Source organism: Winogradskyella sp. PE311 (genome assembly GCF_046545555.1).
Taxonomy (GTDB): domain Bacteria; phylum Bacteroidota; class Bacteroidia; order Flavobacteriales; family Flavobacteriaceae; genus Winogradskyella.
This window is the reverse complement of sequence record NZ_JBHZTH010000006.1, coordinates 139,921-193,319: the sequence shown is the minus strand read 5'-3', so window position 1 is coordinate 193,319 and position 53,399 is coordinate 139,921. Positions and strand designations below refer to the sequence as shown.

General features: G+C 32.8%; 46 protein-coding genes. 22 read left to right on the top strand and 24 right to left on the bottom strand.

What is annotated here, in order from left to right; translation table 11 throughout:
• Nucleotides 1–1,881 (bottom strand): PKD domain-containing protein (locus ACFWU4_RS15920; protein ID WP_411129662.1); only part of this gene is annotated, 1,881 nt, incomplete at its 3' end.
• Between the two features lie 11 nt (nucleotides 1,882–1,892).
• Nucleotides 1,893–2,354 carry a hypothetical protein gene (locus tag ACFWU4_RS15915; protein ID WP_411129660.1) on the bottom strand — a complete coding sequence of 154 codons (462 nt, stop codon included), beginning with the start codon at nucleotides 2,352–2,354 and terminating at the stop codon, nucleotides 1,893–1,895.
• Between the two features lie 187 nt (nucleotides 2,355–2,541).
• Here ACFWU4_RS15915 and folE point away from each other — a divergent pair, with 187 nt between their 5' ends.
• From folE to ACFWU4_RS15890, 5 genes are all read left to right on the top strand, one after another.
• Nucleotides 2,542–3,219 carry a GTP cyclohydrolase I FolE gene (gene folE, locus ACFWU4_RS15910; protein ID WP_411129658.1) on the top strand — a complete coding sequence of 226 codons (678 nt, stop codon included), beginning with the start codon at nucleotides 2,542–2,544 and terminating at the stop codon, nucleotides 3,217–3,219.
• Between the two features lie 54 nt (nucleotides 3,220–3,273).
• Nucleotides 3,274–4,755 (top strand): cysteine--tRNA ligase, encoded by a 1,482-nt coding sequence (gene cysS / locus ACFWU4_RS15905; protein WP_411129656.1) that lies wholly within the window; start codon nucleotides 3,274–3,276, stop codon nucleotides 4,753–4,755.
• Nucleotides 4,756–4,757: 2 nt separating this feature from the next.
• The gene (yidD, locus tag ACFWU4_RS15900; protein ID WP_411129654.1) at nucleotides 4,758–4,991 is read left to right on the top strand and encodes a membrane protein insertion efficiency factor YidD; all 234 of its coding nucleotides are present in this window, start codon (nucleotides 4,758–4,760) and stop codon (nucleotides 4,989–4,991) included.
• Between the two features lie 65 nt (nucleotides 4,992–5,056).
• A complete protein-coding gene (gene lgt / locus ACFWU4_RS15895) occupies nucleotides 5,057–5,881 on the top strand; it encodes a prolipoprotein diacylglyceryl transferase (RefSeq protein ID WP_411129652.1) in 825 nt (274 codons plus the stop codon).
• Nucleotides 5,881–6,378, top strand: a complete 498-nt coding sequence (locus ACFWU4_RS15890; RefSeq protein WP_411129650.1) for a DUF192 domain-containing protein — start codon at nucleotides 5,881–5,883, stop codon at nucleotides 6,376–6,378. Before lgt ends, ACFWU4_RS15890 begins: the two co-directional genes overlap by 1 nt.
• Nucleotides 6,379–6,392: 14 nt before the next feature.
• Here ACFWU4_RS15890 and ACFWU4_RS15885 read toward each other — a convergent pair whose 3' ends face one another.
• The 12 genes from ACFWU4_RS15885 to asnB form a co-directional block, all read right to left on the bottom strand.
• On the bottom strand, nucleotides 6,393–8,429 hold the full coding sequence (locus ACFWU4_RS15885; protein WP_411129648.1) for a PKD domain-containing protein: 2,037 nt from the start codon (nucleotides 8,427–8,429) through the stop codon (nucleotides 6,393–6,395).
• 155 nt (nucleotides 8,430–8,584) lie between these two features.
• On the bottom strand, nucleotides 8,585–11,635 hold the full coding sequence (secDF, locus tag ACFWU4_RS15880) for a protein translocase subunit SecDF (protein WP_411129646.1): 3,051 nt from the start codon (nucleotides 11,633–11,635) through the stop codon (nucleotides 8,585–8,587).
• 191 nt (nucleotides 11,636–11,826) lie between these two features.
• A complete protein-coding gene (locus tag ACFWU4_RS15875; RefSeq protein WP_411129644.1) occupies nucleotides 11,827–12,438 on the bottom strand; it encodes a hypothetical protein in 612 nt (203 codons plus the stop codon).
• Between the two features lie 114 nt (nucleotides 12,439–12,552).
• A complete protein-coding gene (locus ACFWU4_RS15870; protein ID WP_411129642.1) occupies nucleotides 12,553–13,185 on the bottom strand; it encodes a hypothetical protein in 633 nt (210 codons plus the stop codon).
• Between the two features lie 113 nt (nucleotides 13,186–13,298).
• Entirely contained in the window at nucleotides 13,299–14,225 is a 927-nt protein-coding gene (locus ACFWU4_RS15865; protein WP_411129640.1) for a malate dehydrogenase, read from the bottom strand.
• Nucleotides 14,226–14,357: 132 nt separating this feature from the next.
• A complete protein-coding gene (locus tag ACFWU4_RS15860) occupies nucleotides 14,358–15,374 on the bottom strand; it encodes a DUF6588 family protein (RefSeq protein ID WP_411129638.1) in 1,017 nt (338 codons plus the stop codon).
• Nucleotides 15,375–15,526: 152 nt separating this feature from the next.
• The gene (gyrB, locus tag ACFWU4_RS15855) at nucleotides 15,527–17,479 is read right to left on the bottom strand and encodes a DNA topoisomerase (ATP-hydrolyzing) subunit B (protein WP_411129636.1); all 1,953 of its coding nucleotides are present in this window, start codon (nucleotides 17,477–17,479) and stop codon (nucleotides 15,527–15,529) included.
• 297 nt (nucleotides 17,480–17,776) lie between these two features.
• Entirely contained in the window at nucleotides 17,777–18,592 is an 816-nt protein-coding gene (locus ACFWU4_RS15850) for a type II CAAX prenyl endopeptidase Rce1 family protein (protein ID WP_411129634.1), read from the bottom strand.
• Nucleotides 18,593–18,756: 164 nt separating this feature from the next.
• Entirely contained in the window at nucleotides 18,757–19,323 is a 567-nt protein-coding gene (locus ACFWU4_RS15845) for a DUF4870 domain-containing protein (protein ID WP_411129632.1), read from the bottom strand.
• Nucleotides 19,324–19,429: 106 nt separating this feature from the next.
• Nucleotides 19,430–20,179 (bottom strand): DUF6090 family protein, encoded by a 750-nt coding sequence (locus ACFWU4_RS15840; RefSeq protein ID WP_411129630.1) that lies wholly within the window; start codon nucleotides 20,177–20,179, stop codon nucleotides 19,430–19,432.
• Between the two features lie 281 nt (nucleotides 20,180–20,460).
• Nucleotides 20,461–20,934, bottom strand: coding sequence for a DUF6090 family protein (locus ACFWU4_RS15835; RefSeq protein WP_411129629.1), 474 nt, complete (start codon nucleotides 20,932–20,934; stop codon nucleotides 20,461–20,463).
• A gap of 202 nt (nucleotides 20,935–21,136) precedes the next feature.
• Nucleotides 21,137–22,798, bottom strand: a complete 1,662-nt coding sequence (asnB, locus tag ACFWU4_RS15830; protein WP_411129627.1) for an asparagine synthase B — start codon at nucleotides 22,796–22,798, stop codon at nucleotides 21,137–21,139.
• 236 nt (nucleotides 22,799–23,034) lie between these two features.
• Here asnB and ACFWU4_RS15825 point away from each other — a divergent pair, with 236 nt between their 5' ends.
• Nucleotides 23,035–23,622 (top strand): DUF2911 domain-containing protein, encoded by a 588-nt coding sequence (locus ACFWU4_RS15825; RefSeq protein WP_411129625.1) that lies wholly within the window; start codon nucleotides 23,035–23,037, stop codon nucleotides 23,620–23,622.
• A gap of 49 nt (nucleotides 23,623–23,671) precedes the next feature.
• Here ACFWU4_RS15825 and ACFWU4_RS15820 read toward each other — a convergent pair whose 3' ends face one another.
• Nucleotides 23,672–24,304, bottom strand: coding sequence for a 7-carboxy-7-deazaguanine synthase QueE (locus ACFWU4_RS15820; RefSeq protein WP_411129623.1), 633 nt, complete (start codon nucleotides 24,302–24,304; stop codon nucleotides 23,672–23,674).
• 102 nt (nucleotides 24,305–24,406) lie between these two features.
• On the opposite strand from ACFWU4_RS15820, the gene ACFWU4_RS15815 reads away from it, so the two are divergent.
• Nucleotides 24,407–25,153 (top strand): hypothetical protein, encoded by a 747-nt coding sequence (locus tag ACFWU4_RS15815; RefSeq protein ID WP_411129621.1) that lies wholly within the window; start codon nucleotides 24,407–24,409, stop codon nucleotides 25,151–25,153.
• Here the strand turns inward: ACFWU4_RS15815 and ACFWU4_RS15810 are convergent.
• Nucleotides 25,148–25,597, bottom strand: coding sequence for a Rid family detoxifying hydrolase (locus ACFWU4_RS15810; protein ID WP_411129619.1), 450 nt, complete (start codon nucleotides 25,595–25,597; stop codon nucleotides 25,148–25,150). The two genes, ACFWU4_RS15815 and ACFWU4_RS15810, sit on opposite strands and share 6 nt — an antisense overlap.
• Before the next feature lie 58 nt (nucleotides 25,598–25,655).
• On the opposite strand from ACFWU4_RS15810, the gene ACFWU4_RS15805 reads away from it, so the two are divergent.
• From ACFWU4_RS15805 to ACFWU4_RS15775, 7 genes are all read left to right on the top strand, one after another.
• A complete protein-coding gene (locus ACFWU4_RS15805) occupies nucleotides 25,656–27,197 on the top strand; it encodes a helicase HerA-like domain-containing protein (protein ID WP_411129617.1) in 1,542 nt (513 codons plus the stop codon).
• A gap of 19 nt (nucleotides 27,198–27,216) precedes the next feature.
• The gene (locus ACFWU4_RS15800; protein WP_411129616.1) at nucleotides 27,217–27,774 is read left to right on the top strand and encodes a hypothetical protein; all 558 of its coding nucleotides are present in this window, start codon (nucleotides 27,217–27,219) and stop codon (nucleotides 27,772–27,774) included.
• 36 nt (nucleotides 27,775–27,810) lie between these two features.
• A complete protein-coding gene (locus tag ACFWU4_RS15795; RefSeq protein ID WP_411129614.1) occupies nucleotides 27,811–28,185 on the top strand; it encodes a cupin domain-containing protein in 375 nt (124 codons plus the stop codon).
• Between the two features lies 1 nt (nucleotide 28,186).
• Nucleotides 28,187–29,014 carry an alpha/beta hydrolase gene (locus ACFWU4_RS15790; RefSeq protein ID WP_411129613.1) on the top strand — a complete coding sequence of 276 codons (828 nt, stop codon included), beginning with the start codon at nucleotides 28,187–28,189 and terminating at the stop codon, nucleotides 29,012–29,014.
• A gap of 21 nt (nucleotides 29,015–29,035) precedes the next feature.
• Nucleotides 29,036–29,803, top strand: a complete 768-nt coding sequence (gene rluF / locus ACFWU4_RS15785) for a 23S rRNA pseudouridine(2604) synthase RluF (protein WP_411129611.1) — start codon at nucleotides 29,036–29,038, stop codon at nucleotides 29,801–29,803.
• A 75-nt stretch (nucleotides 29,804–29,878) separates the two neighbouring features.
• A complete protein-coding gene (locus ACFWU4_RS15780) occupies nucleotides 29,879–30,829 on the top strand; it encodes a YybH family protein (RefSeq protein WP_411129609.1) in 951 nt (316 codons plus the stop codon).
• 32 nt (nucleotides 30,830–30,861) lie between these two features.
• Complete coding sequence (locus ACFWU4_RS15775; protein WP_411129607.1) at nucleotides 30,862–31,284, top strand: VOC family protein; 423 nt, start codon at nucleotides 30,862–30,864, stop codon at nucleotides 31,282–31,284.
• On the opposite strand, the gene ACFWU4_RS15770 is transcribed toward ACFWU4_RS15775, so the two are convergent.
• The 4 genes from ACFWU4_RS15770 to ACFWU4_RS15755 form a co-directional block, all read right to left on the bottom strand.
• Nucleotides 31,270–31,986, bottom strand: a complete 717-nt coding sequence (locus ACFWU4_RS15770; protein WP_411129606.1) for a TIGR02206 family membrane protein — start codon at nucleotides 31,984–31,986, stop codon at nucleotides 31,270–31,272. The genes ACFWU4_RS15775 and ACFWU4_RS15770 overlap by 15 nt on opposite strands.
• Before the next feature lie 10 nt (nucleotides 31,987–31,996).
• Nucleotides 31,997–32,881, bottom strand: a complete 885-nt coding sequence (locus ACFWU4_RS15765; protein ID WP_411129605.1) for a bifunctional 5,10-methylenetetrahydrofolate dehydrogenase/5,10-methenyltetrahydrofolate cyclohydrolase — start codon at nucleotides 32,879–32,881, stop codon at nucleotides 31,997–31,999.
• A 28-nt stretch (nucleotides 32,882–32,909) separates the two neighbouring features.
• Nucleotides 32,910–34,241: a signal recognition particle protein gene (gene ffh, locus ACFWU4_RS15760; RefSeq protein ID WP_411129603.1), complete on the bottom strand. Its 1,332-nt coding sequence runs from the start codon at nucleotides 34,239–34,241 to the stop codon at nucleotides 32,910–32,912.
• A 187-nt stretch (nucleotides 34,242–34,428) separates the two neighbouring features.
• Nucleotides 34,429–36,687: a hypothetical protein gene (locus ACFWU4_RS15755; RefSeq protein ID WP_411129602.1), complete on the bottom strand. Its 2,259-nt coding sequence runs from the start codon at nucleotides 36,685–36,687 to the stop codon at nucleotides 34,429–34,431.
• A gap of 100 nt (nucleotides 36,688–36,787) precedes the next feature.
• Here ACFWU4_RS15755 and ACFWU4_RS15750 point away from each other — a divergent pair, with 100 nt between their 5' ends.
• The 5 genes from ACFWU4_RS15750 to ACFWU4_RS15730 all read left to right on the top strand — a co-directional run bounded on the left by ACFWU4_RS15750 (nucleotide 36,788) and on the right by ACFWU4_RS15730 (nucleotide 42,416).
• On the top strand, nucleotides 36,788–37,303 hold the full coding sequence (locus ACFWU4_RS15750) for an RNA polymerase sigma factor (RefSeq protein ID WP_411129600.1): 516 nt from the start codon (nucleotides 36,788–36,790) through the stop codon (nucleotides 37,301–37,303).
• 68 nt (nucleotides 37,304–37,371) lie between these two features.
• Nucleotides 37,372–38,268 (top strand): FecR family protein, encoded by an 897-nt coding sequence (locus ACFWU4_RS15745; protein WP_411129598.1) that lies wholly within the window; start codon nucleotides 37,372–37,374, stop codon nucleotides 38,266–38,268.
• On the top strand, nucleotides 38,261–40,558 hold the full coding sequence (locus ACFWU4_RS15740) for a TonB-dependent receptor domain-containing protein (protein WP_411129597.1): 2,298 nt from the start codon (nucleotides 38,261–38,263) through the stop codon (nucleotides 40,556–40,558). The genes ACFWU4_RS15745 and ACFWU4_RS15740 overlap by 8 nt, the downstream gene beginning before the upstream one ends.
• An 8-nt stretch (nucleotides 40,559–40,566) precedes the next feature.
• Nucleotides 40,567–41,865, top strand: a complete 1,299-nt coding sequence (locus ACFWU4_RS15735) for an acyloxyacyl hydrolase (RefSeq protein WP_411129595.1) — start codon at nucleotides 40,567–40,569, stop codon at nucleotides 41,863–41,865.
• Entirely contained in the window at nucleotides 41,862–42,416 is a 555-nt protein-coding gene (locus tag ACFWU4_RS15730; RefSeq protein WP_411129593.1) for a YfiT family bacillithiol transferase, read from the top strand. Before ACFWU4_RS15735 ends, ACFWU4_RS15730 begins: the two co-directional genes overlap by 4 nt.
• Here ACFWU4_RS15730 and ACFWU4_RS15725 read toward each other — a convergent pair.
• Together ACFWU4_RS15725 and argS are read right to left on the bottom strand one after the other, a co-directional pair.
• Nucleotides 42,413–43,678, bottom strand: coding sequence for a carboxypeptidase-like regulatory domain-containing protein (locus ACFWU4_RS15725; protein WP_411129591.1), 1,266 nt, complete (start codon nucleotides 43,676–43,678; stop codon nucleotides 42,413–42,415). The two genes, ACFWU4_RS15730 and ACFWU4_RS15725, sit on opposite strands and share 4 nt — an antisense overlap.
• Nucleotides 43,679–43,779: 101 nt before the next feature.
• Entirely contained in the window at nucleotides 43,780–45,561 is a 1,782-nt protein-coding gene (gene argS / locus ACFWU4_RS15720) for an arginine--tRNA ligase (RefSeq protein ID WP_411129590.1), read from the bottom strand.
• Between the two features lie 697 nt (nucleotides 45,562–46,258).
• On the opposite strand from argS, the gene ACFWU4_RS15715 reads away from it, so the two are divergent.
• Together ACFWU4_RS15715 and ACFWU4_RS15710 are read left to right on the top strand one after the other, a co-directional pair.
• Nucleotides 46,259–48,313, top strand: coding sequence for an ATP-binding protein (locus ACFWU4_RS15715; RefSeq protein WP_411129588.1), 2,055 nt, complete (start codon nucleotides 46,259–46,261; stop codon nucleotides 48,311–48,313).
• Between the two features lie 38 nt (nucleotides 48,314–48,351).
• Nucleotides 48,352–48,978 carry a chromophore lyase CpcT/CpeT gene (locus tag ACFWU4_RS15710; protein ID WP_411129587.1) on the top strand — a complete coding sequence of 209 codons (627 nt, stop codon included), beginning with the start codon at nucleotides 48,352–48,354 and terminating at the stop codon, nucleotides 48,976–48,978.
• Here the strand turns inward: ACFWU4_RS15710 and ctlX are convergent.
• Nucleotides 48,975–49,907 (bottom strand): citrulline utilization hydrolase CtlX, encoded by a 933-nt coding sequence (gene ctlX, locus ACFWU4_RS15705; protein WP_411129585.1) that lies wholly within the window; start codon nucleotides 49,905–49,907, stop codon nucleotides 48,975–48,977. The genes ACFWU4_RS15710 and ctlX overlap by 4 nt on opposite strands.
• A gap of 111 nt (nucleotides 49,908–50,018) precedes the next feature.
• On the opposite strand from ctlX, the gene ACFWU4_RS15700 reads away from it, so the two are divergent.
• Nucleotides 50,019–51,770: a M14 family metallopeptidase gene (locus ACFWU4_RS15700; RefSeq protein WP_411129583.1), complete on the top strand. Its 1,752-nt coding sequence runs from the start codon at nucleotides 50,019–50,021 to the stop codon at nucleotides 51,768–51,770.
• Between the two features lie 65 nt (nucleotides 51,771–51,835).
• Here ACFWU4_RS15700 and ACFWU4_RS15695 read toward each other — a convergent pair.
• Nucleotides 51,836–53,399: T9SS type A sorting domain-containing protein (locus tag ACFWU4_RS15695; protein WP_411129581.1), on the bottom strand; the 1,564-nt coding region annotated here is incomplete at its 5' end.

Here is a 53,399-nt window from a genome sequence, read left to right as displayed (position 1 = left end):
ATTACTCACATCATCACAAACCTCTAAATCTAATACTAAATTAATGTCCGGTTGACCAGAAACATTTAAGGCAAATGATAGTACTTCATAACAGCCAGAATCTAAATATTCTACTCTTATATAAATCACTTCACCATCTGCGCCTGAATAGTTATTCAAATCAACAATTTCAGCCGTATCGGTATCTGCATCAGCTTGCGAATTATGATATGTAATAACTAAATCTGCTACATTCGTAGCACTAGCTAAAACTACAGCTGTATTAGAATCTAAATCGAATATATAAGGTGGAACTCCAGTATCACAAACAAATAAATCGTTAGGTAACTCGGTAACAATTTCTGGTAATACATCTATACATACCTCTTCAGTATATTCACAACCAAAATCATCAGTTACACGATACGTGTAGCAATTTTGACCTGCGTTAGTAGGAGTTACGGTTATAACGTTTCCTGTTGTATCAGTAATTGAAGGGTCAGTATCCCATGCTTCTGATGTTATAACAGGTGTAAATGATAATTCTGGAGGTTGAATGGCTGGATCAAAATTTAGAAACCACTCAAATATATAGCCATTATCTACTGACAAATTATCAACTATTCTAATACACCAATCGCCATTCAGCGTGCTTCCTAATAAACCATCAAAACTTTCAAAGGGTAAATAAGAACCGGGAACCCAAGAATTACCTGGTGGGTTTGTACCATTTATCTCAGTAGGAGCATTTGCAAGTAGCACAGCCGCAGACATTGTAAAACAATATGTTTCACCAGTTCCTGGTGTAACACCATTATCATCGTTTGCGCCACCAAAGTAGGTTCCACCTCCTGCCTGATCAAATAATCTTATTTCTTGACCATTAGGACTTTGTATAAAAATATCTAAATCACCAGAAAACGAATGTTCCATGTTAATACAAATCTCAACCAACTGATTAGGGTCTGTTAATGTCTGTGTTGAATCAAAACAATCTACAGTTATACAGGTCTCATATTGAGCACCTGACCCATCTGGTAAAAACGTCGTTCCACTAACTGGTGGTGTACAATCATTTATAAACGGAACAGCATTTACAATACCATCAATTGTTGTACTTTCACCATAACAAATAGTGGTTTCGGCAGCCTGAGTACCAGTGAAATCTGGCTCCGTAGCAACCTGAACAACCTGATTTATTAAATTAGTATTGGCACAACCTTCCGGATCAACTGACGTATTACTATCTCTTATATTTAAATTAACTATATAAACTCCTGGTGTTGCGTAAGAAAAAGTAGCGGACTGACCTGCAACAGTATTACCGTCACCTAAATCCCACTCATAACTCGCTCCTGTTCCATCTAATGAAAAGGTTCCGCTTCCATTTAAAGTAATTTCTTCATTTGGGCAAACTCTTATGTAACCATCTCCATTTGGTGCTGGTGTAGCAGAGTCTATTTGAGAATTAATGACCTGACAAGGAGTTAAACAAGAAATAGCTGCCTCCCATCCTGTTGTATTGGCCGATCCATTAGATGTGAATTCAATTGTAATACAACCAGATGTATTTTCTTCTGTTGCTTGGACCATTGTCGGTCCAGTTGGCCCTGAGAACATACCAAATGCATCCGCTGCCACTGAATCACCATTATAAATGGTCATAACATCCTGATTTAATTGGGTATTGAATGCCGAAAAGTCTAATTGAATTTTTTGTCCTGGATTTTCTGGACATATTGTTAAAACAAAGTTTTCATCGTTTCCGTAGTTACCAAACTCACCACCAGAATCAAAGAAAGTTCCTCCACATTGGTCTACTGTAGTAGTTTGCATATTGATGTCTTGACCTAACAATGTTAAGGATATAGCCAAGAATATAATAGTTAATAAATGTTTCATTTTAAGGGATTTTACTGATGCTGGGACTTAATAATAATATAGTAATTTGTATTGTCAACTTGAAACATTGACGCTGACAATGCATGAAACTCAAAATTATACTTTAAAGGGTTAAAAGTTGATGGATTAAAAATATCATCTCTTTTCAAATCTTTTACGTAAGGATTAAATAATGATACCTCTGATAATTTTCCACAGACTTTCCTTTCGTTTTCGTTAAAAACTTGCTTAATAACTATGCGGTTTCTAAGAAGTTGTTTTATGCTTTTTAGCATATTAGGATTACTAAATACATATTTATCAGCAAAATCTCCATAAACTTCTAGGATCTGATTACGCTCTTTTAACGTCAGTGGTAATTTTACATTATCACCGTATTTAGCTAAAGGTAGTGGTATCTTTTGTTTAGATTGTTGCCCAAATATAGAAACAGGCAAAAGTATTACAACAACAAAAAGTAGTAATTTCTTCATAGCTTAACAGTAATTTTTTTAAGATTCGAAAATTAAGAAAATTTTAATAAAACCTTAGTTAATTCGTCAAGGTTATTGACTTTTTAACGGTTTTACTTATAGAACAAGTGTAATTGTAAAATCCCTACCCTATTGATACTATTTTTATTGCTTATCTTTGCGTCTTTATTTTTAATATAATTTAACTATGAAAATCGATAGCGATTTTAATGATATAGATGCTTTAGGCGATGACCATGTGGGTTCATCTAGTAATACACCTTTAAGAGCAGATGCGTTTGATTTAACTGACGCAGAAAAAATGGAACTTATTAAAGACGATGTACGACATATATTGGAAACATTAGGATTAGATTTGAATGATGATAGTCTCAGTGGAACACCAAAACGCGTTGCAAAAATGTTTGTAAATGAAATATTTGGTGGTTTAGACCCAAATAAAAAACCAAAGGCTTCAACTTTTGAAAATAAATACAAGTATGGCGAAATGCTTGTAGAAAAAAATATAACTGTCTATTCTACTTGCGAGCATCATTTATTACCAATTGTAGGAAGAGCACATATTGCCTATATTTCTAATGGTAGCGTCGTTGGTTTATCTAAAATGAATCGTATTGTAGATTATTTTTCTAAACGACCTCAGGTACAAGAGCGCTTAACCATTCAGATTGTAAAAGAACTGCAAGAGGTTTTAAATACAAAAGATGTCGCCTGCGTTATTGATGCTAAACATTTATGCGTTAATTCTCGTGGAATTAGAGATATAGAAAGCAGTACTGTTACCTCTGAATTTGGTGGTAAATTTAAAGATTCTGCTGTAAGAAGAGAGTTTTTAGACTACATCCAATTAGACACACAGTTTTAGTTTGTTTTCTCTAAACTAGTTTTTTAGCTTTACAATACATTTCAATACTTGATCATGCCTTTATACGATAATCACACTATAAAAATTTACAATACCCTAACGGGAGAAAAGGAGGTTTTTAAACCTATAACTCCAGGTCATATAGGAATGTATGTCTGTGGACCTACCGTATATAGTAACGTTCATTTAGGTAACGTAAGAACTTTTATGTCGTTTGATATGATTTTTCGTTATTTCAAACATCTAGATTATAAAGTGAGATATGTGCGTAATATTACAGACGCTGGTCATTTAGAGAATGATGACGATGTTGGTGAAGATAAAATAACTAAGAAAGCACGTATAGAGGCTATAGAACCAATGGAAATTGTACAGCGCTATACGGTAGATTTTCATAATGTATTAAATACATTCAATTTTTTACCACCTAGTATAGAACCAACAGCCACTGGCCATATAATTGAACAGATTGAATTAATACAAAGCATTATTGATAATGGCTTCGCCTATATTGTCAACGGCTCAGTTTATTTTGATGTACATAAATATAATGAGACTAACGCTTATGGTATATTAAGCAAGCGCAAACTTGAAGACTTAATACACAACACAAGAGTTTTAGATGGGCAAAGTGACAAAAAAAATCCACAAGATTTTGCACTTTGGAAGAAAGCAGAACCAACCCATATTATGCGCTGGCCTTCTCCGTGGAGTGATGGTTTTCCCGGTTGGCATTTGGAGTGTACTGCTATGAGCACAAAATATCTTGGTGATTATTTTGATATTCACGGAGGTGGTATGGATTTAAAATTCCCTCATCATGAGTGTGAAATAGCTCAAAATCAAGCATCTAAGGGAAAAAATCCTGTGAAATATTGGATGCATGCCAATATGTTAGAATTAAATGGAGCTCGTATGAGCAAATCAACAGGAAATTATATAAATCCTGCAGAGCTATTATCTGGTGAGAATGACAAAATGTCTAAAGGCTACAATCCTAGCGTAATTCGTTTTTTTATGATGCAAGCGTCATACAAAAGTGTTTTAGATTTAACTGATGATGGTTTACAATCTGCTGAAAAAGGCTTTAATAGACTTATGGATGCCATAGAGTTAATCGAAAATTTAAAAACTGCATCTAAGTCTAGTTTTAACGTAACAAATTGGCAGCAGAAATGTTACTCAGCAATGAATGACGATTTTAATACGCCTATTTTAATTGCTCATCTTTTTGATGCTGCAAAATATATTAATCAAATTAAAGATGGAAGTGCTACAATTACTGAAAAAGATGCCGAATTATTAGCATCAACAATGCAATCATTTACATTTGACATATTAGGTCTAACTAACATTTCTCAAGAAAGTGCTGGGAATCACCAATTGGCTGGTGCTGTAGAAATTCTTATTAATTTGAGAAAAGAGGCGAGGTTAAATAAGGATTTTGCACTATCTGATAAAATAAGAGATGAATTATTAGAGGCTGGCATTCAACTTAATGATAGTAGAGAAGGCACTACCTTTACGACTAAGTAAAAGTGAAAAAAATCCTAATATATCCCGTTTTACTCATTATTAAACTTTATCAAACGTTTATATCTCCAATTACTCCGGCGACTTGCAGATATCAGCCAACCTGTTCACATTATACTAAAGAAGCTTTAGAAGTTCATGGTTTTTTTAAGGGAAGTAGGTTAGCTATAAAGCGCATTTTTAGTTGTCACCCATGGGGAGGCAAAGGTTTTGACCCAGTTCCTCCTAAAGAAGATTAATAATACGTTAATCTCATTTTCAAAACTATTCAAAATAGTATATTTACAAGATAAATAGTTAATACATGTTTTTACTTCAGATTGATTGGGATCCTATAAAATATATTGATTTAGGATTTTTTAAGCTTCACTTCTACAGCATGATGTGGATAGTTGCCTTTATACTTGGATTTTATATAACAAAACGGATATACAAAAATGAAGAACAATCGGAAGAGTCTTTAGATTCTTTATTCATATACTCTGTAATAGGCATTATGTTAGGTGCAAGATTAGGACACGTTATTTTCTATCAGTCTGAGCTTATAACTGAAGACTTTTTTAGCATCTTTTTACCGTTTAAATTTAAAGGAGGTTTTGAATTTACTGGATTTCAAGGTCTAGCGAGCCATGGTGCTGCAATTGCAATGATCATTTCAATGTATATATACAATAAAAAGGTTTTACATAAAACTGTTCTTTGGATCTTAGATCGTGTGGTTATTCCTGTTGCGCTAGGAGCTGTATTTGTGCGAATTGGCAACTTTATTAATTCTGAGATTATAGGTAAGGAAACTGATTCTGCATTTGGAGTTGTCTTTAAACAATTAGGAGAAACACAACCTAGGCACCCAGCTCAATTATATGAGGCATTTTGTTATGTTTTCGTTTTTTTAATACTATTTTATTTCTATTGGAAAACTAAAAAATCTGAGCAGCAAGGGTTCTTATTTGGGCTTTTCTTGGTGCTATTGTGGACCGTTAGGTTCTTTGTCGAATACGTAAAAGAAGCTCAAAATATAGAACGTGCTGATTGGTTGCTTAATACAGGGCAGTTATTAAGTATTCCATTTATACTAATTGGTTTGTATTTTATGTTTGTTTACAAACCAAAAACAAAGTTGGCTTAATGCGATTAAACAATTTATCAAAATATTTCACTGCTATAATCGTACTTTTATTAGCACTTAATTGTAGAGAAAAAAAACTGATAAAAACCGAAGACAAGGTCACTGTTAGCTTTAAAAAAGAAGGAGTGCTAAATCTTAAAAAAGCTGACACCGATTCTATAATTAAAACATTAGATATCGAAATTGCCAATAATGAGTATGAGATACAAACTGGCTTAATGTATCGCAATAAACTGGATAGAAATCACGGTATGTTATTTATTTTTCCGGATGTAAAAATGAGAAGCTTTTATATGAAGAATACTAAGATTCCTTTAGATATAATCTATATAGCTGAAGATAAATCTATAGTTAGTATTCAAAAAAATGCTCTACCCTTTGATGAAACTTCTCTCCCATCAGAAGCACCAGCTAAATATGTATTAGAAATTAATGCTGGACTTTCTGATGAGTGGCAACTTAACATTGGTGATGTTATTGACTATTACACAATGTAGTCTCTCAATATTTTCTAAAATTTTATCAACTTTTTTGTAGCATTTAAATTAAGCTGATTATTGGATACTTTTAAAAAATAATGCGCTTTTTCCAAATCATTTAAATCGTTAATTATAATTAGATTGGAACTTATGCTATGACGTTTTTCATAGACTATTCTTCCGCTTAAATCAAAAATCTTAACATCTACGGAATTTCCATTTAAAAACTCCGATACATTTATTACAAAACCTTGTTTAAATGGATTGGGAGAAACACTAATAGTACTTATTAAGGCTTCCGTTATATTGAGTCCTCGATAACCATCTACACCGTCGCAATTTTCATCGACTCCGTTACCTTCAGAATCCATGGCATCCGGATTAATTATATTATTGGTGTCATTACAGTCTAAACCATTTAATGCATAGCCAAAAGGAGGATTAACACTACAATCTTCAATAGTACTATTTGGGTCACCAAAACCATCACCATCTAGGTCTTCATAAAAGATAGTAGGTAACTGACCTTCAGGAGTCATAGTTACACATACTTCTTCGGTATATTCACAACCAAATTCATCAACTGTTCTAAATGTATAACAATGCTCTCCTGCCGTTTGTGGCGCTACAGTAATACTATTTCCTTCTGTTTCCGTAATACTAGAATTTACATCCCAAGTTTGAGATACAATTGTTGGTATATACGTATAATCTTGCAATTCTAGAGCAGGATCAAAATTAAGTTCCCAAGAGAAGATATAACCATTATCTACTGAAAGGTTATCTACAATTCTAACACACCATTCCCCATTTAAAGGGCTACCTAGTAAATCGTTAAAATTTTCTACTGGTAAATAAGTTCCAGGCACCCAAGAATTATGCGACGGATTAACACCGTTTATTTCAGTAGGCGCATTAGCTAATAATGTACTTGCATTCATAGAAAAACAATAATTTTCACCTTCACCTGGTGTAAGCGTATTATCATCATTTGCTCCTCCAAAATATGTACCTCCTCCTGCCTGATCAAATAACCTTACTTCTTGACCACTCGGACTTATTATAAAAATATCTAAATCTCCTGAATATGAATGTTCCATATTTAAACAAATATCAAAAATTTGTGAAACGTCGGTCAATACGGCATCATCATCAAAACATGTTACATTAATACAAGTGTTATAGGCGGCACCATTTCCATCTGGTAAAAAAGTCTCTTCACTTTCTGGTGGTGGACAATTGTAGATTAAAGTTAATGGACTCGCAATACCTTCAATTGTTGTGGAGTCTCCAAAACATAACGTATTATCAAAAGCTTGGGTCCCGGTAAAATCTGGGAGACCCGAAACCCTAATTACTTGGTTAATTGAATTTGTGCTTGGACAACCATCCATAAAATTATCCATATTAGTGTCTCTTATGTCTAAATTTAGAAGGTATACTCCTGGTAGCTCATATGATATATTAACATTTTCACCTAATGCAATATTTCCATCGCCTAAATCCCATGTGTAGCTTGCACCTGTGCTATCTTCGCTAAAAATTCCGCTTCCATTTAAGTTAATAGTATCTCCAACGCACACTTCAATAATACCCTCCGTATTGGGTATTGGGTTTGTAGCATCTAATACTGCTGTTATATCTTGGCATGGAACCGTACAAGAAATATTTGCCGCCCAACCTATTGTATTTCCTACTTCATTTGAAGTAAATGATAGTGTTAAACACCCACTTGTATTATCAAAACTTGCGAACACTAATTCAGGCGAAATAGCTCCATAATATTCGCCAATAATTTCACTTGAAGTGTCACTACCATCATAAATCGTTAATACATCTTGGTTATGTTGTGATAAAAATTCTTGAAAATCTAATTTAAGCCTCGCATCCGATTGGTCTGGACAAATAGTTAATGTATAATTTTCGTTATTACTGTAATTAGAAAGTTCACCTCCAGAATCATATAAGATTCCTGAACAGGTGTTAATAATACCATTTTGCATAATAAAATCTTGGCCAAAACTAAAAGTTGAGACTATTAAAAGTAGAAGTAGTAGTGCTTTTTTCATGATTGGTAGTATTTTAGTTATCAATAATCTAAGACAGGTCTGTCCGTATTTCTTATCTTATAGATGATGAACATGTAAAAAGGTTGCGTGAGGTAAAAAAAAAAATGCCTTTCTTCTCAGAAAAGCATTTTTATTTTTATAGAAAATGATGCAGTTTATGCTTCATCCTCATCTTTTACTTTATCTTTTAAAGCTTCAGCCGCATCACCCTTTTTAGCTGTATCATACATTAATGGCGTAGCTATAAACATAGAAGAATATGTACCGACTACAACACCTACTATTAATGCAAACAATAAGCCTCTAAGCGAATCCGCCCCAAAAGCAAACATTGCTAATAAAACCACTAATGTTGTTACCGATGTATTTAATGTTCTACTTAATGTACTATTCAAGGAAGAGTTTATTGTTTTACCAAATTCCCATGACGTATGCTCATTTAAGAATTCTCTAATTCTATCGAAAACGACTACGGTATCATTTAACGAATAACCAATTACCGTTAGGATAGCAGCAATAAAAGCTTGATCGATTTCCATACTAAATGGCATAAATCTCCATGTTAAAGAGAAGATTCCAAGCACAATTAACACATCGTGAAAAACAGCTGCAACCGCACCAAGTGAGAATTGCCATTTCTTAAACCTGAATAAGATATAAAGAAAAACTACAACTAGCGAACCTAATACAGCCCAAAAAGACGACTTTTTAATATCATCAGCGATAGTAGGACTTACTTTACTAGAAAGCATCTTACCTATCTTCGCTTCACCCGAACCTTCTTGGAACTCTGAATATTTCATCCCAGATGGTAAATAAGGTGTTAGAGCTTCAAATAATTTAGACTCTACTTCTTCATCAGCTTCAACTGAGTTGTCTTCAACTTTATACTTTGTAGAAATTTTCAATTGGTTTGCTGAACCTATAGTTTTTACTTCAGCACTACCGAATACTGACGCATCATTTAAGATAGTTGTTATTTCTTCAGTACTTACTGGTTGTTCAAAACGTACTTGATATGTTCTTCCACCAACAAAGTCTATACCTTCATCCAACCCAGTTGTAAATAATGATCCTAAACTTGCTAAAATTAAAACTCCAGAAATTACGTATGCAATCTTTCGTTTCTTTAAGAAATTGATATTTACATTTTTAAATAAACCTTTGGTCATTGCCGTAGAGAAATCTAAAGATCCACCTCTATTTGTCCACCAGTCTATTAATAAACGAGTAATAAATATAGCTGTAAATAAAGACGTTAATATACCAATTAGTAAAGTCGTTGCAAAACCTTTAATTGGTCCTGTACCAAATACAAATAATATTAAGGCCGTTAAACCTGTTGTAATATTGGCATCTAAAATTGAAGACAGTGCATTAGAGAAACCGTCTTTAATAGATTCTTTCTGCGATTTTCCTTTGGCAAGCTCTTCTCTAATACGTTCAAAAATAAGTACGTTAGCATCAACCGAAATACCTATGGTTAAGACAATACCTGCAATTCCAGGTAACGTTAATACCGCACCTAAACTTGCCAATACACCAAATATTAATAAGATGTTCAACATTAAGGCGATATCAGCAAAAATACCAGCTTTACCGTAGTAAAATATCATCCATAGTAATACAAAAGCTAAAGCGATTAAGAATGATTTCATACCACTATCAATAGCTTCTTGACCTAAAGAAGGACCTACCTCATCTGCCTGAATAATTTCTGCAGAAGCAGGTAATTTACCAGCTCTTAAGACATTAGCTAAATCGACAGCGTCGGTTAATGAGAACGCTCCAGATATTTGTGAGTTACCACCAGAGATTCCACCCGCTTGAGACACACCAGGAGCCGAATAAACGATTTCATCTAACACAATAGCAATATTTCCATCAGTCTCGTTAGCTACTTTAGTCATTTCTTCCCAAATCTTAGCTCCCTTAGCATTCATCTGCATACTCACAGCTGGTCTGCTTATTTGATCGTAGTCTTGTCTAGCATCTGTAATAACAGAACCACTTAATTGAGGTTCTCCATCTCTACTTAATTTGATAGCGTATAGTTCTGAAAACTCTGAATCTTTATCCTGAATTCCCCATACGAATTTTGCATTACGCATCTCTGCTGATAAGCTTGCTCTATTCTTAGGAGCATTAAGAGCGGCTAATACTTTAGCCTTATCTTTTGCTAAGAAAATACCAACAACTGGGCCATTACCTGGTCCTTGCAAACCAATAGGATTAACATCTGCTACATTAGTAGAATCTGTCTCTATTTGTCCTGTCAGTTGATCAATTGCATTAGCTGTAGAATCTTGATCTATTTCATTTACATCAGCAACCTCATTTTGTGTTTCTGCAGCTTTTGCTTCCTCAACCATTGTTTGGTTAACCTGCAAAATATAAGGAAACATTTCTTGAGCCTTAAAGGTTTCCCAGAACTGTAACTGTGCTGTTTTTGTAATAATATCTACAACACGCTTTTTATCTTTAGCACCAGGTAATTCAATTAAAATACGACCAGAATTACCTAAACGTTGAATATTCGGAGACGATACACCAAAACCATCAATACGATTTCTTAATACTTCAAACGCTGAAACTATTGACTCATCTATTTTTCTTTCTAGAACTGTCTTTACTTCATCGTCAGACATATCAAATTTAACATCATCACTTAAATCTCTATTAGCGAAAATATCTGGAGATGCTAATTTGGTATCGCCTTTGATAGCATCAAAAGCTCTAAAGAAAGATTCTAAGTAAGATTCTTGCGCATCTTTCTGTAGTTCTTCGGCATCATCTAATGCTTTATTAAATACAGGATCTTTACTTTTATTAGCTAGGCCTTTTAAGATGTCTTTGACAGAAATTTGGATAATAGCATTAATACCACCTTTAAGGTCTAACCCTAATTTCATGGCATTATTTTCAACTTCACTATAAGTATATTGAGCTACGCCTAAATTATATACGTCGATTGACTCAAATTCTTCACCAACCTTTACTTTAGAGGTTTTTAAAGAATCGATGTAATTAATTTCTGCAAGACCTCTTAAGTCTTGATAATTATCTACTGTCTCATCATATTGAGCTACAGCAGACATTTTTGCTTCTTCTTCTATTTGGTTAGCCTTAAATGTAAAAGACAATTGGTAAATACTTACCAATCCGAATAAGAGTGCAAATACTTTTATAATTCCTTTGTTTTGCATTTTTATAGTTTTAGTTGTCGAAATTTATTTTAAAATTATGCGCGAAAATATAGAATTTAAGGCATAAGCCGACAATTGTTATTATATTTTAAATTATTTTTTGACTTTCTCGATTGATGAAAGCTAAATTGAAGATTGTTGGGAAATTTACTTCGACTGAATTCAGCCAAGAATTTGATTAAGTTATTTCCCTAAACGCTAGGCCCTGCTCTAACTTCTGGGATTTTATAAGAATTAGTATCTAATAATAATGAGTTGGTTTCATTAGTATTTATAACAACCTTAATTAATTGGTTAGTTAATTCTAACCTAATTCCATGGTGAGACGTATTATTTTTTGGCTTAGAAAACCGATCAATCTTCTGATTGTAGTCTGTGAGCTGAACTCCATCAAAGTCCCAACTGCTATTGCTACCCTCTTGAATTTCTGAAATACTAAGTTGATAGTCTTCTAAGTTTTTATCATTTGGAAAATCGCTAGACTTATTTTCACTAGAATTGGCAGCAAAACTAATCTCCGAATCTTTAGAAAGTATCGTCTTAATCTGCAGCACATTAACTGTACTGTAATAAGTGATTTTTAGTTGCCCCTTTTTATCTTGGGCAATTTTTATTTGCTCAACACCAATACTTTTTAGCCTTTTCCTAATAGCATCAATCGTATTGTTTGCATCTAATTTTGTAATCTCTAAGTTAGAAAACTGAATTACTATTTGCTGATTTGGCGCACCATCTTGCTCTAAAGCTTTTCCGAAGATAGCTAAGAGAATAATTATTAAACCTAAATACAGCTTTTGACGCATATCGCAAATATAGAAAATTAAGCGCTATTTATTTTATTGATGTTATATCTCTTTTTTTGACAAAAAAAAGACTGTAATACTACAGCCTCTTTTATCATTTTAAATCTTTATAAGCTACATCTTAGAATATCCATCTGGTGGAGTCATACTAAACTTATCATCAGACACCGTCTCCTTGTTGAGCTCAGTTACTTCAGTGATAATTGTCATTGCCATACCTTGTTGATTCATTTTCATCTCCATATACATAGGAAACCCTTTCAACTTCTCACCAAGCATTGCTGTTTGTTGAGATACAGCTGGTACAATTTTATCAGTAATATACATAATCATGTCCATTTTTACGCCGTCCTGATCTATAGTCACAGTGTGCTCCTTACACTCATAACCCAAGATAGTTTTAGTCTTTGTCCCCTCTATTATATTAATATTATCTTTAATTTTTTCTTCCTCTTCTTTAGAAATACTCGTTAAGCTATACTTTTTTCCGAGCATAGGACTATCCATCAACATCAATACTTGCTTTGCTTCCATATCTGATATAGTAACTATATCGCCCGACATTGGATTACTAATGTCTGTTCTCGATTTATTTCCTTTTACGTAAGAAATAGTTTGCATCCCTTCATCTCCCATCATCTGTTGCAATATATCCTTCATCTGCTGATTATCAGTCTTAAAAGTCTGGGTCATGGTTATTTTACCCTCAGTAAATTTTTCCTGAGCACTTAGCGTTACGCTAAGCATTATTGTCAAACCAAGTAAAAATATTTTTTTCATTTTATGTAATTTTAGTTAATACTATAAAAACCTTACCAACAAGCATGCCAGTAAGGTTTAATTTTATTTAAGAGCCATCTCTATAACTCTAATAAACCATTAGTCTTTTTAACACCTTCTGCACTTTCTGCCATATGAGCTTTTTCTGCAGCACTTAAAGGTACATCTACAATTTTTTCAATTCCATTTCTACCCAAAATAACAGGCACCCCAATGCATAAATCACTTAGTCCATATTCACCATCTAAAAATGTAGAACATGGAAATATTTTCTTTTGGTCACATGCAATTGCTTGCACTAATCCACTAACTGCAGCACCTGGGGCATACCAAGCAGAAGTACCTAATAACTTTGTTAAAGTAGCACCACCTACTTTGGTGTCTGCAGCAACTTGGTTTAAACGATCCTCAGACAAAAATTCTGACACTTTAATACTATTTCTTGTTGCATGAGATGTTAGAGGTACCATACCTTTATCACTATGCCCACCTATAACCATTCCGTCTACATCACTGATTGGTGCTTCCAAAGCTTCTGCTAATCTATACTTAAAACGGGCCGAATCTAATGCGCCACCCATTCCTATAATTCTGTTTTTAGGAAGATCGATTGTTTTATGAACTAAATAAGTCATAGTATCCATAGGGTTACTAACAACAATAATAATTGTGTTTGGTGAGTGCTCAACTAAACTAGACGACACCGACTTTACTATGCCTGCATTGATACCAATTAACTCTTCGCGCGTCATACCTGGTTTACGTGGTATACCTGAAGTAATAACACAGATATCGCTATTTGCAGTTTTTGAGTAATCACTAGTACTTCCTGTAATTTTAGTATCAAAACCATTTAAGGATGCACACTGCATTAAGTCCATTGCTTTGCCTTCTGCATATCCTTCTTTAATATCGAGTATAACAACTTCTGAAGCAAAGTTTTTAATAGCAATATATTCTGCACAACTTGCTCCAACTGCGCCAGCGCCAACTACGGTTACCTTCATCTTTTTTTATTTAGTTATTTAATGTAAATTATTTGAATTTAATGACTTCAAATTTACAAATAAAATCACTTTAAATGAAGAAAGCACAAGAGTAAATCTTGTGCTTGAATATTTTGATTTTGGACTTATCTTTTATCTAAACCCGAAATTAACTCCTACTGAGAACGCATCAAATTCTGATATATGATACTCAGCGTTTAGCCTAAAAAATCCTAACTTTAATTTTGCCCCAACTGTACCTCTTACAGCCGCCACTTCGCTAGAAACCGAAAATGGATCAGTTATAGTTGGCGACGATAAGACACCATTAGTAACACGATAGTTACCTAACAAGTTAGACTCTGATTTTCCTTTAATATAACCTACACCACCATATAAATTAATAATAGGCAACTTAGTTGAGGCAACTAACTGAAACAACCAAGTATTTGTATCATTCTCTAATCTTTGGTTATCGCCATCTATACCAGAAGATTGAGTTAAATCGTAAGACCCATCTATATGATTATAGGCAACTAAAGCCGACAGCGCTACTGGCCAAAGCTTGTCTGCTGGTAACCATTCTGTAAATTCTAATTGAAGTCCGGCACCATACATACTTAAACTTACATCATCAGTTTCTATTTCAGGAACAAATCTTGCCTTAATTTCAATACCACTACCCAATCCAATAGCGCCTTGTATAAAGGCAGTTGGTAATAAATTAGCACTTTGATCACCGATACCTTGAGGTAATTCTAACTGCGTAGTCTGTGACCCAAAGATAGGGTCATCATATTCTACTTCTACAAAAATTGAAGGTTCATTTTCACCTAAAACAGATGCCACCATTTGCGAATTAGAACCTTGAACAAATTGTACATTATTGTAGTCTGTGGTATTAAGATTAAACAGTTTATTTTCATCCTTAATTAATGACGCATTTGCTATTACTGAAATTTCAAAACCTAATAAAGGCTTTACTTTGGCTGAATTGAACCAATTGGCATTCATACTATGCATAAGACCATTAGTTCCTGGAGCAAGATAATCGTTAGCGAATCGCTGCGCATCTTCTACACCAGCTGCTAACAAAGCATCTATGTCGTTTTGGGCTCTAATATTTGATACACAGATACATAACACAAAGAATAATATTCCTTTTTTCATGAGGTTAAGGTTTTAAATTTGGTAGAACAAATATAGAAAAATATCAATACAAAATACTTTTTAACGTATTTTTATGTATTTTATCGATTATCTGAATTAAAAAAAACCGTGTAACAATTACACGGTTTTTAAAATAAATTTTCAATAATTAACTATGCATCAATATTTGCATAAACTGCATTCTTCTCAATAAACTCTCTACGAGGTGGCACCTCATCACCCATTAACATTGAAAATACACGATCTGCTTCTACTCCATTATCAATCTGTATTTGACGTAATGTTCTAAACTCTGGGTTCATAGTAGTATCCCAAAGTTGTATAGCATTCATCTCACCAAGACCTTTATATCGTTGAATTTTTGCACCATCACCATATTGCTCCATTAATGCTAAACGCTCATCATCATTCCAAGCATACTCTTTTTTCGCTCCCTTTTTAACCAAATATAAAGGTGGAGTTGCAATGTAAATATGACCATTTTCAATCAACTCCTTCATATAACGGAAGAAGAAGGTTAAGATTAAAGTTTCAATGTGTGAACCATCAATATCGGCATCACACATAATAACTATCTTATGGTACCTTAATTTAGAAAGGTTAAGAGCTTTACTATCTTCTTCTGTACCTATAGTAACACCTAAGGCTGTAAATATATTTTTTATTTCTTCGTTTTCAAAAACTTTATGTGTCATTGCTTTTTCGACATTAAGAATCTTACCTCTTAATGGTAAAATGGCTTGAAACTTTCTATCTCTCCCCATTTTTGCTGTTCCACCTGCAGAATCTCCCTCTACTAAGTAAATTTCGCATTCTTCAGGATCTTGAGATGAGCAATCACTTAATTTCCCAGGTAAACCTCCAATACTCATTACAGTTTTACGCTGCACCATTTCTCGAGCTTTTTGAGCTGCATGACGAGCTTGGGCTGCTAAGATTACTTTCTGAACAATCGTCTTAGCATCTTCTGGATTTTCTTCTAAATAGTCCGTCAACATCTCTGAAACTGATTGACTTACTGCTGAAGAAACTTCTCTATTCCCTAATTTAGTTTTGGTCTGTCCTTCAAACTGCGGTTCTTGTACCTTTACAGAAATAATAGCCGTAAGTCCTTCACGAAAATCATCTCCTGCAACATCGAACTTTAATTTATCTAACATACCAGAAGTATCAGCAAACTTCTTAAGTGTATGTGTTAATCCACGACGAAAACCAGAAAGGTGTGTTCCACCCTCATGTGTATTAATATTATTTACATAAGAATGTAAGTTTTCAGCATACGATGTATTATAAATCATAGCTACCTCAACTGGTACGCCATTCTTTTCGCCTTCAAAAGCAATAACATCCTTCATTAAAGGATCTCTTGTTGCATCTAAAAACTTAATAAATTCTTTTAAACCTTCTTTAGAATGAAATGTTTCTCCTTCAAAAGAACCATCTTCTTTAGTACGACGTTTATCAACTAAATGAACAGTAATCCCTTTATTTAAATACGCTAATTCACGCATTCTACTTGCCAACGTATCATAATTATACTCTAACGTTTGTGTGAAAATTGTTGAATCTGGTTTAAAAGTAACCGTCGTTCCTCTCTTGTCAGTATCACCAGTTTGTTTAACAGGATACATTGCTTTACCACGCTCATATTCTTGCTCATATACTTTTCCCTCTCTAAAAACTGTTGCCTTAAGATGTTCAGATAGCGCATTAACACAACTTACACCAACACCATGTAAACCACCAGATACTTTATAAGAATCTTTATCGAATTTACCACCAGCACCAATCTTAGTCATTACAACCTCTAATGCAGAAACCCCTTCTTTTTTGTGCAATCCTACAGGAATACCACGACCATCATCTTCTGTCGTTATAGAGTTATCTTCATTAATAGTTACAGTAATATTATCACAGTGACCAGCTAAGGCTTCATCGATAGAGTTATCAACTACCTCGTACACTAAGTGGTGTAAACCTCTTACACCTACATCACCAATATACATGGATGGACGCATACGTACATGCTCCATACCTTCTAAGGCCTGAATACTATCTGCTGAATAACCGTGTTCGTTAAAGCTTTCTTTTTTTTCTTCGCTCATTATGTTGAATAAATTTTAGTTCGATTTATGGCATAAAAAAATGACACATTTGTATCATTTTAGAATACTATCAAATATACGATTTTAAACCCCTTTTTAAAAGCATTTTACGGATTGAAGGCGATAATTATCAACATTTGTTAATTACTTAAAAATGGCTTAAATCGCTTAAAAAAGACCTTAAATTGAATTTCAGTATTTTTTATAGATGTCTAAAAATTGAAAAATAAAAAAACCGCTTAAAAGTTAGTTTTCATGTTTTTACTTTGTAGTAAATTAAGTCGACTTCGACTTATATTACAATTCTTTTAAACGAAATTTATCCCATTTCCAAATGATATAAGTTAGAAGTAAATAAAAGATATTCCAAATTAGGATTACTATAATAAATGGAGTCCATGTCTCAAAAGATGTAGATTCTGGAATGTAAAAAAAACTATTTCCATTATTATAGTTTGTAATTAAATGCTGTGTTGCCCAATTATTACCTAAATGAATTCCAATAGGAAAAAACAAGGTCTTTGATTTTATTAAAGCCGTTGCAAATAGTAAATGACCTATGGGTATAGTTATTCCTAGAAAGAGAACCATGGCTTTATTTTGAATTACTTCACGATCTAAAATATGCACTAACATGAATATAGTTGCGAATATAATATTAGCAATAACTGCATTGCTAACCTCAATCGTCTTTTTGAAGGCATAACCTCTAAATAAAAACTCTTCTATAGTAACCTGTGGTAAAATAGCATAAAAACCATACAAAATAGCACTATAGTTAAAGTCAGATGTGGCTATTTCAAAGGTTTCACCTGTATATAATGCACGACAGTATTTAACTAATAAAAAAGCTACAGCACCAATTAATATTCCTAATGGCAAAAAAGAGAGGTTGCAAAATGATAAGTTCAAACCAAGGTCTTTTAGAGATTTCTTATCGGTTTTGAACAAAATCCAAGTAGCCACAATTAATAAAATAACTGATGTAAATGGAAAATAGCGTTTTAAAAAAGGTGTATCAATAAACCCGCTTAAAAAAAGTGCAAGACCAAAAAGAAAAAGAGTTAATATAAAACGAACGAGTGTTGGATATTTAGATAAAAGTGTTTTCATGTGTTTTTATTTATTGTTTTTTTATGGTCACATGCAGTTCGCTATTAATCATTATCCTTAAATGATAAAATTTTGAACATGCTCGTTTCATAACATATGATATTAGTTGACTTAGCTAATGTTCTACTAGCTATAAAAAGTTGAGATTAAAATTATAAAAGTGGTTATTTTACAGGCTTCAAAAAAGGAATTGAAAACGGATAGCTATAACTACCAGAACTTAATGCAGAAAATAAATTCTTAATACTAAAAATGATACCAAAAAGTGCAATAGCTGCGGTGCCAAAGAAGTTAACTCCTGGAAAAGGAAAAAACAATAATAGAGATACAATTATTAAGAGATTTATAGTACAATGAAAATTAATAACCGCGCGTCCATGTGCATCATACACTTTATTGTCTTCTGCCTTGCTTATCCATATAAAAAGTGGAAATAGAACATTAGCAAACGGAATTATTAAACCAAAGAAAGGTGATCCATGAATGAGTAACATCCATTTACGTTTTATAGTTTCTTCCTTAGGATTGTCTAGTGCAATTAAATCATCAACTTCTATATCTAAGCCTACAGCTAATAATTTTACAGTTTGTAAATGTGGTTGCACATCTCCTTTTTCGATGCGTTGTATTGTGCGCACACCTACTGTTGTTTTATCTGCAAGCTCTTCTTGCGTAAAACCCTTTAGTTTTCGTTGGTAAAGTAAATTTTCTTTAAGCGTTTGCTTCTTCATTCTGTATCATTTTTGTGGGTACAAATCTATGACGCTATCTTGGTTTTTAGCACGTCATTTAAATGTCACCTAACTGACACCTTTAGGTTTAATAAGGGTTTTTGGGTTAATTTTGTAATTCTCTTTCAATTTCATCTATTATCGCATCGCATAACCTCGCTTGTTCTTTTAGTGTATCTTGCCCAACTTTTATGTTAGACATATAAAACCTTAGCTCTTCAATAAGTTTAGAATTACTACCTAAACCAGAAATTATAACCTCAGATTTTTCTTCATCAATAAAAGGATCACATTGTTGTAAAATCTGATTATCACCTTCAGTAACATGGCAATTATCCCACATATAATTTTGAATATTAGACGGTATTAATCCACGAACCATTTTGCGGTATGGAGGATTAATTCCCATTGTCTGTTGATAACGTTTTAATCCATTACCATGATAAAATGGTATTCTATTTCTAAGTGTTACATTTTGAATAAGAGATAACTCACCAGACCCCTTCAACTCATCGTATGTTGAGGATTGCATTAGCATAGGCCATATCTGACTGGCATGAAAATATGCAACTAAAATATCCCAGTTAGAGGTTGTTACATCAGCTTCACCCTCTAAATTAGATAGTACCAAACTACCTGCAACAAAAACATCATTATAGAAGTTTTTATTGAGTTCTATGGCTTTTTTATCTGAAATTAAATCTTCTTTTAGACGCGTTAAATAGGCTTTTTCTTTAATCCTTTCTTTTCTATTTTCATTCCAGTTATTAATCTGTAATGCTATTAGTATACCAATAACTACAAGGATAATTTCGCCAACGGCGTATTTAAAGTATTTGGATGTTTTGTTTTCCATAATTAGGTTTTGGCGGATTTTTCGGAAGAATTTAATCATTGCTTTTGATTATTTAAATAGTTATCTATCATAGTAATCAATGCTTCGGCTTTTTGGATAATACTATTGCAGCCACCTTGATAGCCCGTATACAATGTTTTTTGATACCTTAAAATATTTATGAATTTCACTTCTTCCATTAGTCGCTTTACCGTTTTAATATCTGTTTCGGAATTATTATTTATTATTGGTATATTTTCTAAAATATAAGGGTCAATATTATTTCCAACAAAACCTTCGTGTCACTTTGTGAATTCTACTAAGTTTGGTAAAGTATACTCATAAAAATCGTTAATTTTTCTGATGAGTTCTTTGTTTTCAATAAGTCGTAGTTTTTTTTCTTCTTTTAAAGAATTAAAAACATTAGCAAATGGTCTTGAGTTTGTGTCCGGCCCAAAATATTTGAGTATAGTTTTTAAATCTTTTTCTGTGGCAGTTTTATCAAAAACTCTATCTAAACCTTCTACTTGGCTTTGAATAATTTTATTTTGTCCTTTAATATAATTAGCGTTTTCTTTTAACTCTTCAATCATTGCATACAAAGAGCTTTCTAGGTCTATTTGTGTTTTCCTGTTTTCATTCCAATTATTGATCTGTAAGGCGAATACAATTCCAATGATTACCAATACAATTTCACCAATAGCGTATTTAAAGTATTTAGATGTTTTGCCTTCGGAAAGAAGATTTTGACGAATTCGCCTAAAGAATTTGATCATGAGCTTACAGTTAGGTTGCAAGCAGGAAATTGAAAGTAGAGATGGTTGGTTTTCTATTTGTTTATAAATGTAAGAAATTGTTACATAAGATTAGATAAATAAAAAAGACGAATCCTAAGATTCGTCTTTTAATAATAAGCACATTATGTTAGTAAATTGATTGAATTTCTAGGGCTACATCCCAAAAAAAATCAAATGCTTATTAATACGCTTCATCATGCACATTGGCAATAGCTCTACCAGATGGATCATTCATATTTTTAAAGGCCTCATCCCATTCTAATGCAATCGCAGTACTACAAGCTACACTTGCTTCTTGAGGTACACTCAAGGCTGCTGCATCACTAGGGAAATGTCCTTCAAATATAGTTCTATAATAATACTCTTCCTTGTTTAAAGGTGTATTTATTGGAAAACGGAATGCTGCATTTTCTATTTGCTCATCAGTTACCTCTTTTTCTACTAATTCTTTTAAGGTATCAATCCAACTATAACCAACTCCATCACTAAATTGTTCTTTTTGTCTCCAGGCTACACTTTCTGGTATCATGTCTTCAAATGCTTTACGAACTACCCACTTTTCCATGCGTTCTCCGTTAATCATTTTGTCTTTTGGGTTGATACGCATCGCTACATCCATAAATTCTTTATCTAAAAATGGTACACGACCTTCAATTCCCCATGCTGCTAAACTTTTGTTTGCTCTTAGGCAATCATACATATGAAGCTTATCTAATTTACGAACCGTTTCATCATGAAATTCTTTAGCATCTGGCGCTTTATGAAAATACAAGTAGCCTCCAAAAATTTCATCGGCTCCTTCACCAGACAGTACCATTTTAATTCCCATAGATTTAATAACTCTTGCCATTAAATACATTGGTGTAGAGGAACGAATCGTTGTTATATCATAAGTTTCTATGTTATAGATAACATCTTTAATAGCATCTAAACCTTCTTGGATTGTGAATTTAATTTCGTGATGAACCGTACCAATATGATCGGCTACTTTTTTAGCAGCAGCTAAATCCGGAGAACCCTCTAACCCAACTGAGAATGAGTGCAATTGAGGCCACCAAGCCTTTTCTTTATCATCTGCTTCAATACGTCTTTCTGAATATTTTTTTGCAATAGCCGATGTCACAGACGAGTCCAACCCACCAGACAATAACACACCATAAGGCACATCACTCATTAATTGTCTATGCACAGCATCTTCTAATGCTTGTTTCACTTCCGCTATACTTGTTTCGTTTTCTTTTACAGCTTCATATTCTGTCCAGTCACGCTTGTACCATTTTACAAACTCACCGTCTTTACTAGACATATAGTGTCCTGGCGGAAATAATTCTATTTTTGTACAAATACCTTCTAAAGCCTTTAACTCAGATGCTACGAAGAATGTTCCGTTTTTATCCCAACCAATGTATAATGGAATAATTCCCATATGATCTCTTGCGATGAAGTATTCGTCTTTTTCAGTATCGTAAATTGCAAAACCAAATATCCCATTCATATCATCTACAAAGTCCACACCTTTTTCTTGATATAAAGCTAAAATAACTTCACAATCACTTTCAGTCTGAAAGTCGTAATCAGGAAACTGAGAACGTAATTCTCTATGGTTATAAATCTCACCATTTGCCGCTAAGATTAATTTTTTGTCTGGACTAAACAAAGGCTGCTTACCAGAAGCTGGATCTACAATAGCCAAACGCTCGTGTGCTAAGATTGCTTTATCATCACTGTAAATACCACTCCAATCTGGACCACGATGACGTATCGTTTTTGCCATTTCTAAAACCTGTGGTCTTAAATCATCAGTCTTCTGTTTTATATCAAACGCACATACTATTCCGCACATAACTTTATTTTTTTTATTAATTCTAAAACAAATATCGCATTAAACTAACATTTTTTAAACATTAAAGACAATAATAGTTTTAATATATAACTTTAATACATAAAATAATATAAATTTGAAATCTAAAGGATCGATTAATAGTTATAAAACTATCAAAATGTAAATTTTAGTAAATTATTACGACAGAGTCAGCATATTTCAATTTAATTTTAAACTCATTAAAACTAAAAACTACTATGAAGACATCAAAATTATTTTCTACGATTACTCTTACCTTAGCTATATTCCTTTCAGTTAATGCTAATGCCCAAAAATTTGTAAAAATGGATAAGAGCACCATGGATCGTGCTTACTATCCTGCAGATGCAGCTAAACGAACTTTTGCAAAAAGTGATGACGCAAAAATGAAGCTCGAACCTCAAATAAGAGTAACTTACTCTAGACCTGCGAAAAAAGGTAGAGAAATTTTTGGTAAGCTTTTAAAATTTGGGAATGCATGGAGAGTTGGTGCAAATGAATCTACTGAAATTCTTTTTATTAATGATGTAACTTTTGGTGGAAAAAAAATTAAAGCAGGACGTTACAGTATCATTATTATTCCATCTGAAACGGAATGGACGCTTAAATTAAATACAGACTTAGATGGTTGGGGAAATTATGGTTACGACCCAAGTAAAGATATTGTTAGTGTTTCTGCACCAATAACAAAAACTGATAAAGAAATTGAAAACTTATCTATTGCTTTATACGAGGCTTCTAAAAATACCGTGCATTTAAAAATTGGCTGGGATACTAGTATCGCTGAGTTTCCAATTTCATTATAAGCAGTAATATTTATTAAAAAACACCTTGAAAAATCAAGGTGTTTTAATTTTACGGGATATTCAAATATTTATGCGTCTGTAACGAAACTTTCCATTTTGGGTTTGCCATCACATAATCGACAATATGTGGCATCATTTTATCACGTTTGCTCCACTCTGGTTGTAAATATAAAATACAATCTTTATTGGTTTTTATAGCTTGCTCTTCGGCGAATTTAAAGTCATCTTTATTGTAGATGATGCATTTTAACTCATTTGCCTTTTCATAAACTTCTTCAGTTGGAAGTTTCATCTTCTTAGGCGAGAGACATATCCAATCCCACTCACCTGTTAACTTATAAGCACCTGAAGTTTCGATATGAGTTTGAACGCCTTTTGCCTTTAACTGTTGGGTTAAAGGATACATGTCCCACATTAAAGGTTCACCACCAGTAACAACTATTGTATTGCTATACTTAATAGCATTAGCAACAATTTTTTGAGTTTCTGTTGGTGGATGTAATTCTGCTAACCAGCTCTCTTTTACATCGCACCAATGGCAACCGACATCGCAACCACCTATTCTCACAAAATAAGCAGCAGTTCCTTTATGAAACCCTTCGCCTTGAATTGTATAAAACTCTTCCATTAAAGGCAATAATTCACCTTTATCAATCAACTCTTGTCGTTCTCTTCTTGTCATATTTTGCAAATATAACTATTAGTTGGAAAAGACCTCATTTTGAATTGATTATAAAATGTGCTATTTTTACTACAGACTAATTAATTGTTGACCCTTAATAAAATGATTAAAAACATTACACTAGTGATGTTAATAAGCTGCTCCTTAACAGCTATTAACGCACAGGTAGGTATTGGTACAACCGAACCAGACCCATCTTCGGAACTTCACATTGAGTCAAACGATTCAGGATTATTAATACCTAGACTTACTACAACCCAAAGAGATGCCATTTTATCTCCCGCAAATGGTTTATTGATTTTCAACACAGATACTGATGAAATTCAAATCAATACCAATACAACTATAACACCAATCTGGGAAGCATTTACCTTAACGACGACCACTACATCAACTCCAGGACAATCTGTTAAGTATAGCAACACAGACATTTCTACAAACATTAATAATAATACCGCTATTAATTTGCCTGTTTGTGGAGTTGAAGAATGGAATGATAACACAACCCTTTACAATGTAGATGTTACATCCAACAGTATTACTATCAATGAAACAGGACGTTATAGAGTTATTGTTAATGCTTCGATCATTGTGGCAAATAACGGACCACAAAGAGCAAATCCAGAAATTTATATTGCATTAGACGATGTTCAGGTAGGAACAGTGTCCTCTCATGGTTATATGAGAAGAGCAGGCGGTCATAACGAGGCGTCAGTTAACTTTACTGAAGTAATCGAAATTACGACTGGACAAGCACTTAGCTTAAAAGTTTTGCGCGTAGGAAATGTAGGTGTTGTAAATCTCAGAGCGGCTAGTACAACAAATCTATATATAGAGAAAATACTATAACTTAACAGCAATTACATCTATTTCAATACTCGCATCACCTGCTAAACCAGAAGCGGCAAACGTTGTGCGCGCTGGTTTTTTAGTAAAGTAACTAGTATACACAGAATTGAAAGTTTTAAAATCATTGATATCTTTCAATATAACCGTGCATTTTACTACATGGTCTAAAGTCAGATTATGATATTCTAGAACAGCTTTAATATTTTCAATAACCTGTTTAGTCTCTACTTCTATTCCACCTTTAACAAGCTCACCCTTTTTATGATCTTTCCCAATTTGGCCAGTTAAAAACAATAAGTTTTCAGTTTCTACAGCATCACTGAAGGGTGCTTCTGCTCTGCTTGGTTCGTGAGAATTATGAAATACAATTTCAGATTTATCATCATCACAAGATTGAAAATTAGTTAGAATAATTAATGTAAAAATTAAAAGTCTTGACTTCATTGTTTTCAGTTTTAAACTTGACTAAAATTACGTTATTTTTATACAAATTTTCTGACTCATGAAGAATTCTGACACGTTCATAAAAGATATCGCTGAAGGCAATTCATTTAAAGGTGATTATATCACTTTAGGATCTGCAATGCTAGAAGGCCAAACCATAACAAATTCATTTGTTAACGTACCTTTAAAAACCATGAATCGGCATGGTTTAATTGCTGGAGCCACAGGCACCGGAAAAACAAAAACGCTACAAGTGTTAGCCGAAAATCTCTCAGAGAAAGGCATTCCTGTTCTTTTAATGGATATTAAAGGTGATTTGAGTGGACTTGCCAAAGCCAGTCCAGGTCATCCAAAAATTGATGAACGTCATGAAAAAATAGGTTTACCATTTGAACCAAAAGCATTTCCTGTTGAGGTTATGACATTGTCAGAACAAGACGGAGTAAGGCTCAGAGCTACAATTAGTGAATTCGGACCTGTTTTAATCTCAAGAATACTAGACGTAACTGAAACACAAGCAGGAATAATATCCGTGATATTTAAGTATTGTGATGATAATAAATTGCCGCTGTTAGATCTAAAAGATTTTAAAAAGATCCTTCAATACTCCACTGGAGATGGTAAAAAAGAATTTGAAGAGTCTTATGGTAGAATATCAACTGCTTCAACTGGAGCAATTCTCAGAAAACTTATTGAAATAGAGCAACAAGGAGGCGATTTATTTTTTGGAGAAACCTCTTTTGACACCCAAGATTTACTCCGTATAGATGAGAATGGTCGCGGCTTTATAAATATCATCCGACTAACTGACATACAAGATAAACCAAAATTGTTTTCGACGTTTATGTTGAGTTTATTAGCTGAAATTTACTCAACCTTCCCTGAGCAAGGTGATAGTGGCCGTCCAGAACTTATAATGTTTATAGATGAAGCGCATTTAATTTTTAATGAAGCCTCAGATGCCTTATTAAATCAGATTGAAAGTATTGTAAAATTGATTCGTAGTAAAGGGGTTGGATTGTATTTTGTAACTCAAAATCCCACTGATGTGCCAGAAGCTGTTTTAGGACAACTTGGATTAAAGGTTCAACATGCACTTAGGGCATTTACCGCAAAGGATAGAAAAGCAATTAAATTAACTGCACAAAATTATCCAGACACTGAATATTACGACACGGCAGAAGTTTTAACTTCATTAGGTATCGGTGAAGCTTTGGTCTCAGCACTAGACGAAAAAGGAAAACCTACACCATTAGCCGCAACTATGATGAGAGCACCTATGAGCCGCATGGATATACTTTCAGAAACTGAACTTGGTAATTTATTGGGACAATCTGAATTAGCAAGAAAGTATAATAAAGAAATAGATAGGGAGAGTGCTTATGAAATACTAAATGATAAAATAAAACAAGCTGAAGCCGAAGAAGCTAAACAAAAGGCAAAAGAAGAAAAGGAAGCTTTAAAACGCGCAGAAAGTAAAAAGCCAACATCTACTACCAGAAGACGTAAAAGTACAAGACAAAACCCTATCGTAAAAGTACTTACTAGTCCAACAGTAATAAGAAGTGTTTTAGGAATATTGACTAAAATGCTAAAGTAATTTAACCTAAATTTATACTATGAAAGACATTATTTTTATACTTTTAATATGTACCCTATTAATAACAAGCTGTGCTAAGGACACTTCAGTAAATCCATTTTTAATTGAAAAACATCATATTGGATTACTAACTGACTCTACACAGGTAAAACAATTAGACGCTATATTTAGTAATGATTCTGTCGTACGTTATATCGCAGGTGATGAATTTACTGGTGCTGTAAATACAATTGAAATTTTTGAAAAAGGAGGAAAGAAATTATTGAATCTTTCACCTAAAGAGGCATTAGATTCTACTTCTGTAATTTCGAGTGTACGTATTATTGACGAGCGCTATATGACAGAGAAAAAAATATCTGCTTTAAGTACATTTAAAGATATAAAAGCGTCTTATAAAATATCTAAAGTTGATAATCTTATTGATGCCATTGTGGTATCAGTAAATGAAATTAATGCATCATTTACGATTGATAAAAAAGAGTTACCTGGTAGTTTGCGTTTTGACATGAACGCCACGATTGACCCAATTCAAATACCAGAAAAAGCTAAAATCAAGTATTTTATGGTACATTGGTAGTATATTAAAAAACACTTAATCATATTATCCTTAAATATGAAGAGAAATAGGACATACTCCATACAAAATTCACCTTTTGTTGTTCCAACCGATGATGGGAAATTAATTAAAGAACATTTTGGTTTGGCTACTGATGGCAATCCAAATATTAGTATTGCCCATATGGTAGCACCAGCTGGTTGGTCAGAACCTTATCAAACTCCAGAATTTGATGAGTATACTTTTATTATAAAAGGTAAAAAGCAATTTATAATTAATGACGAGACAATTATTCTTGAAGCCGGTCAATCTATAAAGGTTGAAAAAAATACAAGACTCCAATACTCTAATCCTTTTACAGAACCATGTGAATATATAGCAATTTGCCTACCAGCATTTTCAATAGATTCTGTAAATAGAGAGCATAGTTAGGATGAGTAATTTTGTCGTAAAATCCATCGGAACTATTTTAAACGCTACTAGCATGGTGTCTTCAAAATATGCAGCAAATAAGGCTCTCAATTTGTTTGCATCACCAAGAAAGGGTAGCTATACAGAAGCGCAAATAAACGCTGTTAACTCTGCCTTATTTCAAAAATTCAGCTTTGATAATCTCGATATCGCAACATATCGTTGGTTAGGAAAAGGTAAAAGCGTCTTATTAGCTCATGGCTGGGAAAGTAACGCATCACGTTGGGAATATCTCTTAAAAGAATTTAAAGCACAAGGTTATAATATTATAGCACTTGACGCTCCTTCTCATGGACGATCTGGTGGCAAACAATTTAATGCAGTTTTATATTCAGAGTTTATAAATGTTGTAGCTAAAAAATTTCAAGCAGAAGTTATAATAGGCCACTCTGTTGGTGGTATGGCGAGCGTATTCTGCATGCATAATTATAATTTGCCATCCGTAAAAAAAATGGTGTTGCTTGGTGCACCTGCTCATTTTACAGGTGTATTCTCAAGATATAAAACTATGATGGGATATAACAAACGCATTTCCAATGGTCTCGACTCAATAGTTTTAGAGCGGTTTGGGAAACCTGTTGATTATTTTTCCGCTGCATCATTTACTGAATCTATAGAAGCAGAAGGTTTAATTGTACATGATAAAAAGGATAAAATCATTCCTTATGAGGATGCACTTCTCTTTGCTAATCATTATAAAAATTCTGAATTAATCAGTACAACTGGGTATGGGCATGGACTAAAAAACCAATCTATTACTCCTTCTATTGTAGTGTTTATTAATCGATAATCTTTATCGTACTTTTACAGCATGTCAGAAAACCTTACTCGACTTAATAAATACCTCAGTGAAGCAGGATTTTGCTCTCGCAGACAAGCTGACCGTTTAATAGACGCGGGTCGTGTAACAATTAATGATGTAATACCAGAAATGGGCACTAAAGTAGCTCTAGAAGATGTTGTAAAGGTAGATGGCGAAATTATTAGCAGCCGTAAAGAAGATTTTGTTTATTTAGCTTTTAATAAACCTGTAGGTATAGTCTGCACTACAGATACGCGTGTTGAAAAAAATAATATTATTGATTACATCAACTATCCAAAGCGCATTTTTCCTATTGGTAGATTAGACAAACCAAGTGAAGGCCTCATTCTTTTGACGGACGACGGTGATATTGTTAATAAAATTTTACGTGCTAGTAACAATCATGAAAAAGAATATATTGTTACCGTAGATTTACCCATATCGCAAACATTTATTGAACGTATGGCTGGCGGAATCTATATTGAAGACTTAGGCAAACGCACTAAGAAATGTGAAGTTAAAAAGATAGATCGTTTTACATTTAGCATCATACTTACACAAGGATTAAATCGTCAAATTAGACGCATGTGCGAATACTTAAATTACGAAGTACAAACACTGAAACGCGTTAGAATAATGAATATTAAACTCGATTCTCCCTTAGGAAAATATCGAGAATTATCTAAAGAAGAGTTCAAAACACTAAGTGATCTTATAAGTGATTCTAAAAAAACTTTCGAAGCACATCAGAATTCAGAAAGAAAATACAGACGTTAATTAAATCTTAATTAACAGACAAGATTGACCAATTGATTTTTAACTTGAGAAAGACTAATCAATCGCTCTATAAAAATGAAATCAATCTTTTTACCATTATTATTTGCTTGTACGTTATGTTTTTCGCAAAACGATTACTCCGCATCAGACACAAATCCATTCGGTTTACCAAACCCAAAAGCTCCAAAACAGATCAAAGATTATCAAAAACTTATAGGTAAATGTAAGTGTAAATCTACCTCACGAAACCAAGATCAAAGTTGGGCAGAACCAGTGGATATGACTTGGGAATGGAAATATATAATGAATGGCATGGCTGTACAAGATGAAACTCTTAAAGCAGATGGTAAACATTCTGGGAGCATTCGTCAGTTCATAGCAGATAGTAGTAAATGGTATGTCCATTATTATGCAACGGGTTCTCCATCAACTAAACTCCCAACTTGGGAAGGGAATAAAACTGAAAATGGCTCTATTGTGCTCTATCGTGATCAAAAAGCTCCTAATGGGATGGAGGGTTATTTCAGGTTAACCTTTTATGATATTAGTGATTTAGGTTATAAATGGATTGGAGAATGGACGGATAAAACTGAAACAACTGCATTTGCTACCTGGAAAATAGATTGCAAAAGAGAAACAATAAATAAATCTGATTTTGATATTATAAATAAGAATATCAAAGCTTTTTCGCAAGCATATATAAACAGTGATGCTAATGCTTTAGCTAACATGTATACTGAAGATGGGAAAATTTTTCCTAATAATCGAATGATTATGTCTGGTAAGCCTAACATAAAATCGTATTGGATAATACCAGATGGCGTAAAAATTCTTCATCATAAAGTAACGCCTTCAGAAATTCATATAGAAAATAATATTGCTTATGATTATGGCTATTATGAAGGTAAAACTTTAACCAAAGACAAGAAAGAATTGTCTTGGCAAGGCAAATACATTATCGTTTGGAAAAAAATAAATGGAGATTGGAAAATTTATTTAGACATCTGGAATAACTCTGCTAAGTAATCCTTATTTTTAATGAAATTTTTTAATGAAATATGTCTAAGCTTTCACCATTCCATTTGGCAATTCCCGTTCATAATTTATCAGAATGCAGAAATTTCTACACCAATATTTTAGATCTTGAAGAAGGACGCAGGAGCGACCATTGGGTAGATTACAATTTCTTTGGCCATCAATTAGTTATTCATCACAAATCAAAAATTGAAGACGATACACATACCAATGCTGTAGATGGTAAAGCTGTACCAGTGCCTCACTTTGGTGTTGTTTTAGACTGGACTATTTTTCATGAATTTGCAGAACTCTTAAATTCTAAAGGCGTCGAATTTATAATTGAACCTTACATACGATTCGAGGGTCAAGTCGGTGAACAAGCTACCATGTTTTTTAAAGACCCATCTGATAACGCATTAGAATTTAAAGCCTTTAAAGACATGAGTCAATTATTTGCTAAGTGATTTGCGTTCTGAGAGGTAAAAGGGTAAATAAATTATTAAAAATAAAGGAATAATTATGAGCTGCGCAACTAAAATATAATAAGGCCATTCTCCAAAATAATCTAAAAGTGAAGCCGACTTCGGCTTTTCGTTTAAATAGAAATAGTTAGCATCAAGTACATAATTTAAAATTATCATAAGTATTACATATAACTGAAGTGCAAAAAACGACTTAAAAACACTTTTCAGTTTTGGTTTCATTTTGAATACAAACACGAAATAAAATATAACGACTAGCAATCCTAAATGAGCAATCCAATACCTAAAATAATCAAAACTTGGAAAGCCATCTTTAATATCGGGAGTAATAACAGCCTGAAGGGTGCCACCTATAATCCAAAATACTAATATCTCGAACATCCAATATTTCCGGTAATAAGTAAATACAGGAAGCAATAAAGCCATAAGACTACAGAGATAAAGTGGTAAGTCTATTTTAAAATTGTAATTATCGAATAGCATTTGATAGGCATGAAAAACTATAACGGTAATAGAAACAAACCAAGCGAAATAATGAATCGCTTTACGCTTCCCTTTTACACTAAGTTTCTTGTTTGAATACCTAATGAAAAAAATGGTAAATACAATTGCAGAAACTGTTGGCAATAAGTGCCCAAGACTACCTATCTCAACCGAATTCTGAAGGATAGATAATGAATTCATAAACTTTTAATTACCTGTTGTGCTTTCTGTGTTGCTCTCTTGCAAGTAGTGTATTCTTCAATAGCATGGCAATTGTCATTGGCCCTACTCCGCCAGGAACAGGCGTAATAAAACTCGCTTTTTTACTTACATGTTCAAAATCAACATCGCCAGTAATATAATAGCCTTTTTCAGAATCGTCTGGCACACGCGTAATTCCAACATCAATTATTACAGCATCATCTTTTACCATTTCTGCTTTTAAAAACTTAGGGATGCCTAGTGCAGAAATTATAATGTCAGCTTGTGACGTAATTTGTGTAATATTTTTAGTGTGACTATGGGTTAATGTCACCGTAGAGTTTCCAGGAAATCCCTTACGACCCATTAAAATACTCATAGGACGCCCAACGATATGAGAACGACCAATTACAACAGTATGTTTTCCTTTGGTTTCTACCCCATAACGATCCATGAGTTCTAAAATACCAAATGGTGTTGCAGGTATAAAAGTTGACATGTCTAATGCCATTTTACCAAAATTCATAGGATGAAATCCGTCTACATCTTTATCAGGGTTTACAGCCATCAATACTTTTTGAGTATTAATTTGTGGTGGTAATGGTAATTGAATTATAAATCCATCAATGTCCACATTGTTATTCAACTCTTCAATCTTATCTAAAAGTTCTATTTCACTAGTTGTATTAGACATACGAACCATCGTAGATTCAAAACCAATGCGCTCACATGCTCTTACTTTACTACCAACGTACGTAAGACTAGCACCATCATTACCAACAATTACAGCAGCTAAATGCGGTACTTTTTCACCATTAGCTTTCATATGTTTTACTTCTTCAGCAATTTCATTTTTAATGTCGTTACTTACTTTTTTTCCGTCTAGTATAGTCATAGTGTTGGATAGATTAACTTTATAAAATTTAACGTGGCATATTCTTCATGGCTTGCATCATTCGCTTACCGCCTCCACCTTGCATCATCTTCATCATCTTGCTCATCTGCGTAAATTGCTTTAATAATTGGTTCACTTCTTGTACAGATGTACCCGAGCCTTTACCAATACGCTTTTTTCTGCTGGCATTTATCAGTGAAGGATTAGATCGCTCGGCTGGTGTCATAGAATGAATAATTGCCTCAATCCCTTTGAAAGCATCATCATCAATATCAACATCTTTCATCATCTTTCCAGCACCTGGAATCATACCTATTAAATCCTTCATATTACCCATCTTCTTAATTTGCTGAATTTGCTTTAAGAAATCATCAAACCCAAATTGGTTTTTGGCAATCTTTTTCTGAAGTTTACGAGCTTCTTCCTCATCAAACTGTTCTTGGGCTCTTTCTACTAAAGACACAACATCTCCCATTCCTAGAATACGATCTGCCATACGTGATGGATAGAAAACATCTATAGCTTCCATCTTCTCGCCTGTACCTATAAATTTAATTGGTTTATTAACTACAGACTTTATAGAAATAGCTGCACCACCTCTAGTATCTCCATCTAATTTTGTCAGTATTACACCATCAAAATTAAGAATATCATTAAACGCCTTTGCTGTATTAACTGCATCCTGACCTGTCATCGAATCCACAACAAATAAAGTTTCTTGTGGCTGTATTGATTTGTGGATATTAGAAATTTCAGTCATCATTGCTTCATCTACTGCTAAACGACCTGCAGTATCAATAATAACTACATTATGACCATTAGCTTTAGCATGTGCAATACCAGCTTTAGATATAGCCACAGGATCGTTATTACCACGATCACTAAATACCTCTACTCCTATTTGATCACCTACCACATGTAATTGGTCAATTGCAGCAGGACGATACACATCACAAGCTACTAATAAAGGTTTCTTTGTTTTTTTATTTTTTAAATAATTAGCTAGTTTACCAGAAAAAGTGGTCTTACCAGAACCTTGTAAACCAGACATTAAAATTACACTAGGTGTACCCGAAAGATTTATGCCTTCTGCATCACCACCCATTAATTCGGTTAATTCATCCTTAACGATTTTAACCATTAATTGGCCTGGCTGAAGTGTTGTTAGTACATTTTGACCAAGTGCCTTTTCTTTAACCCTATTCGTAAACTCTTTAGCAATTTTAAAGTTAACATCGGCATCTAAAAGCGCACGTCTTACCTCTTTTAGTGTCTCAGCTACATTTACTTCTGTGATACTGCCATGACCTTTTAAAACATGTAACGCTTTATCTAACTTATCGCTTAAATTATTGAACATAATCTTTATCTCTTTTTGAAGTTGCAAATTTATGAATTTACAAGGGATAAATGAAGTGTGATGTCTATAATTCTATATACTTTAAATTGAGAATATCATAAAAGAAAAGAGCTGCCTAGCGGTGGCAACTCTCTTCATCAACCTAAACTTACTAAAAATTTACTAACTTATTTAGCGGTTCTCTTTATTAATTGCAGTTTCTTTCTAAGACTAAAATATCATCGCCTCTATGCAACTCCAATCGATTTTCTTCACATTCTATTACTAACCACTCACCTGTTATCGCCTGAATATTTGGTCCGGAAACATTTGAAAATTCAACAATTACACCTTCATTAGATTGCGATGTAGTCCATGTGGCATCTATAGTTTGCGTATCTGTATAAATGACTACAATTTGGCTATTTGACTCAAAATCAAAATTCCATTCTAATAAATTATCACTGCCATTGTAGTTCACCGCATTCCAAATACAAGATGTTAAAAAGGCATCTACGTCTTCTTCTGTACAGTTCTCTTCCGAGCAATCTTCTAATAGTAATTGTATTGTAAATATTTCAAATTCATTATCTACTTCAGCTCTAACATATATGGTTTGTTGCAAACTAATATTTGTGTAACCCTGAGGATTAGCAAGCGGGTTTGTCTCAGATTCAGCATCAACTTGAGTTTCATAATATGTTACTATATCTACACTTGATATACAGTTAGCAAAAGCGATTGTTAAATCAAACACTTCAAATCCATCATTGCCCGCATCGCAAAGTTCTATAACCGCATCAAAGCTTTCAAAGCACTCAAATTGATTACACTCAATAGCATTTAAAAACACGTTAAATATTTGAAATATTCCATTTTCAGCCTCAATCCTTAGATAAACTTGTCCACTTACAGAACCATATGATTCTGTATCTAAAATAGCTCCTATGTTTGCCTCAGCATCTGCTTCACTATAATGAAATGAAGCCAAAAAACCTTGAGAACAATCAATAAGACCAATTGTATCTGCACTTAAATTAAAAAGTGCTTCACCAGCATCATTGGCGCATTCTACTAATTCAAAATCAGTAAAACAATCAAACACTTCTGTTTCGTCGACACAATCTTGTTCTAAAATTAAGTAGTGGTCACCTTGTATTATTTTTAACCTATCATTATCACATTCTATAATTAACCAGTCGCCACCCAAATCATTTTGAAAAGCCGTTAATTCAGAAAACGTTAATAAAACACCATTATCTGTCGAGGTTAAATCCCAAGACCCTCCAATGGCCGATGTGGCAATACCTTCGGTAATTTGTAAATCACCATCTGGGTTAAAAATCATTTGATAATTACTGTAACTATCTTCTGCATCTGTAAAGTCCCAAGGACATTCTTGTAATATAGCACTGATATCATTAAAAGAACAGTTTAAATCATCATCGCAAACCTGTTCTAGGACCATAGTTTCTGAATTTTTAACAAATTCAAACCTATCATCATCACATTCTATAATTTGCCAATCACCACCTAAATCCTCAAAATCAGTTGTTAAAACTAAGTAAGATGCTTCTTCATTAGCAACAACAGACCATGCATTACCCTCTGATAAGATTTGATTTTCGTCTAATATAATATCGAAGGTATAGTCTGTATTAAACTCTAGTAATAGGCCTTCAAATTCAGGAAAACTAGAGTAAGAAGCAATTTCCCATTTACATTCTTTTAGAGTAAGCTCTATATCTTCTTCATCACAATCGTTTTCATTACCGTCATTACAATCGTCTTCGGCTAATTGTATAGCTTCCGCTAATTCTTGATTAGTACTAACTTCAATAATTTCTCCATTAGCATATTCTAAATTCACAGGATAATTTAAGCTAACAATAAGAGCGCTATCTCCATCCTCTAAATTATCTAAAAACTCATGTAAAGCTTGATCATTATCTATCGTTATAGTATCAACAATATTAAATTCTGAATTGAAAATTGAAAATGAAATTGGATATACAAAATCAATACATTCTATCACCTCATCTTCATCATCACAATCCGATATTAAATTTTGCAATTGCTCTAGGTTTTCAATAACTAATTCTGAATGGTCATTAAATATTATTGTAATTGGAAAGATAAAATCAAAGAAATCTTCAACATCGTTAAACTCTTCAAACAATTCTTCTAACTCCTCTAAATCTTCACTGGTTTGGACAGTAATAGTAATATCACTTACAACTATAGTAACAGGCAAGTCTATTGAAAAACAACTTGCATCATCTAAAAAATCGTCAATTGCACCATTATTTGCAGAAACGTTACTCATAACCGCCGCAAGTGGTGAGTTAGGAAGAATTATTTCTTGGTCTGTAGGATTACTAATTTCTGCTACTTCATCTTGACAGGAAGTTAGGCAGAAAAGGGCAAAAAAGGTTAGTAGGATTAAATTATTGAATTGGGTTTTCATCACTTAAAATTTTCATCTATTTATTATAAAACAATTAAATTTTAATTTCTCCTACCTATGTATGTTAAAAAATAATTTATACTTTGGATGTCTCAAAACTATGGAACAACCAATACTAGATAATATTTGTGAAGATCAATTATTTGAACGTTTATATAAAAAACATTCAAAAAATCTTCATGACTTCTTATATTATAAATTTGGTGAACATTTAAATCCGCAAGATAAAGTCCAGGAGGCTTTTATAAAATTATGGCAAAATTGTGGTAAAGTAACTCCGCCTAAAGCAAAAAGTTTTTTGTTTACCACGGCGAATAATTTAATGCTCAATGCTGTTGCCCACCAAAAAGTAGTTTTACGATATCAAAAAATACCTCAAAAACATGCTACTAATGAGTCACCCGAGTTTGTTTTGCAAGAGAAGGAATATCACCAAAAGTTGCAGAAAGCTATAGCTAATTTAACTGAAGCACAGCGTGTTGCCTTTTTAATGAATAGAATTGAAGGTAAACGATTTAAAGAAATTGCTGCACTTTTAGATATATCTACAAAAGCTGTAGAAAAACGAATTTACGGTGCTCTAAAAAAATTACGTAAGGAAATTGATGGGCTTTAATTTATATTGTAATAATGAAATGGGTAGGAATATTTACAAGAGAACTGTTATATAGATGAATTACTATTATGAATAGAGAAGATATCATAAAAAAATGGTTAGATAACAACCTCAACGCAGAAGAACAGAAAGCTTTTGAACAACTAGAGGATTATAAAGATTTAACGAACTTAGATGGCGCATTAAAAAAATTTAAAGCACCAGAATTTTCTATTGATCATAATTACGAAAATTTAAAACCAAATCTAAGAACAACAACCGTGAGTAATATCACATGGTTTAAACCATTATTAAAAATAGCGGGAATTTTAGCGATTTGTTATGGTCTTTATTTTTACACGACCACGCTAGATACATCAATTAATACGGAAATTGCGCAGCAAATATTAACAGAACTTCCAGATGAATCAACCGTTAATTTAAATGCCAATTCTAAATTAGTTTTCAATAAAAGTAATTGGGATAATAAAAGAATAGTTCACTTAAAAGGTGAAGCTTTTTTCAAAGTGGCTAAAGGTCAAAAATTCGATGTTATTACTGATGCTGGGACCGTTACAGTTTTAGGTACCGAATTTAAAGTAAAAGAACGCGAAGATTATTTTGAAGTTGTTTGTTATGAAGGCCTAGTTGCAGTGTCTATAAATAAAGAAATAGTAAAATTAAGAGCTGGAAATAAATTGCTAATTGTAGATGGAAAATTAATTGATAATGAAAGAGAAGACTCCATACAACCAAATTGGTTGTTAGGAGAAAGTAGCTTTAAAGAAGTGGCTTTGAAGCATATTATTTCTGAATTAGAAAATCAATACAATATAACTATAGGCGCAGAAAATATTGATACATCGAGATTATTTACAGGAAGTTTTACACACAAAAATTTAGATTTAGCACTGAAGTCTGTCACAATACCTTTACATTTAAGCTATAGTAAGTCTGGAACTTCTATTTTTCTAAAACGTGAATAAACTATTACTTAAAGTAGTTTTATATTTTTTTATAATTTCTTCTTCTAATTTGGCTTTTACCCAAGATGAGGAAAAACTGCCGCTTGTTCAAATACTAGAACAGATAGAGAAGCAATATAATGTTAAGTTTTCTTATGAAACTAAAACAATTAGGGGTATTTCCATTTCCCCTTTATACCCAGAACTTTCGTTTTCGCAGGTACTTATACACCTTAAAACTGCAACACAACTTGATTTTAAAATCCTTAGTAAACGTTTTATAGCTATAACACAAACGCAAAAATTAATTCAACGTTTAGAAGAAGTTGTTGTTATCAATTACCTTACTAAGGGTATTTATAAAACAAACAATGGAGCCGTAGAAGTAGATGCTAAAGCTTTCGATATTTTGCCTGGTCTACTAGAGCCAGATGTTTTACAAATAGCACAAAATTTACCAGGAATTAATAGTGTTGATGAGCGTATTTCTAACATTAATATTAGAGGAGGCACTAATGATCAAAATCTTATTCTTTATGAAGGTATAAGAATGTATCAATCCGGACATTTTTTTGGGTTAATTTCTGCTTTTAATCCATATTTAACAAATGATATTCGTATTTCTAAAAATGGTACTAGTGCCCTTTTTGGTAATGGAGTTTCAGGCACATTGACTATTAAAAACTCTGATGATATAGATGATAAATTTAAAGCTGGGTTAGGCTCTAATCTTTTGAGTCTTGACGGCTATGCTAAAATTCCTATTGGCAAAAAAACAGAAGTAGAATTATCTGCGCGACGCTCTTTTACTGATATAGTAGCATCTACAACCTACGATGCTTATTTTGATCGTATTTTTAGAGATTCTGAATTAAATGCATCTAGTAATATAAATACAGTTTTAGCATTAGACGAACGTTTTTTATTTTATGACTTCAATGCAAAATTTTTATATAACATAGATTCATCTTCTAAGTTCAAAATCAACTTACTAAATATTTACAATAACTTAGACTATAATCAAATATTTACAAATACTGATAACAATTTTCAGGAAACGAGAAGTGCTCTTAACCAGGTCAGTTACGGAGCAAGCACCAATTATTCTAAAGTTTTTAAAGATGGTCTTTATACTTCGGCAGAGGCCTATTATTCTAGGTACAATTTAAACGCAAAGAATAACGATATTACAAATCAGCAACTTCTAAATCAGGAAAATAAGGTTGAAGATTATGGTCTACGATTAGATATTTCTAAAACTATTGATAATAGTACTGTTGTTAGAGGTGGCTATCAATTTAACGAGGTCGGAGTTACAAATTTTGAAGACGTTTCTAATCCTAACTTTACAAGTTTACTAAAAGAAATTGTAAGAACACATGCTGTTTTTGGTGAAACAGAACGTTACTCAAAATCTCGAAATACTTACATTCGCTTTGGCGCAAGAATCAGTTATTTTGAAAAGCAGAAAGAGCTTGTTATGGAACCTCGTTTTGCATTTAATCAAAAAATTACGGATCATTTTAGATTAGAAATTTTGGGAGAATTAAAAAGTCAATCTATTACTCAAATTATAGATTTACAACAAGACTTCTTTGGTATAGAAAAGAGACGATGGCAACTAGCAAATGGCGAAAGTGTACCTTTAATTAGGAGTCAACAGATATCCTTAGGTTTATCTTATAATCACAACAAACTACTAGTTTCATTAGAAGGGTATTATAAAAATGTAAATGATATTACAGCGCAGAGTCAAGGCTTTCAAAATCAATTTCAATTTATTAATGATATCGGATCTTATACAGTAACTGGTCTCGATTTTCTAATCAATAAACGCTTTAATAGATTAAGTACATGGCTCAGCTATACGTTAAGTGACAACAACTATAATTTTGATAATTTAAATGATGAAAACTCATTTCCTAACACATTAGATTTAACCCATGTTGCTAATGCCTCTTTTACCTATAACGTCAATGATTTTAAGGTTGGTTTAGCTATTAATTGGCACTCTGGGCGTCCTTATACAAGACCTTTAGAATTACAGAACCTTAATAATTCGTCAATAGAGTACACAAAACCTAATAGCTCTAGATTACCAGATTATGTTAGAGCCGACTTATCAGCATCATATAGCTTTAAGGTGTCTAAAGGTGTACAAGCTGAAATTGGGACATCTGTTTGGAATATATTTAATCAAACAAATATCATCAATCGTTTTTATACCTTAGATACTGAAGAAAATATTATAGAAATTGACAACCGCTCTTTAAAATTTATTCCAAATTTTAGTTTTAGACTTAACTTTTAGTTGTTTATTTGAGGTACCAACTAATCACCGATTGTATTATTAAAGCACTTTTTAAATTTTATCTTTTAAGTATATGCCTTTTATTTTGTCAGAATATTTTTGGACAAAATGAAACTAAATCAGATACCAATAGTCTATTTTTTATCCCAGAAATTCTTATTGGAAAAACACTTGAAGCCAATACAGACTTTCCCAAAACTACATTACAAAAAAACATATTTATCAATTTTGGTACTTACAATTTTGACAATAGTAAAGAATGGGCTCAGAGGCTAAATTACCCAAAAACAGGTATATCTATAGGGTTTACTGATTTTGGCAATTCTGAGAAAATTGGGTTTGCATATACACTAATGCCTTTTATGGAGTTTTCAATATTCAAAGAAAAAATTTCAGGTTTAAATCTCCAAATTGGCTTTGGAGGTTCTTATATGGATACACAATATGATGTGGAAACTAACCCTTTTAACAAAGCTATTACTTCAAAAATAAATTGGTCATTTAGGTCCTTTATTTATTATGACCTTTTTAAATCAAGGAAAACCAAATGGCGATTTGGGTTAGGTTATCTGCATCACTCCAACGGTCACACAAAACTTCCTAACCAAGGATTAAATTCTATTGCGGCTAGCTTCTCCGCAAATATAGACACTAAATTACAGCCTGAAATTGAGACAAAAACAAAGCAGTTCAAATCAAAATCTCAGACTTACTTCTCAACTAGATTTGGGATAGGACAAAATGTATTATCTGAGAATTTTAATACTAAAAAAGAGGTTTATACATTCTCAATGAATACCGGTAAAATTATTAATAATACCTTTAAAATTGGAGGTGGTTTTTATTATAGGTACTATAAACATTACTATGATTATATAAAAAATAACGGCGCTTTAGTAGAATCTCAGTTTCCTCATTTTAAAGATAATCCTTATGGCTATGCAACTAATTTTGGTCTATTTGCCACAACAGAACTATTAGTAGATCATTTTGGTTTTGAGTTTGACTTAGGGTTAAATATTTACAAACCATTTTATAAGATTGACTGGCAACTTAATCAGGGCTACTCTTATGAAAATATAAATGGAGAAACTATAGAAGTATTAGGCGAGCTTAATTGGTATTACGAAATTAAACGAACTGTTTCTGCCAGATTAGGTTTAAAATATTATTTCTGGACTACTAATAAAGCTCCAAAACATAATCTCTTTATTGCTGCTCATCTTAACTCTAATCTTGGTCAAGCCGATTTTACAGAGCTAAGTCTAGGCTATGTTTATAGAGTGAATATGAAACTAAAAAAATGAGTAGAATGACATCTGAAGATCTTAATAAATTAAAGTTCCCTATAGGGGAATTTGAAAAACCAAAACAAATAACACAGCAACATTTACAAGAATGGATAGACTCTATTGAAGCACTACCAAAAGAAATTATGGTACTTACAGATAATCTTTCTGAAACAGAATTGAATTTTAAATATAGACCAGAGGGTTGGACAATAAAGCAAGTAGTGCATCATTGCGCTGATAGTCATATAAACAGTATCATTAGATTTAAATTAGCAATTACGGAAGAAACACCTACAATTAGGCCTTATTTTGAAGATCGATTTGCTAAACTTATAGATTATTCCACTTCTATTGAAGCACCAATTTTTATTCTTAAGGGTATTCACCAGAAACTGGGAATTTTATTGAGAAGTTTTAAATCAGAAGATTTAAAACGAGAATATATCCATCCAGAGCATGGAAAGCATTTTACTTTAGAAGAAACAATTGGCATATATGCTTGGCATGGCAATCATCATCTAGCACATATTAAACAAGCAATTTATTACAAAGGGAAATTTAATTAATTCTCTTTTTGCTTGTCTATATTCTTTTTAATCTTTTCTATCGCAATCTCTATGGACTTATCGGGCTCAATTAAGTTATAGTCTCCCCAAAAATCTGGATCAGAGAATCCTGTTATTGCATCAGCAATTATTACAGTTGGCCTAAGCCTTTCCTTTCCAATTATTTTTTTATCTGTGACATTAATTTCCCAATCGGTTATCGCGAGCTCACTTGATAACGAATAAACTTTATTAAATAATTGTCTTTTCTTTTTAACTTTAAATTTTAAATCTAAGCTTGAATAACTAAAATACCATTTATCATTTTTGGTTTGATAATCTACTCTGTAATTAGCCTCAATAGGATATACCTCTATATTTCTCGGTTTCTTTTTAACTAAAAGGTTTCGAGTTTTATTTTTGTTACTCACATCTAGCGCATATGATGCACTAACTAATGCAAAAGATTCAACATCTATAAAAAGTGTACCGTTGTAATTGAGATTTAGTCCGCTATTTCTAGGCTTAAAATTAACTACATAAACACTACGGTTATTAAGTGTAGTTGGTTGACTAAATGTAAAATTATAACTAGAAATTGTTTCATTTGTAAACATGTATTCAGGATACTTCATTATATCTAAATAAATAGTCGAAAATGGACCTCCTTGTAATTTTACAGAAACTGTATCTAAACGTTTATAATCTGTGCTTTTTCTTGCTTTTCCTAGCTTAATAGCATCGCGTTGTATAGAAGTGTAAGGCCGTTTTAACACATCTACAATAGCCTCAGTTAAAGAAACATTTCTATTACGTCGCTTTATACTTTCTCTGTAAAAGGCGGTCATATATAAAGATCTATCCTCGGCATTCTTATCTCTATCTTCAAAAACTCTTTTCACTAGATTCTCAGCATCTTTATAAGCTGAAATATTAACCTCAGAAAGTTTAGTTACAGCTTCCTCAAGTTTAATAATATTGTTTTCCTTCAGTAATTCTGAAAGAGATATTTCTCGAGCAGTATATCCTAATAACGATACGATTAATTTAGAATCTAAAAACGTCAGTGGTACTTTTAGTACAAACTCTCCTTCAGAATTTGTAATTGTACCAATATTGCCATCACTCACTTTAAGGTTAGCTGCCTCCAACGCTCTATTAGATTTACTATCTATAATTTTGCCTTTAAACACTGAATAATCAGCTTGGGCATTTAAAGAAAAAGATAAGAGCATAAAGAAACACACACTTAATGGTAGTTTGAAAATGTATGTTGAGTTCATTTATATATCGTTTAATAATTGATTATTACTAAGGTACAAAAAATGAAGAGACGAAGTTTTTAATTGTAATACAGCATAGAAATTATTTGTGATAATAAAAACTACATACGTTCTGGCACTTCAATACCTAAAACACCAAATGCATTTTTAATGGTTTGACTAACAGATTTAGATAATGCTACTCTTAATATCTTCTCTTCATTTTTATCAGCTCCCAAAATAGATACGTTCTGATAAAAAGAATTAAAGTCTTTTACTAAATCATACGTGTAGTTGGCAATTAAAGCCGGACTATGGTATTCTGCAGCATTTTGAATTACATCTGGAAAGTTTTCTAATTGCTTTATCAATTGCTTCTCCTTATCGTGCAAAATTAAATTACCACTATTAATTATAACACCTTCTTCTAAATTTGCTTTTCTTAAAATGGACTGAATTCTCGCATAAGTATATTGGATAAAAGGACCTGTATTTCCTTGAAAATCAATTGATTCTTTTGGATCGAACAAAATTCGCTTTTTAGGATCAACCTTTAAAATATAATATTTAAGGGCGCCTAAACCAATAGTTCTATAAAGTGCTTTCTTCTCATCCTCAGAATAGTCTTCTAGCTTTCCTAACTCCTTAGAAATTTCTTCTGCAGTCTCAGCCATCTCATGGATTAAATCATCTGCATCAACTACAGTTCCTTCTCGACTTTTCATTTTACCACTTGGTAAATCTACCATACCATAGCTTAAGTGGAATAAATTTTTAGCCCATTCGAAACCTAATTTCTTTAAGATTAAGAACAATACTTTAAAATGATAATCTTGTTCATTACCAACGGTATAGACCATACCTCCAACATCTGGATAATCTTTAATACGTTGTATAGCTGTACCTATATCTTGTGTTATATAAACAGCAGTACCATCACTACGTAATACAATTTTTCTATCTAAACCATCATCTGTTAAATCACACCAAACAGAACCATCCGCATCTCTTTCAAAAACTCCTGTTTTTAAACCTTCTGCTATAAACTCTTTTCCTAATAGGTAAGTTTCACTTTCGTAGTAATATGTATCAAAATCGACTCCTATATTATTGTAAGTAACCTCAAATCCATCATAAACCCAGCTGTTCATTTTTCCCCAAAGTGCTACGACATCTTTATCACCAGCTTCCCATTTTAATAACATGTTTTGAGCTTCTAATAATATTGGTGCATTCTTTTTTGCATCTTCTTCAGATTGACCTTGCTTCATTAACTGTGCTATTTCAGTCTTATAAGCTTTATCAAATTTTACGTAGTAATTACCAACAAGCTTATCGCCTTTTAAACCTGTAGTTTCTGGCGTTTCTCCATTTCCAAAACGTTGCCAAGCCAACATACTTTTACAAATATGAATGCCTCTATCATTTATAATCTGCGTTTTATAAACGTGTTTCCCAGATGCTTTTAATATCTCAGCGACACTATAGCCCAAAAGCACATTTCTTACATGACCTAGATGTAAGGGCTTATTAGTATTTGGAGAAGAATACTCGACCATTATAGACTTATTATCCTTTAAATCTGCATAGCCATAATCCGTTTTATCTTTAATCTTATTAAAAAAATCTAAATAATATGAATTGTCAATCTCTATGTTTAAAAACCCCTTGACTACATTAAACCCTTTGACTAAATCAACATTTTTTTGCAAATACTCTCCTAACTTTTCGCCAATAACTGCAGGATTGCCCTTTACTACGCGCAACATAGGAAATACCACAACTGTTATATCACCAGCAAACTCTTTGCGAGTTGCCTGAAATTCTACAGACTCCAACTCTGCATTATACAACGTACTAATTCCTGATTTTACTTGTAATTCTAAAGTCTCTTGAAGATTCATTATTAATCGTGTTATAGTATTTTAAAACGCTGCCAAAGATAGTCGATTTATTGTTTTATTAAGATTTTGGACTACCATAATTCGCTATTTATAAGCAAACTCAAGCTTATAATAAAAGTTATAAAGGCAATTCAATTATATAAAAGAAATTATGCTATTCGTATCCTCAAATAATATTACTACTCTACATTATAGACCAAACTCAGATTTAAACGTGTGTGAACTATTAAACAAATACTCACACTCTTAAAATAAATTAAAACTATTGAGCTAAATTCATCCCAATAACTGCTAAAAAACCATTTACAAAAGAACTAAGTAAGTGTAATTCATATTCCATTTGCCATCAACTAAATAATTATAACTAATTGATTAAAAGATGTTTACGAAAAACATGCATTTCATCGAGCAAACAGTAGTTTTCCTATGATTTGTGCCGTTAATCGATATAGCTAAATTTTTATGTTTTTCATCTGTCACTTCATCTAATTTATTGACTTTAAATCCCAATTATTAGCTTTTTCGAACTCATTAACTGATTTTTGGTAGGCTATTAATCAATGTCCCAAACATTAATGAGGCTTAATTATCAAACATTAACAACGTTGTTATTGTTTAGTGTTGACTTACTTTTGGCATCCCTCTATAAAAGTTGCATACACCAAAACCATAAACTTCGTCTTACGCAAATTATAAGATGAAGCAGTTATTGACATTAGCTGCTTGTGTTCTTTCGTTTTTCATTTTTTCTCAAAATGAAAAAATAGATGATCTTACCGTAAAGTTAACTTATCTCGAAGCTGACTCTACCAAAGTAGATATGTCCTTAAATCTCATTGAAGAACTTTATAATATTGAAGATTATGATAAAGCACTACCATATGTCAATGAAACTGCAAAACTTTCTCAAAAACTAAACTACACAAAAGGTCTTGCTAAAAGTATTTACTATAGAGCATTAATCTATACGCAACGTAATGATTATTATAATGCCATAGATAATTACAACAAATCAAGGAAATACTATCTTGAAATTGGTGATACTCTTGGAGTCGCCCAAGTAAGCAACAGCATTGGACTTATTGAAATAAAACGAGGTAATTATGCTATTGGTCTTAAAAATTCTCTATCTGCGATTAAGATTTTTGAAAAGCAAGGTCTTTCAGATGAATTAAGCTCTGCCTATAATAATTTGGCTGAAGCTTATTACAAAACCAATCAAGTTGATAAGGCTATAGATTTTAATATTAAAGCACTTGATATTAGAAAGCAAATTAAAGATGAAAAAGGCATTATTAATTCCACCAAGAATATTGCTGATCTCTATTCTATAAGAAAGGAACACCGAAGAGCTATTCAGTACTATGAGAATGTATTGCAACTTCTAAATCCAAAAACAGACCAAAATTTACGTGGTGAAATTCTACCAAAACTTGGAAGTGAATACTTAGAATTTAAAGAATATATTAAGGCTTCTGAATATTTAATTGAAGGTTTAAAATATAATCGAAAACAAAATAATAAAGAAGGAATTCTGCGTGCATTAAACGCAATGGGTAATCTAAATCTTCAAAAAAAGAAAGTAAAATTAGCTGCAATTCAATTGGATGAAGCTTATGCTATTGCCCAAAAAATCGATAATAAAACAGAGCTTTTAGAGAACCTAAAACTTCATATAGAATTAGATTCTACTCGTGGATTTTATCAAAACGCATTTTTTTGGCAAAACAAGTATTATAACTTAAAAGAGGAACTTTTAGAAATGGAAAAACCAGTTTTTCCAACAGACACAGAGCCTTTAGATTTAAATAACCTTGACTCGATTGAAGAAGATATAGGTGATATTAAAGACAATCCTAAAACTATAAAGCCATCTTGGATAAATAATCCCGTACTAGTATATGGTGGACTTATCGCTTTAATTACGCTCTTAGTACTTTTAATATTTAGCTTTTTAAAATCTAAAACATATAAAGAAACTATTGCGGTACAAAAAGACAAATTAGCTCAAGAAGAGATTAGAAGTGAAGCGATTTTAGAACAGACTCATCATTTAGAAGAAGTTAACCAAGTAAAAGACAAACTATTCTCAATCGTTTCGCACGATTTAAAGGACTCAATATCATCTATAAAAGCTTTTTTAGATCTGCTAAAAGAAGATAGTATAAGTAAAGAAGAATTTAGTGATTTAATACCAGAACTAAGTGATAATGCCAATAATGCGTCTTCGCTTTTATTCAATTTATTAAATTGGTCTAAATCTCAAATGCAGAGCTTTGAACCGAAACCAGAGTTATTTAATATCCAAGATGTATTTCATACCAAAATAGCATTGGTAGAACAAAAGGTAGAGGATAAGCGCATTGTACTTATAGACGAATCCCAGCGCGATTTTGTTTATGCCGACAAGAGTATGCTAGAAATAGTAATTCAGAACCTAATAACCAATGCAGTGAAGTTTAGCAGAACTGGTGATATGATTACTGTTTCTAACCAAGATGTTAATGGCAAAGCCCTTATTTGCATTGAAGATACAGGTGTTGGTATCTCTAGAGAGAATATTGATAAATTATTTAACGCCAATAAAAACTTTACTACAGTTGGTACAAAAAACGAAAAAGGCACTGGTCTTGGACTAACTATTGCTAAAGATTTAGTTGAGCTTAATGATGGTAGAATTTGGGTAGAAAGTACTCAAAACGTTGGTAGTAAATTCTTTATTGAATTGCCCAAAACAGCACCACAAGCCTAATTAATTTTATCTATATTTATATCAGAAAATATAGACTTATGAAACGCATTCTTCCATTTACATTAATACTTATACTATTTAGTAATTGTAAAAACGAGACTAAATCCGAAATGAGTGAAGATAGCGAACTCAAAGAGTTATTCTCATTAATGCAAGGCTCTTTTGATTCTGAAATACAAGCAGAAGTAGATTCTTCGTATTATAATATTGCATTACACATGTATCCTATTTGGGAAGACAAAGGTAATTTCCTATATGTAGAACAGGCTCTAAATAGTATGCAAAACAAACCATATCGTCAACGTATATATGAAGTAACTAGAAACTCAGATAGTACATTCAGTTCTGCTGTTTACAAGCTAGATGTAGATTCATTATGGATAGGAAAATGGAAAACACCAAAAGCGTTCGATTCAATTTCTCTAAAAGATATTGCACTAAAAGAAGGCTGCGATGTTATTCTTAGTCGTGTAGCACCCAATCATTTTATTGGAAAAACAGGAGATGCGTCTTGCGCAAGTACAATGCGCGGTGCCTCTTTTGCAAGAAGTGAAGTAGAAATTTTAGAAGATAAAATTATGTCTTGGGATCGCGGTTTTGATGCCAAAGGACATTACGTTTGGGGAGCAGAAAAAGGTGCCTATATCTTTAATAAAATAGACTAAGCTTTTGGCAAAAATACTTCAGCCATCATACAACGAGCACTGCCACCTCCACATGTTTCAATAGTTTCTAAAGAACTAGAAATGATAGGACAATACTTCTCAATATTATTAATTTGGTTAGTAGTTAAACTACTATGAGCAGCTTCACTCATTACTAAATAACGTTGATTATTATCACCTCTTAATTGCAACATATTACCAGCAAATTGGTGCATTTGCATTTCTGTAATAGAAATAATTTCTTTTCCGTCTTGTTTTAAATGTTTTACAACATTCTTGCGCTCTTTTTTATCATCAATAGTATCTAAGCAAATAACTGCAAAATTCTCAGCTAAGCACATCATTACATTGGTGTGATATATAGCCAAACGCTTTCCGTCTACAGTTTGATTGGCTGTAAAAATCACTGGTGTAAATTCAAAATCTTCACAGAATTCTATAAATAAATCTTCATCAGCTCTGGGTGATAAAGCACAATAGGCCTTTCTGTTAACGCGATCTAATGCTATACTTCCTGTGCCTTCTAAAAAAATGCCTTCGAGCTCAGCAGAAGAATAATCTATAATATTTTCAATTTTAAAACCCTCTTCCTCCAAACGAATAAAAACTTCATCTCTTCGTTCTCTCCTTCTATTTTCTGCAAACATTGGATATTTTGCAACATCGCCATTCCCATGAAAACTCACCCAATTATTAGGAAAAATAGAATCTGGTGTATCTAAATGCTCATCATCGTTTTCTACAACAACAGTAATACCAACAGCCCTAAGTTTTTCTACAAAAGCATCAAACTCCTCTTGAGCTTTAGTATTAATTTCACTGTTTTTTATATTTAATTCTTCTTGAAAATAATTATTTACAGCAGTTTGTTCATTCATCCTGAAACTTACAGGGCGAATCATTAAAATTGTATTTGTTGTTTGTTGCATTAAAGGAGATTTGAAAACAGCGTAAAATTACTCTTTTTTATAATTTGAAATTTAAATTCGAGAAAGTTTTTACTTTAAAATCTGTAAGTTTGAGATATAAATAAACTCAATATGAAAAAACTCTTTATACTCTTGTTAATAGTTGCTTCTTGCGCAGATAATATAGATAAAAAAACAAGTATTAAATCGGATATAGATTTCACAACGGTCTTTGAAAAAAGTAATGGATTAGAAACAGCAACGTATCATGAGACTATTCAATATTATTCAGACTTAGCAAATAACTTTGACGAGATTAGTATTGAAGCTATTGGAGAAACAGATTCAGGTAATCCCTTACATATTGTAACACTTAATATGTCTGGCTCTGGTGATGATTTTAAATCTTTAAAAAAAGACAATAGAATATTACTTATAAATAACGGAATTCATCCTGGAGAGTCAGACGGTATTGACGCCACTATGATGCTCTTTAGAGATATTGTAAAGAATAAAATTGAAGCACCAAAAGGCACAATCTTAGTCACTATCCCTATATATAACGTTGGTGGTAGTTTAAATAGAAATACAGGGACTCGTACCAATCAGAATGGCCCGAAATCTTATGGCTTTAGAGGTAACGCACGTAATTACGATTTAAATAGAGATTTTATAAAATCTGACACAAAAAATTCTAGAACTTTTGCTAAAATATTTCACCTAGTTGAACCAGATGTATTTATAGATAATCATGTGAGTAATGGAGCGGATTACCAATATACATTAACTCATTTATTTACACAACATAATAAAATGGGCGGTGTCTTAGGTGATTATATCCAGACGCAAATGATGCCACAATTAGAAGAGAAATTAGAAGCAAAGTCTTGGGATATTACACCTTATGTTAATGTATTTAATAGTACGCCAGAGTCAGGATTTTCTCAATTTATGGATTCACCACGCTACTCTACAGGATACACCACATTATTTAATACACTAGGTATGATGGTAGAAACACACATGTTAAAACCATATAAGCAGCGTGTAGAAGGCACTTACGAATTAATGAAAAGCATGATAGAAATTACCGAAGAACAAGGTGACAGAATCACAGAACTTAGAAGGCAACAGGCTAAAACTTGGTCTGCAGGCAAAACCTATCCGCTTGCTTGGACTATAGATACAACCAAATCAACAACACTGCAATTTAAAGGCTACGAAGGACAAATGATACCAAGCGACTTAACAGGTGCAAAGCGACTTAAATATGATACGTCTCAACCCTTTACAAAAGACATTAATTACCAAAATTATTTTATACCAACAAAAGAAGTTACCATACCAAAAGCATATGTAATTCCTCAAGGCTGGCATAACATTATAGGTCTTTTAAAGTTAAATAACGTTCAATTTACCAAAATTGAAAAAGACACATTAGTAAATGTCGAGTCGTATAAAATTGATGATTATAAAACACGAAGAAACCCTTACGAAGGTCATTACTTACATTACAATACTAAAGTAAAATTATCTGCAGAGAAATTATTATTTAAAGCAGGAGATTACATAGTAAAGACAGACCAAAAGGCTATACGCTATCTTTTGGAAACATTAGAACCCAATGCGCCAGATTCGTTTTTTAATTGGAATTTCTTCGATACCATTTTACAACAAAAAGAAGGGTTTTCACCTTACGTTTGGGAAGATAAAGCGGAGTTATTTTTAAAAGCCAATCCAAAAATACAAATTGAATATAACGTTAAAGTAAGTTATGATGAAGAGTTTGCAAATAATTGGTACGCTCAATTAGATTGGATTCATAAGAAAAGTAGAAATTATGAAAAGGCGCATTTACAGTATCCTGTTTATCGTTTAAACTAAAATATTCTAATAAAAAAAGCCACCATTTTCATGGTGGCTTTTAAATTCAAACTACACTCTTAATTCTAATTAACTTGAATTTTAGTAGTAAAGTTTCTAAATTCTGAATTTAATTGAACAATATATGTTCCCATACTTAAATTACTCATGTCTAATTGATGCGAATCCCTAGATATCGTATTAATAACTCCGCGCTTTAAAACTCGACCCTGAATATCAATAACTGAGAAATTTATAATCTCATCTTCAAATAAAAGTGTTTTAATATTTAAAGTTGTTTTTACTGGATTTGGATATGTTGTGACTTCTGTTAATTCACCTAATATAGCATCCTCAAAACTGTCATAGCTGTCGAATTCATTTAACCAATTATTTACAGCATCTCCTTCTGCATTTCTTCCGAATCCAAAAAAGTTATTGAAGAAGTTACAAATCCATCCAGGTAAAACTAAATTAACAGCACCATGAACATCTAATGATGCACAAATATCACCACCACCTTGCTCTAATAAAGGTAATACATCTAATGCTGTTGTAGATCCTAGCTCTACAATTCCTAAATCTAGTGTATTTGGATCGTACACTAAACTATGGATTCTATAGAAACCGACGTGGTCAACTTCAAACTCTGGTGTATTTGATACATCTAGAATAGTTAAACTAAAAGCATTAGTTAAAACAAATGTTTGAACATAACCATTTGGAATTACGGGTGCATCTACTTCTTCTGCAAAAATAGTTGCAACTCCTCCACTTAAACATTGTATTGGTTGAAACGAATATAACGTACCAGCGTCTGCTGTGCATTCTGCTGTAGCTTCTTCATCAACATGGATTGGTGCTCCTGCGATATCTAATGATGCACATAAACTACCTCCTCCTTGTACTAATAAACCATTAACATCAAAACCTGTGGTAACTCCTAACTCTACTACACTTAAGTCTAAATCACTTGGATACACTAACGTGTGAATCGTGTAATCTCCTGCTTCTGTTACTGTAAAATCTGGTGTTGCATTTACTTGCTCTATCACTAAGTCCGATCCGCTGGTTAATACAAAGATCGTACTGTAACCTGATGGCTCATTTGCATCTCCATTTGGTGTGGCACTTAATTCTGCCTCTCCGTTAGATAACTCTACACTAGTCGCTGTTGCTGTTAATGTACCTGCATCTGGATTAGTGATACTAACTGGTGCTCCTGCTACATCTAAACTTGCACACAACTCGCCTCCTCCTTGTATCAGTAAACTATTAACATCAAAGCCTGTCGTTACTCCTAATTCTACTATACTTAAATCTAAATCACTTGGATACACTAACGTATGAATCGTGAAGTCCCCTCCTCCTTCTACTGTGAAGTCTGGTGTGCCATTTACTTGCTCAATCACTAAATCCGTTCCACTCGTTAATACATAAATCGTACTAAATCCTGCTGGCTCGTTTGCATCTCCGTTTGGTGTTGCCGAAATCGTTACTTCCCCTGTGCTACATACACTGCTCGCTACTGCTGTTAAGGTCCCTGCTTCTGCTGTGCATGGTGCTTCATCAACATGGATTGGTGCTCCTGCGACATCTAATGATGCACATAAACTACCTCCTCCTTGTACTAATAAACCATTAACATCA

Coding starts and splice junctions, on each gene's coding strand:
- ACFWU4_RS15865 (WP_411129640.1), bottom strand. CDS start 14,225: ATGAAGGTAACCGTAGTTGGCGCTGGCGCAGTTGGAGCAAGTTGTGCA.
- ACFWU4_RS15700 (WP_411129583.1), top strand. CDS start 50,019: ATGAAAAAACTCTTTATACTCTTGTTAATAGTTGCTTCTTGCGCAGAT.
- folE (WP_411129658.1), top strand. CDS start 2,542: ATGAAAATCGATAGCGATTTTAATGATATAGATGCTTTAGGCGATGAC.
- cysS (WP_411129656.1), top strand. CDS start 3,274: ATGCCTTTATACGATAATCACACTATAAAAATTTACAATACCCTAACG.
- ACFWU4_RS15820 (WP_411129623.1), bottom strand. CDS start 24,304: ATGACAAGAAGAGAACGACAAGAGTTGATTGATAAAGGTGAATTATTG.
- ACFWU4_RS15770 (WP_411129606.1), bottom strand. CDS start 31,986: ATGAATTCATTATCTATCCTTCAGAATTCGGTTGAGATAGGTAGTCTT.
- ACFWU4_RS15800 (WP_411129616.1), top strand. CDS start 27,217: ATGAAAGACATTATTTTTATACTTTTAATATGTACCCTATTAATAACA.
- ACFWU4_RS15815 (WP_411129621.1), top strand. CDS start 24,407: ATGATTAAAAACATTACACTAGTGATGTTAATAAGCTGCTCCTTAACA.
- ffh (WP_411129603.1), bottom strand. CDS start 34,241: ATGTTCAATAATTTAAGCGATAAGTTAGATAAAGCGTTACATGTTTTA.
- ACFWU4_RS15750 (WP_411129600.1), top strand. CDS start 36,788: ATGGAACAACCAATACTAGATAATATTTGTGAAGATCAATTATTTGAA.
- lgt (WP_411129652.1), top strand. CDS start 5,057: ATGTTTTTACTTCAGATTGATTGGGATCCTATAAAATATATTGATTTA.
- argS (WP_411129590.1), bottom strand. CDS start 45,561: ATGAATCTTCAAGAGACTTTAGAATTACAAGTAAAATCAGGAATTAGT.
- ACFWU4_RS15745 (WP_411129598.1), top strand. CDS start 37,372: ATGAATAGAGAAGATATCATAAAAAAATGGTTAGATAACAACCTCAAC.
- ACFWU4_RS15825 (WP_411129625.1), top strand. CDS start 23,035: ATGAAGACATCAAAATTATTTTCTACGATTACTCTTACCTTAGCTATA.
- ACFWU4_RS15715 (WP_411129588.1), top strand. CDS start 46,259: ATGAAGCAGTTATTGACATTAGCTGCTTGTGTTCTTTCGTTTTTCATT.
- rluF (WP_411129611.1), top strand. CDS start 29,036: ATGTCAGAAAACCTTACTCGACTTAATAAATACCTCAGTGAAGCAGGA.
- ACFWU4_RS15795 (WP_411129614.1), top strand. CDS start 27,811: ATGAAGAGAAATAGGACATACTCCATACAAAATTCACCTTTTGTTGTT.
- ACFWU4_RS15765 (WP_411129605.1), bottom strand. CDS start 32,881: ATGACTATACTAGACGGAAAAAAAGTAAGTAACGACATTAAAAATGAA.
- ACFWU4_RS15870 (WP_411129642.1), bottom strand. CDS start 13,185: ATGCTTAGCGTAACGCTAAGTGCTCAGGAAAAATTTACTGAGGGTAAA.
- ACFWU4_RS15875 (WP_411129644.1), bottom strand. CDS start 12,438: ATGCGTCAAAAGCTGTATTTAGGTTTAATAATTATTCTCTTAGCTATC.
- ACFWU4_RS15790 (WP_411129613.1), top strand. CDS start 28,187: ATGAGTAATTTTGTCGTAAAATCCATCGGAACTATTTTAAACGCTACT.
- ACFWU4_RS15890 (WP_411129650.1), top strand. CDS start 5,881: ATGCGATTAAACAATTTATCAAAATATTTCACTGCTATAATCGTACTT.
- ACFWU4_RS15835 (WP_411129629.1), bottom strand. CDS start 20,934: ATGATCAAATTCTTTAGGCGAATTCGTCAAAATCTTCTTTCCGAAGGC.
- gyrB (WP_411129636.1), bottom strand. CDS start 17,479: ATGAGCGAAGAAAAAAAAGAAAGCTTTAACGAACACGGTTATTCAGCA.
- ACFWU4_RS15755 (WP_411129602.1), bottom strand. CDS start 36,687: ATGAAAACCCAATTCAATAATTTAATCCTACTAACCTTTTTTGCCCTT.
- ACFWU4_RS15780 (WP_411129609.1), top strand. CDS start 29,879: ATGAAATCAATCTTTTTACCATTATTATTTGCTTGTACGTTATGTTTT.
- ACFWU4_RS15775 (WP_411129607.1), top strand. CDS start 30,862: ATGTCTAAGCTTTCACCATTCCATTTGGCAATTCCCGTTCATAATTTA.
- ACFWU4_RS15810 (WP_411129619.1), bottom strand. CDS start 25,597: ATGAAGTCAAGACTTTTAATTTTTACATTAATTATTCTAACTAATTTT.
- ACFWU4_RS15885 (WP_411129648.1), bottom strand. CDS start 8,429: ATGAAAAAAGCACTACTACTTCTACTTTTAATAGTCTCAACTTTTAGT.
- ACFWU4_RS15805 (WP_411129617.1), top strand. CDS start 25,656: ATGAAGAATTCTGACACGTTCATAAAAGATATCGCTGAAGGCAATTCA.
- ctlX (WP_411129585.1), bottom strand. CDS start 49,907: ATGCAACAAACAACAAATACAATTTTAATGATTCGCCCTGTAAGTTTC.
- secDF (WP_411129646.1), bottom strand. CDS start 11,635: ATGCAAAACAAAGGAATTATAAAAGTATTTGCACTCTTATTCGGATTG.
- ACFWU4_RS15725 (WP_411129591.1), bottom strand. CDS start 43,678: ATGAACTCAACATACATTTTCAAACTACCATTAAGTGTGTGTTTCTTT.
- ACFWU4_RS15860 (WP_411129638.1), bottom strand. CDS start 15,374: ATGAAAAAAGGAATATTATTCTTTGTGTTATGTATCTGTGTATCAAAT.
- ACFWU4_RS15840 (WP_411129630.1), bottom strand. CDS start 20,179: ATGGAAAACAAAACATCCAAATACTTTAAATACGCCGTTGGCGAAATT.
- ACFWU4_RS15915 (WP_411129660.1), bottom strand. CDS start 2,354: ATGAAGAAATTACTACTTTTTGTTGTTGTAATACTTTTGCCTGTTTCT.
- ACFWU4_RS15730 (WP_411129593.1), top strand. CDS start 41,862: ATGAGTAGAATGACATCTGAAGATCTTAATAAATTAAAGTTCCCTATA.
- ACFWU4_RS15845 (WP_411129632.1), bottom strand. CDS start 19,323: ATGAAGAAGCAAACGCTTAAAGAAAATTTACTTTACCAACGAAAACTA.
- asnB (WP_411129627.1), bottom strand. CDS start 22,798: ATGTGCGGAATAGTATGTGCGTTTGATATAAAACAGAAGACTGATGAT.
- ACFWU4_RS15850 (WP_411129634.1), bottom strand. CDS start 18,592: ATGAAAACACTTTTATCTAAATATCCAACACTCGTTCGTTTTATATTA.
- ACFWU4_RS15710 (WP_411129587.1), top strand. CDS start 48,352: ATGAAACGCATTCTTCCATTTACATTAATACTTATACTATTTAGTAAT.